Below are 57,671 nucleotides of genomic sequence, written 5' to 3'. Positions count from 1 at the left end.
CAACTGGACGCCGAGCACCAGCCCGGTCATCGTGACCTCGGTGACCCGGCCGCCCGCCGAGCGCAGCACCTTGGCGTCACCCGGCTTGAGTCCGAGCATCTCCAGCGGCGGGATCCGGGAGTCCATACAGGTCACCACGCCGATGCCGGCGTGCGCGATCCCGTCGAAGCCGCCGTAGTGGAAGTCGGCGGCGTACTCCGCGTTGGCGGCCAGGATGTCGTCGAACCCGCCGCTCATCGGAGGGCACCTGACAGGGGAGTACCGGCTTGCAGGATCGACATCGCGAACGGCTCCTTTCCACATGAATCCGGACGGGGAGGATCAGCGGTCACACTGCTGACCGGGACGATCCACGAACGGCCGTCGACGTGCTCGACGGTCACGGTCTCAGGCCCTTCGGCCACCACCCGCAACGCGTCCAGCGCGAGCTCGCCGATGAGCTCGCGTACGGCGACTTCCGCGGCCTGACCGCGCTTGGTCCAGGTGGACCGACCGCGCAGCCCGGTCAGGATCGTCTCCCCTTGATCGGCCGCGGCGAGTGCCTCCACCGCGGTCTCGACAGTCAGATGGCCGTGCATGGTGCCGGCCGGCAGGTACGTCGCGGTGGGTGCGAAGCGGTGCCCACCGAGATGGTTCGCCTCCCACACCCGGCCCGGCGCGCGCTCGGCGAGCCCAGCCACCAGCGGCCGCCCCAGCACTGCGCAGCACTCGTCACGCTTTCCGTTGGTACAGACGAGCACGATGGGCTCGTCGACCGGCAGCAGCGCGGGCAGCGACGCGACCACCGCGTCGCGATCACCACGAGCGACGGCGGCCAGATCGAGCTCGGCGAGCTCGGCCGGATCGCCGACGCGGCCGCCGAGTAGCCAGGTCCGGCCTGGTGCGGTGGACGCGACGAACACCTGGTGCGACCGCTCGACCGCATCCGCGTGCCGACCGGGGGAGCGGATCAGACCGAACCGTACGTCGACCTTCTTGCACTCGTCATCGAACGACCCACCGAACTTCGGGTCCAGATGACTCTGCGTCGGCGCCTTCGCACCCCACGGACCGGGCTGCTCCACGACGACCCAGGCGGTCGCCACGACCGCGGTCCCGGCCAGCGGCTCGCGCAGTACCCGGCAGTACGTCGAGCACAGGCCGGGCCGGCCGGACGGGTCGGGTGCAGGGGTCACACCCTCACGGTACGCGAGCCGAGACGGCTGTCCCTCATGATGATCATCATGTGTGCACTACGCCACGTCGGCCGAGGAGTGCGACGGCCAGGACCGCGGCCAGGAACGCGCTGACGGCGGCGCCGGCGAAGATCGCGTGAACTTGTGAAACGGCGGCGTCGCGGAGCGCGTCGAGGAACGGGCGGCAGTTACCGGGGGAGGACGGGCAGAGCTGGTTGGGAGATTTGATGCCGTCGGCAAGGGCGTAGTACCGCCGAAGGCCGATCGCGGTCAGCGCGGAGACGCCGACGAGCATGCCGACCATGCGGGCGACGACCACGAGCGCGCTGACCAGGCCGTGGCTGTCGGCCGGTGTGGCGCCGAGGATCGCCGTGTTGAGCGGTGACAGCGCGAGGCCGAACCCGAAGCCGCAGAAAAGCAGTACGACGGTCGCGGTCCAGTGATCGAGCGCCGTACGGCTCCAGAACGCCATCACCACGAACATCGCACCGGACAACGCGAGACCGCCACCCGCGATCAGCCCGAGCCCGTAGCGTCGCGTGAGCCACCCGCCCGCGACCGCACCGACCGGTAGGGCAATCAGAAACCGCACCAGGACCAGCGCCGCTTCGAGCTGGCCGCCGCCTTGGGTGGTCCGCGCGAACACCGGTACGTCGACCAGCGCCGCGATCAACGCGCACCCGATCAGGAAACTCACCACCAGTGAGCCCCATGCCGGTCGTCCGCCGAGGAGTCCACGCGGCACGATCGCGGCCGCCGTACGACGCTGCCAGAGCGCGAACGCGACGGCGAAGACCGCGGCCGCGACCAGCAGCCACGGGCCGGCGGGCGACATCAGCTCGCGTTCGGGATCCGCGGTCGCGAAGGCGAGCACGACGCCGGCCAACGCGAGCGCCAGCAGGAACGCGCCGATGAGGTCGACCCGCGACAGTACGTCGGCCAGGCGGCCGCGGCTGCGCCACAGAACGAGCGCGAGCCAAGCGATCGCGAGAACCAGCGTGGCGAGACCGATCGGAGTGAGCAGTCGCGACGTACCGGTGAAGGGCACGAACGGCAGGCCGAGCGTCACGCCGGACGCCAGCCGTTCGGGCGCGGTCAGGGTGAGGCCGAGGGCGACACAGGCGAGGACGCCGACGGTCCCGGAGAGCGATGGCCATCGGCGTCCGCGGAGAAGCAGCGCCAGGACGACGGCGACGACCAGGTTGAGCCAGAAGATGTACCGCCAGTCGGCGACCGCGAGCACTGCCGAGCCCAGGAGCGGGCCGAGGACCGAGCCGAGTTCCTGTACCGCGCCGACGATCCCCAGGGGCAGGCCGCGTCGGTCAGCCGGCCAGAGATCGGCGACCAGCGCCAGCGTCGCGGGCACGAGCCCACCACCGCCAACACCCTGGAGAAACCGACCGGTTACCACGAGAGACAGGTCGTAGGCGCCGGCCGTGATCAGCGAGCCGACCGCGAACAGCAGCAGCGCCCCGACGAGCACCGGCGTACGCCCGACGACATCCGCGATCCGGCCGATCAACGGCAGTACCGCGATATACCCGAGCAGGAACCCGGAGATGATCGGCGCCGCCCGCTGCAGCTCGTCCGCCGACAGCCCAACGCCGGACATCATGTTCGGCAGCGCCAGCACCACGACATAGGTGTCCGCCGCAGCGAACGCCACCGCAACCGACGCCAGTGTCAGCTGAGTCCGTGACCGCATCACGGCTTGGTGATCTCGACCTTCTCGCCGTACTTGTCCAGGGTGATGTCGTAGGTGCTGGTGGCGCCGGCGTAGAACGGCCCGGTGATGGTGGCCGACACCAGCTGCTTGGAGTCCTTGTCGATCTTGAAGGAGCTCGGGAAGTCCTGGTCGGCCGGGGCCTTCGGGAAGATGCCCTGCAGGCTCTTGCCCGGGATGGAGCCGGTGACCTCGGTGAGGACCTTCGCGCCCTGTCGCGTCTCGCCCTTGATCTGCGGGTCCTTGATCGTCGGCAGCACCGACGTCAGCCCCTTCGTCGGATCGAGCAGCACCGCCGGGTCGGGGGCGCCGAGGCTGGCCAGCTGGGACGGCGGGAGCTCGATGTAGCTCGGCGTGAACGACAGCTTCGCGTACACCTTGCTGCCGACCGCCACCACCTCGGCGTCGATCGGCGACCCGCCGGACTTCACCGTCAGCTTGCCCTTGAAGGCCGGCGCGTGCGTCGCGACGCCGTCACCGCTGGCGAGCGTCTGCCCACTGTCGGGCAGGTCGCGCCCGGTCAGCACGATGTGCACGCTCTCCGCGCTGTCGATCGTCTTCTTGGCGTCGGTCAGCAGCGCGACCGGGTCCCCGCCGGACTGGCTTCCGCCGCCGGAGTCCTTCTTGTCGCTGCAGCCCGCCACCGCCAGCACCACGACCGCGCAGAGCGCGAGCATCCTCTTCACAACTGTCAGCCTGCCAGATCAGAAGCGCACGCAGCGATCGGCTGCGCGACCGGTACGCCGGACCCGTCCCGCCGCGGGTCGACCGGTGGCAGGTCCACCGGGGCACCGCTGCTCGCACTGGCCTTGACCGGCGCCGTACCGATGAAGCCGAGCAGCAGCCCGTCCTCACCCTTCAGCAACCGCTGGCAGCGCACGCCACCGGTCGCGCGGCCCTTGCCCGGGTACTCGCTGAACGGCGTCACCTTCACCGCGCCGACCTCGGTCCCCGGCAGCGCCGTCGTGGAGCCCGCGATCGTCACGACCTGCGACTCGCGGTTGCCGTCGACGGCACCGAAGAACACCACCTTCGCCTTGGCCGCGAGCCGGACACCGGCCATACCGCCCGCGGTCCGGCCCTGCGGCCGTACGGCGGACGCGGGGAAGTGCAGCAGTTGCGCGTCAGAGGTGATGAAGCACAGCTCTTCCTCGCCCGTCGTCAGCTCGACCGCACCAATGACCTCGTCACCGTCCTTCAGGCCGATGATCTCCCACGAGTCCCGGTTGCTCAGGTGATCCGGTACGACGCGCTTCACCACGCCGGCCGTCGTCCCCAGCGCCATACCGACGGACTCCGGGTCCATCGTCGTCAGCGCCAGCGCCTTCTCACCCGGCTCCAGCGACACGAACTCCGCGACCGGCGCGCCACCCTGAAGGTTCGGCGCGCTCGCCGTCGTTGGTACGGCGGGCAGATCGAGCGACTCGAGCCGGATCAGCCGGCCGGCACTCGTCACGAGTCCGTACTGCCCGCGGGCAGTGCTCTTCACCGCGGACACGATCGCGTCGTGCTTGGCGCGCGACTCGGTGGCGCCGAACGGCTCGACCCCGTTGGTGCGCGCGAGCAGCCCGGTCGAGCTCATCAGGATCCAGCACGGGTCGTCGCTGACCTCGAGCGGTACGGCGGCCGTCTTGGTGGCACCGGACGACTCCAGCAGCACCGTCCGGCGCGGCGTCCCGTACGTCTTCGCGACCTCGGCGAGCTCGTCGGAGACCGTCTTCCGGAGCAGCTTCGGGTCCTCGATGATCGCGGTCAGCGCCTCGATCTCGCGCTCCAGCTCACCCTTCTCGGTCTCCAGTTCGAGCTTCGAGAACTTCGTCAGCCGCCGCAGCGGCATGTCCAGGATGTAGTTCGCCTGGATCTCGGACAGGTCGTAGATCTCGATCAGCCGGGACCGGGCCGCGGCGGCGTCGTCACTGCTCCGGATGACCTGGATGACCTCGTCGATGTCCAGGATCGCGATCAGCAGACCCTCGACGATGTGCAGCCGGTCCTGCGCCTTCTTCCGGCGGAACTCGCTGCGCCGGCGCGTGACGTCGTACCGGTGCTCCAGGTAGACCTCGAGGAGCGGCTTCAGCCCGAGCGTGCGGGGCTGGCCCTCGACCAGGCAGACGTTGTTGACGTGGAACGCGTCCTCGAGCGGGGTCAGCTTGTACAGCTGCTCGAGCAGTGCCTCGGGGACGAAGCCGTTCTTGACCTCGATCACCAGCTGGGTGCCGTGGGTGCGGTCGGTGAGGTCCTTGACGTCCGCGATGCCCTGCAGCTTCTTGCTCTGCACCAGGGTCTTGATCTTCTCGATCACCTTCTCCGGACCGACGGAGTACGGCAGCTCGGTGACCACGATGCCCTTGCGCCGCGGGGTGACGTTCTCGATCCGGGCGGTGGCGCGCATCTTGAAGCTGCCGCGGCCGGTCGCGTAGGCGTCCTTGATGCCGTCGAGCCCGACGACCTTGCCGCCGGTCGGCAGGTCCGGACCGGGGACGAACCGCATCAGGTCGTCGAGGTCGGCGGTCGGCGTCTTGATCAGGTGCCGGAGCGCCTGGATGACCTCGACCAGGTTGTGCGGCGCCATGTTGGTCGCCATCCCGACCGCGATCCCGGCGGCGCCGTTGACCAGCAGGTTCGGGAAGGCGGCCGGCAGCACGCCCGGCTCCTCCTCCTGCCCGTCGTAGTTCGGCCGGAAGTCGACGACGTTCTCGTCCAGGCCGTTGGTCATCGCCATCGCGGACGGCGCCATCCGGCACTCGGTGTTGTGGTTGACGAACCCACCGGCGAGGAACGAGTGGTCGTCGCTGTCCACACGGATCGAGTACACGGCCTCGGGCTCGCAGTCCTCGACCTCGGCGACCTCGACGAAGCGGTACCCGGAGTCCATGATCGGCGCGACCACGCGGAGGATCTCAGGGTCCTTGAACTTGCTGACCAGCAGGCTGCGGTCGGTCTGCCAGCGCTCGAAGCGGTCGAAGTTGTGGTTGAGCAGCCAGCTCTTGCCAGTGCCCCGCCCGGCACCGAGGGACTCGCGCACGAAGTCCGCGACGTACGGAGCATGATCCTGGGTCAGCCGATGCGTGTACCGCGGCGCCCTGTGCAGCAGCTCCTGGAGCTTGTGCCGCTTGGCGGCGAGGAAACCGACCCGCTCGCTGAACGCGTGAATGTTGTGTCGGCCGGAGATCACCAACCGGTACTCGCCGCGCGAGTAGTGAGTCAAGTTGCTGTGCACGCCGAACTCGAGCAGGAGCTCCTGTAGTTCGCCCGCCAAGGTCTGGCTGTACGTCGAGTACTGGATCGTGACCGAGGCATCGCCTGCTCGGCGCACTCCACCGTCACCTTCGTAGAGTGCCATCAGGAACGCGCGCTTGAGGCCGACCGTGCCGTTCCAGACTGCTTCTGGAACGTGCTTCTCAGCGGCCTTGAATCCGATCAGTTTCGCGAGCGGGCTCTCCCGGAACGCCGTCAGGTTCTGGATGTCGAGCTCGTGGATGGTGCGCCCCGAGCTGCGGGTTTTCCGCGAGTACACGTACCGCGGGCCGCCGACGATGGCGTCGTACGCGGCGAGAACGTACTCGAAGTACTCGTGGTCGGTGTTGTTGAACCCGGCCCGTTCGGCTGAGGCGAAACCTTCCGACACCCAGGCGCCGAACAGCGTCCCGAGCATCATCTCGTGAGCCATCGGGACGTCCGTCGTCCACGCGTTGCGCGCGAGACAGACCACCGTGCCGGGCTTCACCTCGTCCAGCCGCAGCCACTGGAACATGGGCACGCCCAGGACCGGCACCAGGCACAGCACCGGGTGATTGTGACTTCCGCGCAGCGCATGGCCGCTCTTCGTCACCAGCTTCTTCACCGGATGTACGCCGGAATTGAACAGCTTGGTGGCGCGGACCGGCTTGCCATCCTTGTCGAGCACCTCGAGGTCCACGAAGGCCTCGGAGTTGTCCGGCAGGTTCATCAGGTCGGCGATCCTGGGGGAGCTGCCGTCCGCCAGTCGAACCCGGGTGTCACCGGTCAGGCAGTACCGCATCGCGGCCGGGCCGTCGTCGAGCGAGCCGAAGTTCCCGTGGCCGTCGATCAGCGGGACCCGCATCGACCACGGCTGCGCGGTCCGGACCAGGGCGTCGTAGATCGCGCCGTCGCCGTGCGGGTGGTACTTACCCATGACCTCACCGACGACGCGGGCCGACTTCACGTGGCCGCGGTCGGGGCGGATGTTGTTCTCCGCCATCGAGAACAGGATCCGCCGCTGCACCGGCTTCAGTCCGTCCCGCGCGTCCGGGAGCGCCCGGGAGTAGATCACCGAGTACGCGTACTCCAGGTAGCTGGTGCGCATCTCGTCGGAGACGTCGACGTCGAGGATGTGCTCCTCGAAGTCCTCGGGTTCGGCAGTACTGGTACGGCGTGCCATGCGGTTCTACGAACTCCTCGATCAAGCGGTACGACGCCTCGACGGTCCGGCGCCGCCCCTATTGTCCCTGGTCCAGAGCGTTTTGCCCGGTCACGACCCGCAGGATGTACGTCGTCGGGGCCAGAGCGGACCCTACCGCCAGCGTCAGACAAAGTCCGCAGATCCCCAGCAGCACGCCCCACGGAACGGTCAGCGGTACGTCGGCCACGCCCGCGGTCATCGCGTGCCGGATCAGGATCCCGACCGTGACCGTGATCGCGGTCCCGAGACTCAGCGCGACCGCCCCGACCAGCGACGACTCCCAGAGCACCATCCGCCGGATCTGCGCCGGTGTCGCCCCGAGTAGCCGCGAGGTGACGAATTCGTGCCGACGCTGCAGACTGCCCATCAGCAGCGTGTTGGCGATCGCGATGGCGCTGTAGAGCGCAGCGGGCCCGAGCAACAGGATCAGTCCGAACTGGTTCCCCTTCCGCACGCCGTCCGCCTGGTCGGCCTCCCAGTCCGAGGCGAGCTGCGCGTGCGGCAGGCGACGTACGAGTTGGTCCGCGCTGACGCCCTCGGCGGGGAGGACGAACTGTCGCTCGGGCTGCGCCTGCGGCGCGTGCTGCCGGGCGAGGTCGAGGGGGAGGAGCAGCGACGGGTTCACCCCGAAGGCATCCTTGACGATCGCGACCACCCGGAGCTTGGCCTGGACCCGGTCGGTGAACGTCACCGGGATCTCGGCGCCGACCTTGTACCCCTCGAGACTGGCCAGCTCCTTGCTCACCGCGACCCCGTTCCCGGAGAGCTTCGTGAGATCGCCGGACAGAGCGCTGAGGTCCCGGGTCCGGGAGGCGATCGCGGGATCGATTCCTTCGGCGTCCTCAAGCTCGGCGTCGTCGCGGTCGACCCGTACCAGCTTCACCGGCACGCCGGCGTCGACGGCCGCGATGGCGGGATCCGACAGCGCAGCGGAATCGGTGACCACGACGGGCGCCCGGACGGCGTCCCGGATGGTCGCGGCCGCGCTGTCGGCGGCGAAGCTGAGACTCAGCACCATCGAGCCCGCGATTGCCGAGATGGCGAGGATCGGCGCGGCCAGCGACGCACTCCGGCGTGGTGCCGCGACCACGTTGCTGCGCGCGAGTCGCCCGGACACTCGCGTCCACGCGACCAGCGGGACGGCCCACAGCCGGCCGAGCAACGGAACGATCAGCGGCGCGAGCAAGGTCAGCGCGACCACCATCAGCATCGGCGTGAACATCGCCAGCGGTACGACGCCGTCGCCGCTCGACGGCCGGATCAGCGCCAGCATCACGATCGACCCGGCCAGGAACAGCAGCCCGAACACGATCCGCACCGGACCGATCCGTGGCGGCTCGAGCGCCGCCTCCCGGAGCGCGTCGACGGGCCCGACCCGTCCGGCTCGGCGAGCGGCCGATCGCGCCCCGAGCAGCGCGACGACCAGGCCGACCGCGACCGCGATCGACAACGGGATCCACGGCGCGGCCGGCTCCAGCTTCACCGGCGCGAGGTCGGTGTACGACGCCTTGCGCAGCAGCAGCGGCGTGGCCAATTGGGCCAGCAACGCACCGGACAGTGCGGCGGCGAGTGCGACGACGACCGCCTCGCCGAGGATCATCCGGCGAATCTGGCGTGGGGTCGCGCCGATCAGCCGGAGCAATCCGATGTCCCGCCGCCGGGACGCGACGGCGAACGCGAAGGTGCTGGCGATCACGAAGATCGTGATGAACCCGCAGATCGTGCCGACCAGACTCAGCACCACCTGCAGACCCGACGCGTCCGCGTCCGTCAGGGGAACCCGGACCTTGCGTGGGCCGTCACCGTCGCCGCCGAGCGTGGTCACCACGATGCTCGCGAGCGCCGGACCGCGGTACGCGATGGTCGACGCGGTCGCATTGGCCGCCAGTCCGAGCAGGAACACCCCGACGAACAGTGCGACGAACGATCCGGCGTACAGCGATCGGTGGCTCCTGATCGTCTGCCGGCTGAGGAAGAACATCAGCGCTCCAGGTCGCTCATCGCGGCGGCGATCTGCGCCGGCGTGGCCCGGTCGAGGTGGCCGGCGAGCAGGCCGTCGGACAGGAACAGCACGCGCTCGGCGTAAGCCGCCGCCACCGGGTCGTGGGTGACCATCACGACGGTCTGGCCGGCGCGGTCGGTTGCCTCCCGCAACAACCCGAGGATCTGCCGGCTGGTCCCGCTGTCCAGTGCACCGGTCGGCTCGTCGGCGAAGAACACGGACGGCTGGGTGATCAGCGCCCGCGCGATCGCGACCCGCTGCTGCTGCCCACCGGACAACTCCGCGGGCCGCCGCTTCGCCTTCCCGTCGAGTCCCACCTGGTCGAGCACCCGCAGTACGTCGTTCCGGCTCGGGCGGCGACCGGTCAGCCGCAGCGGCAGGGCCACGTTGTCGTAGACGGTCAGCGACGGCAACAGGTTGTACGCCTGGAAGACGAACCCCATCTCGCCCCGGCGCAGCTTGGTGAGCTCCACCTCGTTCAGCCCACCGAGCGGGACCCCGTTGAGTACGACGGTGCCCTGGGACGGGTGGTCGAGTCCGGCGGCGCACTGCAGCAGCGTCGACTTGCCGGAGCCGGACGGGCCCATCACCGCGGTGAACGAGGCGCGCGCGAAGCCGTACGTGACGCCGCGCAGCGCGTCCACCGATCCGGCCTTGGAACGGTAGGTCTTGGTGATCCCGTCGAGCAGCAGCGCCGGCGCCTCGAGCGGCGCGACGGGCGGGTACGAAGGCGCGGTAGCGGTCATGGAACCAGCGAATCGCGAAGCACGCTCCCGATCCCTGGCTCACGGGAGAGAGCTGAAGTAGCGCGCACGCTACCGCTCGAGAGGCAATCCTCGACCTAGGGTTGAGGATTGTGGAGAGACCCATGACCGTATTAATGGCCGCGCCTTCGGCGCCGGCGCGGTCATGGGGCTGTGACTCCCGGCCTTCCCTCGTCGCTCCAGTCGCTTCGCTCCCTGCGCTCCTCAGTCCAGGCCGGGAGGCCCCATGACCGTGTGGACGGCGCTCGCGTCGCCGCGGTACCTGATTTCGTCGTGGCCGTGGCGGAGCTACGCGTATCTCTTCACGTCGGTGCCGATGGGTGCGGCGTCGATCGCGGTGCTGGTGGGACTGGCTGCGTTGAGCGCGGTGCTGAGCCCGATCCTGATCGGGATCCTGATGCTGACCGCGTTCCCGCTGATCGGAGCCGCCATCGGGTGGGCGGAGCGACGGCGCGCCGGGATGATGCTGGTGGACGGCATCAGCAGCCCGCACGCGGCACTGCCGATCGGGCTGCCGCTCCGGCAACGCCTCACGTTCCGCCGCCGCGAGCAGGCGTCGATGCGGGCGCTCGGGTACGGCTTCGTGCTCGGGGTGTTTGTCTGGCCGCTGAGCGCCTTGTTCGCGGGAATCAGCGCGACCGTCCTGCTGACGACGCTCGCGGCGCCGGTGATCGCCGACGGCGACGAGATGGGGATGGGGCCGTGGACGCTGAACACGGCGCGGGAGGGACTTGTCTTCCTGGTCTTGTTCGGGCCGGTGTTCTACGCGGTCAGTTCGTACCTGCTCGGCGTCCTCGCGGGCGCCGAGGCCTCACTCGCGAAGGCGATGCTCGGACCGCGTCAGGAAGAGCTGCAGCGCAACTTGGCCGAGCTGCGACGTTCCCGGCTCGATCTGGTCGACGCGTTCGAGACGGAGCGCGCGCGGATCGAGCGGCACCTGCACGACGGCGTACAGCAGCGGCTTGTCGGGCTCACGATGACGCTCGGGCTGGCGGAGCTGGATCTGCCGGAGGGCGAGGGACGGCGCATGGTGGTGAAGGCGCACGCCGAGGCCGAGGCGGCACTGGCCGATCTGCGCGCTGCCGTGCGGGGCATCCATCCACGGGTGCTGATCGATCACGGGTTGGAGGCCGCCGTCCGGGAAGTCGCTGACCGGATGCCGCTCCCGGTGACGGTGCAGCTGTCCGTTCCGGCGCGACTGCCGGCGCCGATCGAGGCCGCGGCGTACTTCGTCGTGAGTGAGGCGCTCGCGAACGTCGCCAAGCATGCGCAGGCGTCACAGTGCGCGGTCTCGGGCTGGGTCGATCGCGAGCGGCTCGTCATCACCGTGCAGGACGACGGCGTCGGCGGCGCGACACTGGGTGCGGGAACCGGTCTGACCGGGCTGGTGACGCGATTGGACGCGTTGGGAGGCACACTCGACGTCGACAGCCCACCTGGTGGGCCGACCCGACTGAGGATGGAGTGCCCGTGCCGACTCGGCGACTGAGTATCGTGCTCGCGGAAGACTCGCTGCTGCTGCGCGAGGGACTGGCGAGCATCCTGGATCGCGCCGGGCACGACGTACGGGACTCCGTCGGGGACGCGGACACGCTGCTCGCGGTGGTCCGCAAGGAGCCGCCGGACGTGGTGATCACCGATGTCCGGATGCCGCCCGGGCACAGTGACGAAGGGCTCCGGGCCGCGGCCGCGATCCGCGCCGAGCAGCCGGCGATCGGGATCCTGGTGCTGTCCCAGTACGTCGCCGACGCGTACCTCTCGTCGTTGCTGGAGACAACGACCGGCGGGATCGGGTACCTGCTGAAGGACCGGGTCGGGCACGTGACCGAGTTCCTCGAGTCGCTGGACCGGGTCGCCGACGGCGGCACGGTGGTGGACCCCGAGGTGGTGCGCCAGCTGCTCGCGCGGCGCCGTAACGACGGTCCACTCGCGGCGCTCACGCCCCGCGAACTCGAGGTGCTCGCGTTGATGGCGGAGGGTCGGGTGAACGGGTCGATCGCGGAACAATTGGTGGTGAGCGAGGCGGCCGTTCGCAAGCACGTCGGCAAGATCTTCGCGAAGCTGCGGCTGGACGACGGGCGGGACCGGCGCGTGTCCGCCGTACTGACTTATCTGAGAGGTTGATCATGGACGAGGCGATCCGGAAGATCCTGGCCGAGTGCGAGACGTGGGCCGTGGTCGGGTTGTCGAACAACACCGACCGGGCCGCGTACGGCGTGGCGCGGTTCCTGCAGGGTCACGGGAAGCGGATCGTGCCGGTGCACCCGTCCGCTGAGACGGTGCACGGCGAGAAGGGGTACGCCGCCCTCGCGGACATCCCGTTCGCGGTCGACTGTGTGGACGTGTTCGTCCGCTCCGACCTGGCCGGCGACATCGCGGACCAGGCGGTGGGCATCAACGCGAAGGCGGTGTGGTTCCAGCTCGATGTCGTGGATCAGGACGCCTACACGCGAACGACGGCCGCAGGTCTGACGATGGTGATGGACCACTGCCCAGCGATCGAGTGGGGCCGTCTCGGACCGACCGGGTAAGCACCCCGAACGGCCACCACCAGTGCACGGTCTAGTTCAGGTATCCCTCGACCGTGTCGGCCGACCGGGACTGCGCGTCGTCGGGGTTCTCGCCGAACTCCCGCTTGGCGCGGCGCTGCCGGAGCAGGTCCCAGCACTGGTCCAGCTCGACCTCGAGGGCCTTGAGCCGGTCCTTCTCGTCGGCGTTGTCGACCTGCCCGCCCGCGTGCTTGGTCCGGAGCTCATGCTCCTCGGCGACCAGGTCGTCGATCCGGCTGAAGATGCTCTTGTCGTCGCTCATGGGGACACGCTACGCCCGTCCGGAAGCTTCGACCGTGACAGCAACTCGGTGAGGACCAGGATGGCGATGGCTTCCGCGGCGACCAGTCCGATCAGTACGACGAGTTGCAGCGCGGCCGCCTGGGTCGGGGAGGCGCCGCCGAGCACCATGCCGACGAACGCGCCGGGTAGCGTGACCAGCCCGACGGTCCGGGTCTGATCGAGCGCCGGCAGCAGCGCGTCACCTGCGACCGGTCCGGCGACGAGTTTGAACGCGTCAGGCTGCAGCAGCCCGATCGACAGTCCGGCCTCGAACTCGCCGTACCGGGTCTGGTACTCGCTCAGCACGCGGCGGCCGGCGAGGGTGGTGGCGGTCATCGCGCCGCCGACGATGATCCCGCCCATCGGCAGGATGCTCGCCGGGTTCCGCGGCACGACCCCGGGCACGATCAGCAGCAGCAGGACCGTGAACGCTCCGGTCCCGATCGCGGCCGCGCAGTACGCCCACTGGCCCGGGATGGCGGCGGTCTGGTGGAGCCGCCGCGTGCTCGTCACGGTCGCGACCACGAACATGAGCAGGACGAACGCGATCGCGCCGGCGGTGTACCGCAACGCCACCCCGACGACGGCACCGACAGCCGCCAGCTGCACGACCGCACGCAACGCCGCGGTGACGATCCCCTTGTCGTGCCGGAGCCCCGCGTAGTGCGACGCTCCGACCCCGATCGCGATCAGCAACGGCAGGACGACGACAGCGGCCCAGCCGAGCCCGGTGTGGAACGACATCGGTGCTTACTTGAAGTCCGCCTCGTCGTACGTCAGCCCGCCGCCCGATCCGCTCTCCACCTTGGCCGCCTCGTCGGCGCGCAGCTCGACCCGGCGGATCTTCCCGGAGATCGTCTTCGGCAGCTCCGCGAACTCGATCCGCCGGATCCGCTTGTACGGCGCCAGGTGCTCGCGGCAGAACGCCAGGATCTCCCCGGCTAGTTCCCGCGACGGTTCGTGACCGGCCGCGAGGACGACGTACGCCTTGGGTACGGCGAGCCGCACCGGGTCCGGCGACGGGACGACGGCTGCCTCGGCGACGGCCGGGTGCTCGATCAGGACCGACTCGAGTTCGAACGGGGAGATCCGGTAGTCACTCGCCTTGAACACGTCGTCCGAGCGCCCGACGTACGTGATGTAGCCGTCCTCGTCGCGGCTCGCGACGTCACCGGTGTGGTAGTACCCGTTCCGCATCACCTCGTCGGTGAGCTCCTGCGCGTCGCGGTAGCCGCGCATCAGCGGGACCGGCGCCGGGGCGAGCTCGATGCAGATCTCGCCGTCGTCACCGATCTCGTCGGTCGACGGGTCGATCAGCGCGATGCTGTACCCCGGCAGCGGGCGGCCCATCGAACCGAGCTTCACCGGCTGCCCCGGCGGGTTGCCGATCTGGGCCGTCGTCTCGGTCTGGCCGTACCCGTCGCGGATGGTGATGTTCCACGCGGTTCGGACCTGCTCGATCACCTCGGGGTTCAGCGGTTCACCGGCCGAGATGCACTCCCGGATCCGGACCTCGACCGCGGACAGGTCGGCCTGGATCAGCATCCGCCAGACCGTCGGCGGAGCGCAGAACGTGGTCACGCCGTACTGCTGGAGGACCTTCAGCATCTTGTCGGCGTTGAAGCGGGTGTAGTTGTACAGGAAGACGGTCGCGCCCGCGTTCCACGGGGCGAACACGTTGCTCCAGGAGTGCTTCGCCCAGCCGGGTGACGACACGTTCAGGTGGACGTCGCCGGGCTGCAGGCCGATCCAGTACATCGTCGAGAGGTGCCCCAGCGGGTAGCTGACCTGCGTGTGCTCGACGAGCTTCGGCTGACTCGTCGTCCCCGAGGTGAAGTAGAGCAGCAGCGAGTCGTCGGCTGCCGTGTCGACCTCTGGTACGTCGCCGTCATACGACTCGGCGTCGGCGTAGTGCAGCCAGCCTTCGGCCGGTTCACCGACCGCGACACGGATGCAGTGGTCCGCGATCCCGGCGTACCGGGGTGCGTCGGCCCCGCTGGTGACGACCGCGCGGACGTTGCCGCGGGAGATGCGGTCGGCGAGGTCGGCGTCGGTCAGCAGGGTGGTCGCCGGGATCATCACGGCGCCGGCCCGGATACAGCCGAGCATGGTCTCCCACAGCTCGACCTGGTTGCCCAGCACGATCAGCACGCGGTCGCCCGGTTTCAGACCCGCCGTCGTGAGCCAGCCGGCCACCTTGCGGGACCGCTGGGCCATCTCGGCGTACGTCCGGGAGTTCACCTCGCCGTCCTCCTCGACGATGGTCAGCGCGGACACCTCGGGCTGCTCGACCGCGAGCGCGTCGAACCAGTCCCGTGCCCAGTTGAACCGCTCGAACGCCGGCCAACTGAAGTCCCGGTACGCCGTCTCGTAGTCGTCCCGGTGCGCGACCAGGAAGTCACGCGCCGCCCGGAACTCCCGCGTCACGTCCGAGGTGCTCTGCTCCGTGCTGTCCGATGAGCTCATGCCCGCATCTTTGCCCAGCCACTACCGATCGGTAAACCGGCCACTCCGGCCCGCAGCGTCACAGTCAGCGTCACAGTGCGAGGACGGCGCCCGTGACGACCAGCGGGGTGAGGATCAGGCCCCGCCAGAGGAACGACCACCAGGTGATGTCCACGCGGGCGGCGTCGCAGCGGGCTCGCCAGAGGAGGGTCGCGAGGGAGCCCCAGAGCGTGAGGAGGCAGCCGCAGTTGACGCCGATGAGCAGCGCGAGCATGCGGTGTGGTGAGTTCTGGGCGACCGGCTCCATGGCGAGGTACGCCGGGAGGTTGTCGAACAGATTGGCGCCGACCGCCGCGGTGAAGCTGAGGCGCAGGTCGGACGTCGTACCGGCGATCCGGCGCAGCAGATCCTCCAGACCGTGGGCACTGAGGAAGCCGACCACGGTGAAAAGCACGATCACGGTGATGACCAGCTTGTACGGGATCAGTGACCACCGCAGCGCGCTGCGCCGCCGGATCGCGAACAGGACGACCAGGACGATCGCACCGATACTCGCCGGAATCGCGACCTCGACACCCGACACGAAGGCAGGCCCCAGCAGTACGCAGACACCCGCCGATCCCCAGAACAGCACCTTGTCCTCGACCGCCGGTGTCGGCGGCATCCGGTAGGTGCGATTCAGGTCGCGAGCGAAGAGCGCCGCGAGGACGGCGACGGTGATGACGATCGCGGCGATCGCCGGGCGCCAGCTGACCGAGATGTAGCTGACGTCGAACTGGCGGAACGGGTGCTGGGCGAGCAGGTTCGTCAGGTTCGAGACCGGTAGCAGGAGTGACGCCGTACCGGCCAGCCAGACCGTCGTGAAAGCGAACAGCTTCGGCGGGATGTCCAGCTGCCGGGCCATCGACAGGACGACGGGGGTGAGCAGCACCGCACAGGTGTCGAGGGACAGCACGATCGTCAGACCGGTGGCGAGCGCGACGACCAGGAGCCACAGCCGCCAGACCCGGCCGCGGGCGAGATGGGCGGCCTCTCGCGCCGCGACGTCGAACACCTTGGCCTGGTCGGCCAGCTCCGCGATCACGGTCACGGCGATCAGGAACACCAGCACCGGGGCGATCCGCTCGAACAATTCACGACCTCCCGGGTGCCGGTTTGAGTACGCTTGCCAGGTGCCGGACCAGTATGACCACGAACTGCCGGAGAGCTACCCGGCGGAGTACGAGGCGGACGTCGTCCTGCGGGACGGCGCGACCGCGCACCTGCGCCCGATCACACCGGCCGACGCCGGGCTGCTGGTCGCGTTCTACGCCCGGGTGTCCGAACAGTCGAAGTACTACCGCTTCTTCGCCCCGTACCCGCAACTGTCCGAGCGTGATGTGGCGAGGTTCACGCAGGTCGACTACCACGACCGCTCCGCATTGATCGTCACGGTCGGTGACGAGATGATCGGCGTCGGCCGGTACGAGCGCACCGGCCGCGGGACGGCGGAGGTCGCGTTCCTGATCGAGGACGCGCACCAGGGGCGCGGTCTGGGCCAGTTGCTGCTCGAGCACCTGGCGCAGGCGGCCCGGGAGCACGGCATCCACCGGTTCGTCGCCGAGGTGCTACCGGACAACCGGAAGATGATCACGGTCTTCACCGAGGCCGGGTACAAGGTCGCCCGGGAGTTCGAGGACGGCGTGATCATGGTCGAGTTCGACATCGCGCCCACCGACACCTCGTTCGGCGTGATGCAGGCCCGCGAGCAGCGCTCCGAGGCGCTCTCGATCGCGCGGCTGCTGTCGCCGGCGTCGGTCGCGGTGATCGGCGCCAGCCGGCGCGAGGGCACGATCGGCAACGCGCTGCTGCGCAACCTCCGCGACGGTGGCTTCCCGGGCCGGTTGTACGCCGTGAACACCGACACCAAAGCTGACGAGATCGAGGGCGTTCCGGCGTACCCGACGATCCGGGAGGTCGACGACACGGTCGACCTGGCCGTGGTCGCGGTGAAGGCGGAGATGGTCGCGGACGTGGTCCTGGACTGCGCCGCGAAGGGTGTCCGGGGGCTGGTCGTGGTGTCCAGCGGGTTCGCCGAGATCGGCGACGAGGGCCGGAAACGGCAGCGGTACCTCGTGGGTCTGGCGCGCTCGTACGGGATGCGGGTGATCGGGCCGAACGCGCTCGGGCTGATCAACACCGCCACCGGGGTGTCGCTGAACGCCACGCTCTCGCCGCTGATGCCGAGCAAGGGGCGGGTCGCGTTCTTCTGCCAGTCCGGCGCGCTCGGCGTACCGATCCTGGCGGACATGGTCGGTCGTGGCCTGGGGCTGTCGAGTTTCGTCTCGGCCGGCAACCGGGCGGACGTGTCCGGCAACGACCTGATGCAGTTCTGGTACTCCGACGAGGCCACCGAGGTCGTCCTGCTCTACCTGGAGTCACTCGGCAACCCGCGGAAGTTCAGCCGGGTCTCGCGGCGGCTGGCCGGGCGGAAGCCGGTGATCGCGCTGAAGTCCGGACGGGCCACGCAGGGTGTGCCGGTGGGTCAGTTGGTCCGGCGCAGCCAGTTGCCGCCCGCAACCATCGAGTCGATGTTCCGGCAGAGCGGCCTGATCGGGGTGGACACCACCGGCGAGCTGTTCGACGTGGCCCAGTTGCTCGCGCACCAGCCGCTGCCGAAGGGCCGCCGGGTGGCGATCGTGTCGAACTCGGACGCGCTGACGCTGCTCGCCCTCGACACGATGGCGGGCTGCGGCCTCGACGTGGCCGGCGAGCCGCGGAACCTGAGCGCGGACGCGACCGCGTCGGACTTCGGCCTCGCGCTGTCCGAGGTGTTCGCCGACGAGAAGGTGCACTCGGTCGTCGTGATCTACACGCCGCCGGTGCAGTCCAGCGGGGGTGAGATCGCCCAGGTGCTGGCCGCGGCGGCCGCCGGTTCGGACAAGCCGGTGGTGTCGACGTTCCTCGCCTCGCGCAGCGTGCCCGAGGAACTGCAGGTCCCGGACGAGGACGGCGGCGCGGCCCGCGGCTCGATCCCGTCCTTCCTCAACCCGCAGTACGCCGTCGGCGCCCTCGCGAAGGCCACGCAGTACGCCGAGTGGCGGCGCCGCTCGGACAGCCGGATCCCGGACCTGCCGAACGTGGACACCGCCGGGGGAGAGGACTTCGTCGCGGAGTTCCTGCAGCGGCACCCGTCCGGCGCGGACCTGGACGACGCCGACAAGCAGCGGCTGCTCGGCTTCTACGACATCTCGGTGCTGCCGGCGTTCCCGGTGCTCAGCGCCGACGAGGCGGTCGACCGGGCCGCGGATCTCGGGTTCGAGGTCATCCTGAAGGCAACCGCGGAGCAGTGGCGGATGCGCCCGGATCTCGCCGACATCTGGCGGCACATCCACGACGAGGACGACATGCGGGCCGCGTGGGCGGAGATGACGCGGACGTTCGGTGTCGCGTCGGACCCGGGGCGCGCGCAGTTCGTCGTACAGAAGATGGCGCCGCCGGGGGTTCCGGTGGTGATCTCGACGATCGAAGACGTGTCGTTCGGGCCGGTGGTGACGTTCGGTCTGTCCGGCGTCGCGACGGACCTGTTGGGCGATCGGTCGTACCGGATGCCGCCGTTGACCACGCGGGACGCCGCGGAGATGGTGCGCGAGGTGAAGGCGGCGCCGCTGCTGTACGGCTACCGCGGGTCGGACCCGGTCGACATCTCCGCGATCGAGGACCTGCTGCACCGGGTGTCCCGGCTGACGCTCGACTTGGAGGAAGTCGTGCGACTGGACCTCCGCTCGGTTCTGGTCGCGGCCGAGGGCGCCACCGTCCTCGACACGCGGATCCGGATCGCGCCCAACGAGAAGCCCCGCCAGGACATGCCGGCCCGCCGCCTCACCTGACCCGCGTGTAGACGCTGTTCTCGCGCTGCAGCAGCCGCGCGTCGACGAGTTCGCGACGGAGCGCGGCGTGGTCGGGATGCCAGCGGTTCAGGATCTCGTTGACCTCGGGCTCCGGATAGTCGCGGCCCACCTCGAAGCCCTGCACGACGTACTCGAGCACGATCCGCAGCTTCTCCGGGAACGTCGGGAAGTGCGTCAGCCGCCCGTCCCGGATGAATCCCTTGAGTACGGCGTCGCGCGCCGGATCCGGATCGAGCGGCACCCACTCCGGCCGGCTCTCGCGGACTGCGTCCTTGAACGCGCCCTCGTCCGCGCTGAACCCGTCCCGGCTCGCCGCGATCAGCCCGCCCTTGGTCAGTCGCTGCAACGCCTTCACCACGACCGGCGCCGGCAGCCCGGTGCTCCCGGCTACCTGCTCGGGAGTGGTGGCGCCGAGGACGATCGCGGAGTACGTCCGCAACCTCGACGGTTCGGCCAGCAGACCACAGAGCTGATCGGCGTTCATGCGTTTCACGCTAACGCTCGCCGCAACCGGATTTCGGCGTGAAAGGATCAGTGAAAGGATCATCGGTATGGAGCCTGGTCCGCACAACGCGATTACCGATGTCCCTGGAATCCTGGTCGGTCAGGTCGAGCGCGTCGACCCGCCGTACCTGACCGGAACCACGGTGATCCACGTGCCGGCGACCGCTGTCGCCGCGGTCGATGTCCGCGGCGGCGCGCCCGGAACGCGGGAGACCGATCTACTGTCGCCGGTGAACTCGAACGGCGGCGCGAACGCGATTGTCCTGACCGGCGGGAGCGCGTTCGGTCTCGACACCGCGGGCAGCGTGATGCGCTGGCTGGAGGAGCGCGGCGAGGGCGTCCGGGTCGGGCCGGGCGAGTACGACGTGGTGCCGATCGTGCCGACCGCGGTGATCTTCGACCTAGCGCGTGGCGGCGACTTCAAGGCCCGCCCGGAGCCGTCCTGGGGAGCGGACGCGATCGCCGTCGCTGCCGACGGTCCGGTTGCCCTCGGCAACCACGGGGGCGGTGCCGGTGCGCGGGCCGGTTCGCTGAAGGGCGGCGTCGGCTCGGCCAGCGTCCGGCTCGACGACGGTACGACGGTCGGCGCGCTGGTGATCGTGAACGCGGCCGGCTCCACGGTCGACGCCGGCGGCAACCTGTACGGCGCCCGCCTCGGGCTGGGCGACGAGTTCACCCATCTCCGGACTCCGACCGAGCCGCCGCCGGCAGCACCTGGCCGCAACCTCGTCCCGGGGCCGTCGATGAACACCGTGATTGCCGTCCTCGCCACCGACGTACCGCTGGACAAGGCGGCGACGAAGCGGATGGCGATGATCGCGCACGACGGGCTTGCGCGGGCGATCGATCCGATCCACACCCTCGTCGACGGCGACAGCCTCTTCGCGCTGTCGACCCGGGTGCCTGAGGACGACCGGCCCCGGCTCAGCGTCACGGACCCGACCGCACTCGCGCGGCTCGAGACGGTGTACGCCGCCGGCGCCCGGACGCTGACCCGCGCGATCGTGCACGCGATGCTGAACGCCGAGTCGGTCGAGACCCCGACCGGCACGATCCCGAGCTACCGCGACGCCTATCCGTCGGCTTTCCGGACCGACTGACGTACGACTCAAGTCGTACGCCGGATCGCCGAAGGGCGCCGGAAGACGATCTGAAGACCGGTCTACGGGCCGACGATCGCGGGCGCCGTCCGCGAAAGGCTCTGCGGTATGAACCTCCAGAGTCCCCAGTCGCAGGTCGTGTTGAGTGGTCACGGCCTGGTCAAGTACTACGGCAACGTCGTCGGTCTCGCCGGGGTCGACGTCGCGGTGCGGTCCGGTGAGGCGCTCGCGGTGATGGGCCCGAGCGGCAACGGCAAGACGACGCTCCTGCACGTGCTGGCCGGCATCCTCACGCCCGACCAGGGCGAGGTGTGGCTGGGTGGCGAGCGCGTCGACCAGCTGAACGACGCCGCCCGGACGGTACTGCGCCGGCGTCGGCTCGGCTTCGTCTTCCAGGACAACCAGTTGCTCGCCGAACTGCCCGCGGACGAGAACGTCGCGCTGCCGCTGATGGTCGACGGCCTCAGCCGCCGCGACGCGATCGGCCGTGCGCGGACGACGCTCGCGCAGGTCGGGCTCGCGGCGGAAGCCGGTCGTCGTCCCGGCGAGCTCTCGGGTGGGCAGGCGCAGCGGGTCGCGATCGCGCGGGCGCTGGTCGGCGAGCCCCAGGTGGTGTTCGCCGACGAGCCTACGGGTGCGCTCGACGCGGCCACCGGGTCCCAGGTGATCGACCTGCTGATCGGCGCGGCGACGTACCGCGGTGCTGCGGTGGTTGTTGTCACGCACGACAACGCGGTCGCCGCTCGCTGCCACCGCACGTTGCACATCGTCGACGGTCGGGTCAGCGAGGGCGTGGGGGTTGCGCGATGAATCCGATGACGGATCTCGGACTGCGGTTCGTGCGGCGGCCGGGTCCTGGTGGGCGCGCGGCCAACCTCGCCGCGCTCGGGGCGACCGCGGTCGTTGCGCTGCTGGTGACCTTCCTGATCGCCGGCTCGCTCGGGCTGTCGCACCGCTCCGACCGGATCGGCTGGCGGAGCGCGGACAAGGCCGACCCGGCGACCGCGATCGGTGCACTGAACCTGGACGACGACCAACACGTCGACGGCCATCGGCTCGCCGTCCTCGACCTCGCAACGCTGCGCCCGAACGAACTCGCGCCGCCGCCCGGGCTCGACCACACGCCAAAGGCCGGTGAGGTCTTCGTGTCACCCGAGGTCGCCAAGCACTGGTCCAGCCTCAGCAAGCAGTACGGCGTGGCTGAGCCGACCGGCGTGATCAGTAGCAAGGGTCTGTCCTCGCCGGAAGAGTTCATCATCATCCGGGGTGTTCAGACGATCCCGGCCGACGAACACCCGCAGTACGTGAGCAGCTGGCACGAGAAGGTGTGGGACAGCCGCATGGTCGGGCTGCTGATCGCAGTGGCCTTCGGCATCACTCTGGTGCTGTTCCCGATCCTGAGCCTTGTTGGCCAGGCCGCCGGCGTCGCAGCGAAACGCCGTGAGCACAGACTGGCCGCTTTGCGACTCGCTGGTGCTACGCGGACGCAGGTGCTGTGGCTGAGTGCTGTTGAGCAGGCGGTGCTCGGAGTGGTCGGCGCGGTAGTTGGTCTGGTCGGCTACACCGTTCTGAGTCCACTGATCGCGCAGATCCCGCTCGGCGGAGGACGCTGGTACGTCGGTGACATCACCGTCCAGTGGTGGACAGTCCTTCTTGTACTGGTCGCCGTACCTGTCTTGTCTGTCGTCAGCGCATTGATCGGGCTCGGACGCGTCAGCATCACGCCGCTGGGCGTCGTACGCGGTCAGACGCGCAAGAAGGTCAGCGTGCTGCGACTGGGTCTCTTGGTGATCGGTCCGATCGTTCTGGCGTACTACGGGATGCAGGCTGCCGTTGTGCCGTTGGTCATCGGGATCGGGTTCGCCGCGCTCGCCGTACGGATCATCGGGCCGTGGGCGGTGCAGCTGGTCGGCAAGACGATGGCGAACCTCGCGAACGGACCTGTGGCGTTGCTGGCCGGTCGACGGCTCGTGGACGATCCGAAGGGCGCGTTCCGTCCCGTTGCCGCGCTGGTGCTGTCCGGCTTCGTTACTGGGTTCATCTCGGTGTTCATGCCGCCGGGCGACGACGACCCGAGCTTCAACGACATGCGGATCGGCGTGGCTCTGCTGCTGTCGCTGGTGTTCCTGACGGTCGCCGCGTCCACAGCTGCTGGGGCTGTCGGCACTGCATTGGACCAAGCGGCGCCGGCGAAGGCGTTGCGGCGGTCCGGCGTACCCCTGCGGGTGATCGAGCGGGCTGCTCGGCTTGCAGCCGTCGTACCGGTGATCGGGGTCGGCCTGCCGGTTGTGGGGTTCGGCGCGCTGTGTGGGTTGGCGCTGAGTGGTGGAAAGGTGCTCACACAGGGGAGTTCCGGCGTACTGCTGCTCGTCGGGCAGGTCGTCGCCGGCCTGGTCCTGGTCGCGGTCGCCGGAGCGGCGGGAGCGCCGGTACTGCGGAAGGCCAGTGCGAACTGAGCGCGGTTGTCCACAAGGGTGAACCGCGCGAGGTCGCGGTCGTGCAAGGATGAGGGCATGCGTGACCTGAATGCACCGGAGCTCGCGGACGCGTCGGCGGACCTGCGCGCGGCGATCGATCGGTGCGGCTACTACCCCGACGTGGTGACGGATTCGCTCGCGGTGGCGGTCGCCGGCGAGCCGATCCGGGCCTACGTGCTGCAGCACGAGCCGACGTTCGACCGCGACGAGGTCCGGCGGCACATCACGATACTGGCGCTCACCCCGAGCCGGCTGATCGTCGGCCACACCGACGAGCACGCGGCCGACGAGGTCATCCGGACGCCGTACGCGTCGACGTCCACCGAGGCGATCCCGCTGCACCGGGTGAACGCCGTCGTCGTGAACCGCGTCGTCCCGAACCCGGCCGGCTACGCCTCGGGCAAGTCCGACCCTGCGGTCGCGGGCGGTGGTGAGGTGGTGCTGACGATCGGCTGGGGCATGGTCAACCGCATCGATCTCGAGCCGGCCGTCTGCGCCGACCCGAACTGCGAGGCCGACCATGGGTACACCGGGTCGGTCGCGGCCGACGACATCTCGTTGCGGATCAGTGCCGCGGCCGACGGTCCGGCGGGGATCCAGCAGGTGCTCGAGTTCGCCAAGGCGCTCTCGTTCGCCACCAGCAGGTAGTGCCGTGATCGTCCCAGTGCCCCCGCAGTACGGCGGCGGAGCGCTCGCCGACGTCCTGCCCTCGGTCGCCGGCGCGCTGTCGGTGCCGGGGGAGACCAACCTCCTCGGCCTCCCGCCGTCACCGCGGTACGCCGTCCTGCTCCTCGACGGCCTGGGATGGAACCTGCTCCAGCGGTACGCCGACGCGGCGCCGTACCTGTCCTCGTTGATCGCGCACAGCCGCCACCTCACAGCGGGAGTGCCGTCGACGACAGCGGTGAGCCTGACCAGCCTCGGTACCGGGCTGCCGCCGGGAGCGCACGGGATCGTCGGCTACACGTCGATCGTGCCGGAGAGCGGTGCCCTGCTGAACGCGCTGGCCTGGGACGCGCCGGTCGATCCGCGGAAGTGGCAGCCGCACGCGACGGTCTTCGACCGGATGGCCGCGGCAGGCGTAGCCACTCGCAACGTGAGCAAGGCACGGTTCGACTCGTCCGGTCTGACCGCGGCAGCGTTCCGGGGCAGCAAGCACCGCGGCGCGGACACCGTCGAGGACCGCCTGGACGCGACCCGGTTCGCGAGCCGCGAAGGCAAGTCGTCGATGGTCTACGTGTACGACTCACAACTCGACTACATCGGCCACCAGCAGGGTGCGGACTCGGCGCAGTGGCGCAAGGAGCTGTCCGCCGCCGACTCGTTCGCCCAACGGGTCCGGTCCGCCTTGCCGCGGGACGCCGTACTGCTCGTTGTCGCCGACCACGGCATGGTCGACATCGCGCCCGAGCAGCGCGTGGACGTGGACGCCGAGCCCGCGCTGACCGACGGAGTCCGCGTCGTCGGCGGTGAGGCCCGCTTCCGTCACCTGTACTGCGTTCCGGGCGCTGAGGCCGACGTGATGGACGTCTACCGCGAACGACTGGGGGACAAGGCCCTGGTGCTGTCGCGGTCCGATGCGATCGCGCGCGGTTGGTTCGGCTCCGTCGTCGAGGACCGGGTGTCGCCACGGCTGGGCGACGTCATCGTCGCGTCACTCGGCCCGGTGGCCCTGATGGCGAGCCGCCGGCACCCGCAAGAGGCGACTCTGATCGGGCTGCACGGCTCGTTGACCGCCGACGAGATGGAGATCCCACTGCTCGTCGACACCGGGAACTAGAAGCTCCACACGTCCCAGTAGAAGGTCGTCGTCGCAGTCTTCGCCTCACCGTCGCGCGCCGTGACGGTCACCTTGTAGCGACCCGATCCGGGCGTCAGGACGCCGGTGATCCAGCCGCGCTCGGGGTCGATCGTCAGACCCGGCGGCAGGCCGGCGGCCGAGTAGCTGATGTCGCCCGTGCCGCCGCTTCCCTTGAGCAGCAGCGGGACTGCCGGAATACCTCCGACCCCGATCTGCTCCGAGGGTTGGGTGACCGAGATCGCGCCCTGCGGCTGGGCAGACGCCGCGCCGACCGCCTCGGCCGCGTCGACCAGACCCTCGCCGTAGAACGAGTTGTTGGTCGCGGACCCGATGCACTCACCGGAGGAGCCCGCGGGACAGGCGAGATCGTTGGCCTGCTGCGCGAGCTTCCCCCGGACCTGGGCGGCCGTCAGTTTGGGGTTGGCACTCCGGAGCAGGGCCGCGACACCCGCGACGTGCGGCGACGCCATCGACGTACCCTCGAGGACCTTGTAGCCGCCGCCGGGGACGGTCGAGAAGACGCCCTCACCGGGAGCGGCCAGGTTGATCTTGTTCTCGCCGAAGTTGGAGAACTGCGACTTCGTGCTCGACGGGTCGACGGAGCCGACGACGACCACGTTCGGCAGCTCGGTCGGCAGGCTGATGCAGTCGTTGGTCACGGCGCGCTCGCTCGCGGTCGAGTCGTCCGGGCTCGAGTTGTCCGAGGTCTTGTTCGCCAGGTCGTAATCCTCGTTACCGGCCGCGGCGACGTTCACGACACCCTTGCCGTCCGAGTACGCGACGGCCCGGCGTACCGCCTCGGCGATCGCGTCCTGGTCCTTGTCGCTCGGGCACAGGAACAGCCACGGGTCGACGTAGTAGCTGTTGTTGGTCACCGAGACGCCCTTGTCGGCGGCGAACATGAACGCGCACACCGTGTTCTCGGGGAAGAACAGCTGGTTGCCGGGCTCGGCCACCCGGATCGACGACACCTTCACCCCGGGCGCCACGCCGATCATCCCGATCCCGTTCTTCGCGGCGGCGATCGTGCCGGCGACGTGCGTGCCGTGCTCACCGACCGGCCGCCACGCGCCCGGACGGGTGTCGACCTTGCCGTACGCACAGGACGCCGACCGGGTCGCGTCGAAGTTCGCCTTCAGGTCCGGGTGCTGGTCGTCGACGCCGGTGTCCAGGACGCCGACGGTGATGCTCTTCGCGCCCGTGTTCTTCTGCCAGGCGCGGTCGGCGCCGATCTGGGTCATGTCCGCGCGGTCCGTCTCCGCCACCGAGGTCGCGGTCTCCGGCACCGCGGGCGGGATCGCCGGGTTCGCGACATCCGCGGGCAGGTCGGTCGTCCGCGTCGCGCCGGCCTTCTGTACGCCGTCGACACCGCGCATCTTGGTGACGAAGTCGGCGGCCGCCGAGTGCGCGACGATCACCCCGATCGCGTCGTACGTCGCGTACACCGTGCCGCCGTTGCTCGTGATCGCGCCGGTGACCTTTCCGGTCTGGTTCGGTGCGGTGATCACGAAGTACGCACGCTGCCCGGCCTCGGACCGGACCGGCGCGGCACTCGCCGCGAGACCGGCCGGAAGGGTGGCGGTGAGGACCGTCAGACAGGCCGCGAGGGCGAGAAGAAGAGCTTTGCGCACGATCCATTCAAACCGGAGGAAGGCTCAGAACCCAAGCGACCCCCCGCGACACACCCCGGCGTGCGGTGCGGACCTCTGACTTGGCAGGATGTTCGCCCGTGGCTGAGCTCCTCTATTTCACCGGGACCATGGACTGCGGCAAGTCGACGCTGGCCCTGCAGATGGATCACAACCACAAGGCGCGTGGCCGCCTGGGGAGGATCTTCACCAGTCACGACCGCGCCGGCGAGTCGGTGCTCTCGTCCCGGCTCGGGCTGTCCGCGGAAGCGGTCGAGGTGCGGGCCGAGTTCGACTTCTGGGACTACGTGGTCGGTGAGCTCACGCACGGCGGACGGATCGACTACGTGGTGTGCGACGAGGCGCAGTTCTACAGCGCGCTGCAGATCGAGCAGCTCGCCCGGCTCGTCGACGAGCTGCAGATCGACGTGTTCTGTTTCGGGATCCTGACCGACTTCCGGGCCACGTTGTTCCCCGGATCGGCGCGGCTGGTGGAGCTCGCGGACCGGATGGAACTGCTCCAGGTCGAGGCGTTGTGCTGGTGCGGTGAACGGGCCACGCACAACGCCCGTACGATCGGTGGGGAGATGGTGACCGAGGGCGAGCAGCTGGTGGTGGGGGACATGGAGACACGGGACCACGAACCCGCGTACGAGGTGCTCTGCCGACGTCACCACCGCCGTCGCCTCACCCAGGCGCGCGCCCGCGCCACGCTGTCACCCGAGGTACTGCCGTTCGGAGGAGCCGCTTCATGAACGAGCGCAGCGAGTTCATCAAACGACACAGCGCGATTCGTACCTCATCCGCGCCCGGAGCGAAGCGAGGACGTGGATGAGTGCGCTGATCACCGTCGCCGACCTGCGCGCGCTGTCCGCCGTACCGGTGCTGGCCGACGTCACCTGGAACCTCGCGGGACCGCCCGGCAAGGACGCGTACGACGCCGGCCATCTGCCCGGCGCGCACTTCGTCGACCTCGAGACCGAACTCGCCGGCCCACCCGGCCCCGGCCGCCACCCGTTGCCCGACGCAACCACCGTCACCGCGACGTTCGCCCGCCTCGGCATCACCACCGCCGACACCCCGGTCGTCGTCTACGACGCCGCCAACTCAATGGCCGCCGCCCGCGCCTGGTGGATCTTCCGCTACTTCGGCCTGACCAACGTCCACGTCCTCAACGGCGGCCAAGCCGCCTGGACCACATCCGGCGGCCCCCTCACCACAGACGCCCCCGCTGCCAACATGTCCGGCGGGTTTGTGGCGACCCCTGGCCATCTGCCGGTGTTGGATGCCGAGGGTGCTGCCGCAGTGGCAGCGAAGGGTGTACTGCTCGACGCCCGCGCACCGGAGCGGTTCGCGGGTGAGGTCGAACCGATGGACCCGGTCGCCGGTCACATCCCCGGCGCCGTCAACGCCCCCACCACCGCAAACGTCGACGACACCGGCCACTTCCTCAAGCCCGCCGACCTCCGCACCCGCTTCACCAACCTCGGCGCCACCCCCGACACCGAGGTAGCGGTCTACTGCGGCTCCGGCGTCACCGCCGCCCACGAAGCCCTCGCGCTCGAGTCAGCCGGCGTACCAGCCACCGTCTACATCGGCTCCTGGTCCGAGTGGATCACCAACCCAACCCGCCCAGTAGCCACCGGCTCAGACTGATCCGGCACAAGTACGACGCGCTCGCAGGCAGCCGCTCGCCGAGTCGTGAAGATCGGCTGTGGTTTCGCGACCTGGACTCACGACTCGAGGCTGAGCGCGGCAGCCAATCGCCACGACTCGGCGGGTTTGGCCTGGTTGAGGTGGTACGTCGCCGTGCTTGCGCGCGAGGGGTTGCGGGCGGGGGAGTGCAGTTAGACCACCCTTGACTTTGTTGGCGTTGGTGCGGGAGTCTGTGGGAGAAATCGATTTCCCATCAGTCCGCCCCTTGATGCCGGGAGTCACAAGATGATGAAGCGATCCACGTTTTTGCGTGCTGCTGTTGGTGCCGGTGTGGTGGCTGCGGCGGCGAGCTCTCTGGCCGGTCGTGCGTTCGCGAGTAGCCAGGCTGTGTTGACCAACAAGGTGGCCGATCTGACCGGGCCGGGTTTGACCGACCGGTTCCGGATGGCCGCGACAGATCTCGGGATTCCTGCGCGTACGCCGGACGGCCGGCTGCTCTTCATGTTCGGCGACACCTTCGAGCAGCCGACCGTCGGTGGCGGCTGGTGGCGGTCGCCGGTCGCGTTGTGGTCGACGACCACCGACCTCAACAGCGGCGTGAAGTGGTCCGGAGCCGTCGGCGGCGATGCGGCCCAGCAGCTCTGGGACTACCCGCACGACAACCCGACGTTCTCCACCGTGCTGCCCTCGGACGTGATCACGATCGGCGGGTCGATGTACCTGCACGCGATGGTCAACAAGGGCCTCGGAAACGTCGTGTGGACAGAGATCTGGCGCTCCGACAACTCCGGTGCCAGCTGGTACCACACGGGTGCGAAGTTCGACCCGAACATCGACGGCGGCCTGTTCCAGCTCCTCACGTGGGGCCAGGGAAACGACGGCTACGTGTACGTCTACTCGACCGGCTTCCAGCGCAACAAACCGATCATCCTGAAGCGGGTCCGCCAGGAGCAGATCGCCAACCCGGGCGCGTACGAACCCTGGGGTTACCGCGACGGCGTGTGGGCGTGGGGCAATCCCGCGACCCCGATCCTCACGGGGAGCTTCGGCGAAATGAGCCTGCGTCCGCTCGGCGGCAAATGGGTGCTGACCTGGTTCAACGCCGGTGACTACCGCATCGACGGCATCATCATGGACACGCCGACGTCCAACCTCTACACGGCGTACCGCCAGACCCTCATCTACGGCGGCGCGTGGGGATCCGAGGACGGCAACCACGTCGCCCAGCTGTACGGCGGTTACGTCATCCCCGGCTCGACCTTGTCCGACATGCACCTGTCCGTCAGTCAATGGAACACCGACAACGGCTGGCCGTACCGCGTCATGCAGTTCCGCGTCCGCGGCTTCGGCTAGACCTCACGCACCATCGTGTCGGACGTCCCAACAACACCAACCTTCGTGAACCCCAGTGATTCGTAGAGCTTCCGAGCCGGGTTGTCCGGATCCACGCTGAGCGAGATCCGCGCGTACGGCGTCCGCTCGAGCAGCTCGCTCAGCACGGCGCGCGCCACTCCGCGCCGGCGAAACGCGGGGGAGACCCCGAGCGTCAACTCCGGTACGTCGTCCGCGATGTACCCGTACCCGGCGCGATCGGCCGTCAGGAGACGCGCCCAGGTCGCGCCGGCGGGGGAGCCGTCGAGTTCCGCGATCACGCCGTAGTCGGTGTCGCGCTGCCATCCGTCGAGGTAGCGCCACGCGTGGTCGTCGGCGCGGGCCTTCGCCTCGTCGTACCAGGGGGTGCCGTCCCAGTTGCAGGCCTCGAGCAGCATCGCGGTGAGGAACGGCAGGTCGGCGGCAACGGCCGGTCGGAGCAGCATGCGCCCATCCTTCCACGCCGCGAGACCCGTTGCGAAAGCGTTACCGCACAGGATCCCGACAAGGTCTTGAGTTAGTAACACGCTTGGTTTAACTTACTCGGGACCTGGCCGGTGTGTGGCTCAGAGCACATCGGCGGCATCCGGAAACCTGAGGAGTTCCGATGACGAGAGTGAGCAGGTGGGGCCGGTTCGGCACCGCCCTGGGTGTTGCCGGGCTGATGGTCGCGGCCGGCTGTGCGAAGGCGACCGACCCGGCGTCGTCGGCCGGTGGCGCCGGTGGCGACATCGACGAGAAGGCGCCGGTCACGATCACGATCGGCGACCGCCCGACGCCGGACAAGCCGGCTGACATCAAGGCCTTCGACCAGAAGATCAAGGACTTCATGGCGAAGAACCCGAACATCACGGTGAAGTCGACCGAGACCAACTGGCAGGCGCAGACCTTCCAGGCGCAGATCGCCGGCGGCACGCTGCCGACCGTGATGAGCATCAGCTTCACCGAGCCGGCCAACATGATCCCGAACAAGCAGCTGCCGGACATCACCGACGAGCTGAAGCGGGTCGACCTGACCAAGGACCTGAACCCGGACGTGCTGAAGATCGTCCAGGACGCGAACGGCCGGATCTACGGCGTACCGATCGACGTGTTCTCGGTCGGGCTGGCCTACAACCGGGCGCTGTTCAAGCAGGCCGGTCTGGACCCGGACAAGCCGCCGACGAGCTGGGACGAGGTCCGTCAGTACGCCAAGCAGATCGCGGAGAAGACCGGCAAGGCCGGCTACGCGCAGCTCACCACCAACAACACCGGTGGCTGGATGCTGACCACGATGACGTACAGCATGGGCGGCACCATCGAGAGCCAGGACGGCAAGAAGAGCACCTTCAACGACGCGCCGACCAAGAAGGCGCTGCAGCTGCTGAAGGACATGCGCTGGACCGACAACTCGATGGGCAGCAAGTTCCTCTACAACCAGGAGGAGATCCGGCAGGACTTCGCGGCCGGCAAGATCGGCATGGTCATGCAGGCGCCGGACGCCTACGACATGAGCGTGAAGAACTTCGGCATGAAGCCCGCCGACTTCGGTGAGGGCGCCCTGCCACAGGACGGTGGCCCGCACGGCACGCTGACCGGTGGCGCGCTGAAGATGATCAGCCCGAAGGCGACCAAGAACGAGGTCGTCGCGGCGCTGAAGTGGATCAAGTTCGAGCAGTTCGACAAGTACACCACCGAGGCCTCCGCGGTGGCGGACGCGAAGACCACGATCGCGGACAAGGGCTTCGTCGGCCGGCCCGGGATCAGCCCGCTCAGCGAGCAGACCTACGACCAGTACAACAAGTGGCGTGAGCCGTACGTGAACGTCCCGGTCAAGCAGTTCCAGAGCTACATCGACTCCACCAAGACCCTGAAGCTGCTGCCGGAGCCGTCGAACAAGGGCCAGGAGGTCTACTCGCTGCTCGACCCGGTGGTCCAGCAGGTGCTGACCAAGAAGGACGCGGACGTCGACAAGCTGGTCAGCGACGCCGCCTCGAAGGTCGACGCGCGTCTGGGCCGGTAGCCGATGTTCCAGCTACGTACGTCGAGAACGTCGAGGCAGAGCCGGAGCAGTGCCAGGTCCGTCGTGACCTGGTACCGCTCCGGCGGGCTCAGCAGCGTGATCTTCGCCCTGCCGCTGCTGCTGACGTTCATGTACTTCTCGTGGGGCCCGATCGTCCGCGGCCTGGTGCTGAGCTTCCAGAAGACCAACCTGGTGCAGGCGCCCGAGTGGGTCGGCTGGTCGAACTTCAGCTACGTGCTGACCGACTCGCAGCTCCCGCAGGCGACCCTCAACACCTTGTACTTCGCGTTCCTGGCACTGATCTTCGGATTCCCGGTACCGCTGTTCCTGGCCGTGTTCGTCAGCGAACTGCGGCGTACCGGCTGGCTGTACAACGTGCTGTCGTACCTGCCGGCCGTCGTACCGCCGGTGGCCGCGATCCTGTTGTGGAAGTTCTTCTACGACCCGGGCGGCTCGGGCGTATTCAACGCGATCCTCGGCTGGTTCGGGATCGGGCCGTTCGCCTGGCTGAACTCGCAGAGTCTCGCGATGCCGGCCATCGTCCTCGAGGCGACCTGGGCGGGTGCCGGTGCCACGTCGATCATCTACCTGGCGGCGCTGACCGGCGTACGCACGGAGTTGTACGAGGCGGCCGAGCTCGACGGGGCGGGGATCTGGAGCCGGGTCTGGCACGTCACGCTGCCGCAGATCCGCGGAATCATCCTGATCATGATGCTGCTGCAGCTGATCGGCACGTTCCAGGTGTTCACCGAGCCGTTCCTGTTCACCGGCGGCGGCCCGAACGACGCCACCCTGTCGATCCTGCTGCTGATCTACCGGTACGCGTTCATCAACGGCGACTTCGGTGCCGCGACCGCACTCAGCGTGCTGCTCGCCGGAGTCCTGTGCGCACTGTCCGTCCTCTACCACTTCGTCACCCGGCGCTGGAGTAACTGATGAGCTACGAGCGCGGAATCATCTCGACCGCCGACCGCCAACGCGGCGTCGTCCGCATCGGCCTGCCCGTGATCCAGGTGCTGATCTTCATCGCCGTCGTGATCGCCGGAGTCGGTCCACTGCTCTGGCTGCTGAAGTCCGGTGTCTCGACGAGCCAGGACATCCTCAGCGGCCCGATGCAGCTGTGGCCGTCGGGCATTCAGCTGAAGAACATCCCGGACGCCTGGAACCGCGTGCAGGTCGGCGCGTACCTGGGCAACACCGCGTTCATCGCGATCGGCTCGATGGTCTCGACGCTGTTCGTCTGTACGACGGGTGCGTTCGTGCTGAGCATCCTGCGCCCGAAGTGGGGCCCGATCGTCACCGGCGCCGTCCTGGCGACGCTGTTCCTGCCTGGTGTCATCTCATTGGTCCCGCTGTACATGACGATCCTGAAGATGCCGTTGCTCGGGATCAGTCTGCAGAACACCTTCTGGGCGGTCTGGCTGCCGCAGGCCGCGGGCGCCTTCAACATCCTGGTGATGAAGCGGTACTTCGACTCGATCCCGCGCGAGCTGATCGAGGCGGCCCGGATCGACGGTGCGAGCAACCTGCGGATGTTCACCTCGCTGATCCTGCCGCTGTCGAAGCCGATCGTCGGTGTCGTCGCGCTGCTCACCGTGATCGGTTCCTGGAAGGACTACCTCTGGCCGCTGCTGGTGCTGCCGGATCCGCGGTTGCAGCCGATCTCGGTGGCCCTGCCCCGGGTGGCGAAGACCACAGAGATCTCGCTGCAGATGAGCGCCCTGTTCCTCGCGGTTCTGATACCTGTGGTGCTGTTCTTGTTGTTCCAGAAGCAGTTCCTGCGTGGCGTCGGAATGTCCGGAGGCATCAAAGAGTGAGTGAATTGAACGGCCGGCGGGTGCTGGTGACGGGGGCGGCCGGACGGATCGGACTGGTCACCGTCGAGCACCTGAACGCCCTGGGTGCCAAGGTGACCGCCCTGTCGAACGTCGAGCACCCGGACCTGAAGGCGGACCGGGTACTGATCGGCGACGCCCGGTCCGAGACGGACGTGGCCCGGGCGCTGGAGGGAGCGGAGTACGTCGTGCACCTGGCGGCGCTCGCGCACCCGTCGGCCGGTACGCCGTACGACGTCTACACGATCAACGTGGTGTCGACGTTCAACGTGCTCGCGCAGGCCGGTGCCCTCGGCATCGATCGGGCGGTGATCGCGAGCAGCATCAACGCGACCGGTGTCCCGTTCAACCCGCACGAGATCCGGCCGGCGTACTTCCCGTGGGACGAGAAGGCGCCGAGCGACGTCGGCGACTGGTACTCGCTGTCGAAGCAGAACGACGAGAACACCGCCCGGATGGCCTGGCGCCGGTGGGGGATCGACGTGGCCGCGTTCCGGTTCCCGCATGTGAACTCGCCTGACGTGCTGGAGCAGATGGCGGAGAATGTCCGGGTGCAGCCCGACAGCGGTATGCGGGAGGCGTGGAGCTACCTGGACACCCGCGACTCGGCGTACGCCGTGGAGCTCGGGCTGACCGCTCCGATGTCCGGGGCGCAGACGTTCTTCGTTGCCGCGGGCAGCACGATCGCGCCGTACCGAACCGAGGATCTGCTGGACGCGTACATGCCGGAGGTGCCGCGGCTGCGGAAGTTCGTCGGCCGTGAGGTGCCGCTGGACCTGACCGCGGTCCGGACCGTGCTGGGCTTCCAGGCCCGGCACGAACTCGACCTACCCACCCTCTCCCTGGAGCACTGAATGCCCTCGAACTTCGACCAGCCGTGGCCCGCGCGGGACGACATCCGGATCCGCGAGGTGAAGGCGATCGTCACGGCACCGCAAGGCATCCCGTTGGTGGTCGTGAAGATCGACACCACCGAACCCGGTTTGTACGGGCTCGGGTGCGCAACGTTCACCCAGCGCTGGAAGTCGGTGCAGACGTTCGTCGACGAGCACGTGTCCCGGCTGCTCGTCGGCCGGTACCCGGGTGACATCGGCGACCTGACCCGGCTGTCCTCGTTCTCCGGTTACTGGCGTGGCGGACCGGTCACGAACAACGCGATCTCGGGCGTCGACCAGGCGCTCTGGGACATCGCCGGCAAGCGCGCCGGGATGCCGGTGTACGAGCTGCTCGGCGGCAAGGTCCGCGCCGCGGCCGACACCTACATCCACGCGAGCGGCGAGACGATCGACGACACGATCGAGCACGCGAAGAAGCTGATCGACCAGGGCTGGCGGCACATCCGCCTGCAGATGTCGACCCCGGGCGGCGGCGGGTACGGCGCTCCGCAGGTGCCGACGCTCTACCCGGACGCGCCGTACCGGAACGGCTGGTCGGCCCGCGACTACCTGCGGACCACTCCGGAGCTGTTCGCCGAGGCCCGGCACGCGCTGCCGGACAACATCGAGCTGCTGCACGACGTGCACTCGCGGCTGACGCCGAAGGAAGCCGTGATCCTGGCGCGGGCGCTCGAGCCGTACCGGCTGTTCTTCCTCGAGGACGTGCTGCCGCCGGAGCACTGGGACCGGCTGCCCGAGGTCCGGGCCGCTTCGCCGGTGCCGCTGGCTGTTGGCGAGCTGACCACGTCGATGACCGACGCGGTCCGGCTGATCCGCGAGCACGGCGTGGACTTCATCCGCTCGCACGTGTCGGACATCGGCGGTCTGACGGCCGGCCGAAAGCTGGCCGATCTGGCCGAGCTCTGCGGCGTCCGGACGGCTTGGCACGGTCCGGGTGACACGTCGCCGATCGGTGCCGCGGCGAACGTCGCGCTCGATGTCACGTCGGTTGCCTTCGGCATCCAAGAGGGGCACATCTACAACGACGCGACGTACGAGGTGTTCCCGGGCACGCTGCGGATCGAGGACGGCTGGCTGCGGCCGAACGACGCGCCGGGCTGGGGGATCGACATCGATCTCGAGGCGGCGGCCGGTTATCCCGCGCAACTGTCCGGCCACGACGAGTGGGCAGCCGGCGTCCGGCGCCCCGACGGTGCGCTCGAGGCGCCGTGATCCGCAGTCACGCGCAGTACTATCGCGGCTAATCGGGACGGGGAGGTGGAGAGATGAGCGATTCGGTCGACGGCCTGAGCGGGTTCGCGGGGTTGCCGCGTGCGGGGGCCAACCAGTACGACCTGGGCTCGTTCAACGAGGCTGTGATCATCGAGACGATCCGGCTGGCCGGCATCATCAGCCGGACCGAGATCTCCCGCCGGACCGGTCTCACCCAGCAGTCGGTGTCGCGGATCCTGCGCATCCTGCTCCAGCAAGGTCTGCTGGTGGAGGAGGCGCAGGAGCGCGCCGAACGGCTGGGTAAGCCGCGGACGCCCGTACGGCTGCGGTCGAAGGCCGCGCACGCGGTCGGAATCCACATCGATCCCGAACTGCTGACCGTCGCCGTCGTCGACCTGGACGGCGCGATCGTGCGGCGCGAGACGGTGAACCTCGCCGAGGATCTCGAGGCGGGCAAGCTCGTCGACCTGACCGCGGCGACGGTTTCGGCGGCGCTGAGTATCAGCCAGGTCGACCCCGCGTCGATGCTCGGCGTCGGCGTCGCCGTACCGGGGCCGATCGACGCGCACGGGACGTTGCTGGCGTTGCCGTTGCAGCCGGCCTGGCGTGGTCTGAAGATCCGGCAGTTGCTGCAGCAGAAGCTGAACCACCCGGTGCTCGTGGAGAAGGACGGTACGGCGGCCGCGATCGGCGAACGCTGGATCGGTCGGTCGGCGCGGGCCCGCGACTTCGCCTATCTCTACCTCGGTACGGGCGTCGGCAGCGGCCTGATCCTGAACGGGTCGATCTATCGCGGCGGCTCGGCGAACGCGGGCGAGTTCGGCCAGATCGCGGCGCTGCGGATGGGGGAGTGGGACCCGGAGAACGGGCCTCGGCTGGTCCCGGAGTGCAACCCGACGGCGTCGCTGCCGGTGATCGCGGCCGAGTACGGGTACGTCGAGAAGGACCCGAACGCCACGGACGAGGCCCGGCGCTACAAGGCGGTGTGCAAGGCGGTGGCCGCGGGTGACGAGGCGGCGGTGCAAGCCGTCCGGCAGATCGCGCGCGTGATCGGTCAGGGCGCGGTCGGGCTCGTGGACCTGCTCGACATCGACCTGCTGGTGCTCGGCGGGCCGGCGTTCTCGAAGGAGATCTCGGAGATCTTCCTGGCCGAGATCGGGCGTGCGGTGAACGCGCATCCGCTGGCGCGCGAGACCCGCCCGGTGGCGGTCGAGGAGTCGATCCTGCAGACCGACGCGGCCGCGGTCGGAGCAGCGTCGACGATCTTCCACGACGCGTTCACGCCGCGGGTCTCGGGCTCGAGTCAGGCGCGTAGGCTGCCGAAGTGATCGAACCCCGCCCGCTGACGCCGGAAATTCAGCTCCGTATCGCCACCCTCGACGACGCCGCGGCGCTTGCCGACGCGCAGGTCCGCAGCCGCGAGCACCTTCGGCCGTGGGAGCCGGTCCGTGACGAGAAATGGTTCACCACGGCCGGCCAGACCGAGCGGATGACCTACCAACTCGAGCGCTACAAGAACGGCCTGGTCGTGCCGTGGGTGCTGGTCGAGGGCGATCGGATCGTCGGCGCCATCACCTTGAGCGACCTGGTCCCCGGTCCGTTCCGGAGCGCCGCCCTCGGATACTGGCTGGCCGTCGACGTGGTCGGCCGCGGCCTCGCGACACGTGCCGTCGAGACCGTGGCCGAGATCGCCGACACCGACCTGAAGCTGCACCGCATCGAGGCCAGCACGCTCACCGGGAACACTGCGTCTCAGCGGGTCCTCGAGCGCACCGGGTTCAGCCAGATCGGCTTCGCGCCGACGTACCTGCACATCGACGGCTACTGGCAGGACTGCAACCTCTACCAGCGCATCCTCAACGATCGGGAGCCTGGCGCCTAGCTGGGCGGCAGCCCGACACCACGCGACACGTCCACGTCGTCGTACCTGCCCTCCAGTACGTCGATGAACTTCACCGGGCGCTGCAGCGTGGAGGCGATGTAGATCGCCCGGATCGTCGCGAGCGCGTCGATGGCGTCGTGAACGGTGACCGCCGGCGGAGTCCCGTTGGCGATCGCGGTCAGGATGTCGTCGTACTGCGCTCTGTGCCGGCCCGGCTCGCCGGCGTCGACAGGGGCCTCCGTCTTCTCGCCGTCGACGTGCAGCCGGCGGAGGCGGTCGTTCTCGACCTCGGCACCACCCTCGGTGCCGTGGACCGAGACCCGGGTGCGCCCGCCCGGGAACGCCGCGGTGGTCGCGTGCAGCGTGCCGACCGCGCCGTTCTCGAACGTGAGGGTGGCGACGACCGTGTCCTCGACCTCGATCGCGTGGTGGGCCGCGCGGAGCGCCTGTGCCTGGATGTACACCGGGCGGCCCATGAACCACAGCATCAGGTCGACGGTGTGCACGCCCTGGTTCATCAGCGCGCCACCGCCGTCCTGTGCCCAGGTACCACGCCAGCCCGCGGAGGCGTAGTACTCGTCGCTCCGCCACCAGGCGACCGTCGCGACGGACGACGTCAGCTGACCGAACCGGCCGGCGTCGATCGCCTTCTTGACGGTCGCGCTGCCGGCATCGAAGCGGTGCTGGCTGATCACCGACGACAACACACCGTGGTTCGCGGCCCGGCTGGCCGCCGCGCCGAGGCGGCGGGCCCGGACCAGGTCGACATCGAGTGGTTTCTCGATGACGACGTGCCGTTTGTCGCCGAGGGCCTCCTCGGCGAGCGCGGCGTGCGAACCACTGGGCGTGCAGATCGCGACCAGGGATACGTCCCCGCGCAGCGCCGCGGTGAGGTCGTCGTACACCTTCGGCTCCGGCTGGCCGAGCTCGACGAGCTCGGACTTGAGGGCGTCTCGGGCGGCGGCGTCACTGTCGACGAGCGCGGTGACCGTGGCGTCCGGCCGTTCCGCGACGGTCCTGGCGTGGGTGCGGCCGATGATGCCGCACCCGATGATCGCGACCTGCTGGTGTGTGTCAGCCATCTGGCACCTACTTCGGGGTGAAGTTAGCGATCAGAACCTGATCCGCGCTCACCGTGAAGGTGTACGACGGCGCTGTCGACACCACGGTCCCGTTCACGGTCCAGTTCTGGAAAACGCTATCCGACATCGGCGTCGCCGTCGCGGTGACCTGCGCGCCGACCTCGTACTTCCCCGGTTCGGACTCGTTGCCTGCGAGCTGCACGGTGCCGCTGCCGCTCGCCTGCGCGCTGATGCCGCGCTGCACGACGTTGATGACCATCACGTTGTGCAAGGTGGCCGGTCCGCTGAGCGTCGCGCCGTTGTAGCGCGCGAGGTTGGTCGCCTCGACGTCGCCGTTCACGACCTGCACAGTGTGCCCGTAGGTGCCGAGATTGTCGGTGCCGAGGTTGAAGGCGTCGACCTGTCCGGAGTTCACCACCAGACCGTCGTGGAAGCCGTACGCGAACACGTTCAGCAGCGTGAGCCCGCGAGCACCGTCGACCGTGACGATCTTCGCGGTCTTACGCATGTACTTGTCGATGACGAGCTCGAAGATGTTGCCCTCGTTCATCCAGTACGGCTGCTGGTACCCGACCCGGGTGACGGCGTTCCCGTTCGACAACACGCCCTCGACCCGCCCGTTGCGGCCCGCGCCGATGGCGATCGCGTGATCGAAGAACGCTCCGGCGACCTTGCGCACCACCACGTCGTCACCGCTGAGGTCGATCCCGTTCCACGCGTTCGGGAAGCCGGCGTTGATCACGTAGTTCCCGCCGGCGGTCCCGCGGATCGCGTACGGGTAGGGCACGACACCGTTGGCGGGGTTGTTCTCCGGGTAGAAGACCCGCAACCCACGTACGCCGGCGTTCTTGCCCAGGGTGATCAGCGCCGTGTCGGTGTTCCGCTCGAACGCCTGCAGCACGGTCCCGCCACTCGCCCCACCCTGATCCCGGTTCGGTACGGCGGACGCACCCCGCAACTCGACCTTCGCCGGCACGCTGAGATGCGTGCCGATCCGGTACCAGCCCGCGGGCAGGTAGACGATCCCGCCACCCTCACGCCCGGCGCGATCCAGCACCTTCTGTACGTCGCGCGTCGCGTCGGCCGCCGGCAGGTACCCGACACCGTGCGGCGCGTCCACGACGTACAACTTCTGCACCGGCTTGGGCAGCGGCTTCTGCTCGTACGTCGGCGCGGTGCCGGACATGTGGTGGATGATCCCGGACTGCGTCCCGCTGACCTCCGTGCCGGTGATCTTCACGTAGCCGCGCGAGTTGTTGACGATGCCGCCGTCGACGTGACCGCCGGCCAGCGTCATGCCCCACCGGTCGTCCATCACGTCGACGAGTACGCCGGTCCCGGTCCGGCGTACGTCGGGCTCGAGGAAGCTGCCGGTGAACTGGGCCCGCTGACCCGCGACGACTCGAATGCCCACGAGGTAGTCCGCGAGCGAGATTCGGTAGAACTGATCCCATTCGAGGTCGCCGAGGACGAGACCGGTGCCGTGCGCGCGGGTCCAGGTGTCGAGGGTCGCGCGGGCCGGCGGGTGGAAGGCGGCCGGGGCGGTCGACCAGTACGCGTTGCTGAAGTCGACGTTCTCCCACGTCCCGACGTCGGCACCGTTGTAGGCACGGGCACCTTCGAACAGCGCCGTACCCCGGATGTTGCGGATCGTCGTCGACTCGTGCACCTGGCCGGAGCTCGGGGCGTTGCCTTGGTCGTTCGGCATCGTGCTGACGCCGATACCGCGGTACGAGTTCAGCATGGCGACGTCGGAGACGGTCGCCATCATGTAGTTCTCGTTGCCGATCCAGGCGCCGCCGGGGATCTCGAACGTGTAGTTGTACGGCACCGGCTTGGTCGCGCTCTGGTTCGGGTAGTACGTCGTGACGCCGAGGACGCCCGCACTGCCGCCGATCCGGAACAGGCTCGGCCCGTCGTCGCCCGAGGCCAGGTCGGCGATGATCACGGTGCCGGTGCCGAGCTTCTGGCCGTGGTCGCCGCGGATCGTGCAGAACGCGCGGACCTCGATCGTGTCGATGACCTTGTACTGACCAGCCGGCAGCCAGATCGTGCCGCCGCCCGCGTCCTGGCAGGCGTAGATCGCCTGCTGGATCGCCTTGGTCGAGTCACGTTTGCCGGTCCGGTCGGCGCCGTACTGCGTGGCGTCGAAGTCGGCGACGACGCCGTCCTCGGTCGGGTTGCTCGTCTGCACGAGCTGCGGCTTCGGCGTTACCACCGGCACAGTGCGGAGCTGCAGTTCCTTCACGATGAACGAGTCCGCACCGGTCATGACGACGCGCACGTAGCGCGCGGTGGTGGTCGCGAACCGGGTCCGGCTGATCTGGTTGCCGCCGGGCGATCCGGTCCGGCCGACGGTGGTGAACTTGGTGCCGTCGTTCGAGGTCTGGACGGTGTAGTCGGGGGAGTAGCTCTGCGCCCATTCGGCCCGTACGTCGTTGACCGGCCGCGGCTTGCCGAGGTCGATCTGCAGCCAGGAGTCCTTGCCACCGGTCCAGGACGTGTCGTGGTTGTTGTCGTTGACGTTCGCGGCACCGGTCCCGCTGCTCGCGGACGCCGTACCGTCGTTGGCGAAGTTCGTGTCGACGACCGATGCTTTGAACGCGTCCAGCTTGGTCTGGAGTGTGGTGAGAGCCTCCTTCACCTGTACGTCGGTGGCGCCAGGGGTCGACGCGATCGCCTGAGCGTTGTCGATCGCGTCCTGCAGAGCGGCCCGGCTCCCGACTGGGAACTGCCCGTCCCGCGTCCCCTCGCGCGCGGCCTTCGCGACGCGGGTCGCCTGACCGATGAGGTCGACGAGCCCTTCGGTGACGTCGAGTGTGCTCGCGACCTTGGCGACCCGGACCGCGGCGACCTTGAGGTCGACGGCGCCGTCGCCGTTGTGGATCCGGAAGTCGCCGCCGTTCGAGCGGTTCGTCAGTACGGCGTCCGGTAGCGCGAACGTGTAGGTCTTCCAGGTCTTGGTGTCGCCGTACCGGATCACCTCGGAGTTCTTGAACTTGTCCGGGATGGTCTCGCCCGGCGAGTCGTACTGCAGGCCGAACTGACCGTTGCCCTCGTCGAAGTAGTCGATGCTGACCAGGACCAGGCCGCGGTTGTCGTACAGGTAGGTGTCCGCGACGTTCATGTAGAAGAAGTTCGTGCCGGGAGCGGGCGCGGTGCGATCGGTCTGCCAGTACGGGCGTCCGTCCTGCACTCCCGTGACGAGATGGGAGGCGTCGTCACCGGCGCGCGGGCTGATAGCGCTCTGGATCGGCGTCGCACCGAGCTGGACCGAGGCTCCCGCCGTACTGATGCGCAGGGCTGCGATCGTGATGTCGGTGCTTTGACCGAAGACGCGGACATCGGCGTCGCCGAGGCGGTTGGTGAACGCGATGCCGGTGAGCGCGAAGACGCCGGTCTTCCACTGGCCCGTGTTGGTGAGCTGGACCGCGGGTGCGTCCTGCTGCGGGTCGGCCTTGGCGTCGTACTGCAGGTCGAGGGTGCCGGAGCCGCTGTCGAGATAGGTCACCGTCACCAGGACGTCGTCGGTGCCGATCTCGTCCACGTAGTCATGGTCGACGTCGAACTCGAGGTAGCCGGTACCGGCTGCTCGGTTCGTCTGCCAGTAGGTGCGGCCCTGCTCGGTGCCGGTGCGCAGACCGGCGGGGTCGTCGCCCGCGGCCGGCTGCACGCCGAGGGTGGTTGGTGCCGGGCCGAGATCGGCGCCGACGCCACTGGGATACATGGTCGCGGCGTGCGCCGGTACGGCGATCACGCTCGCGAGGAGTGCTGTCGTGAGGAACGTGGGGAGGACGCGCGAGAGCAGGCGTCTGGACATGCTGAAACCTCCAGGTGGCGGACCGGAAGTACACGCGACTGCAACTGCGCGGATAAGTTAAACCAAGCGTGTTACTTATTCAAGAGCCTGATCCTCGGGAGGAACAGCGCCGGTACGGCGGCGATCACGGTGAACCCGACGGCCCAGCCGAAACTGTGCGCGTACGCCGTCGCCGCGGTGCCGCCGGCGAGTTGGCTCTGCAGGACGACCGCGAGCGTCGCGGCCCCGAACGCGCCGCCGAGCTGCTGCATGATTCGCGTGGCAGCCGATTGGCCACCGCCCAGAAGTCTGCTGCGGTATGCGGCCCCGCTGTTGCAGTGGCCGCCGGCGGGAAACTTACCCCAGGGCTCTGGCCGAGCAGACCGCTTGTCGGTTTGAGACTGCGGGAGCTGGCTCCATGACGGCATCTGGCAGGAACCTGCCAGATGCCGTCAATCAGTAACGGTCTAGGCCAGCTCCCCGATATCGGAGGTGATGGCCGCCCCCATCAGAGGAGCAGGAATGAGATCGCCCAGATCCAGCGCTGCGTCGGCGATGAGTATGCCGCTCGTCAGCACGGCGCTGGCTGCTGGATCGGCAGGTCCAGATGTAGCTGGCGAGGCGGGAGTCGCTGATCCAACGGCTCCGGCCGGTTCGCCGAGCCTGTCTTCGCCGACCTCGCACCGATCGGCTTCCGCCTGGCCAGCACGGGGAAGGTCGCCTCCCTGCGCCTTCCCGGGCCTGCGGCGACGTCCGTTTCTGAATAGACGACACGTCACAACCACCCGGGCCGCCAGCAGTTCTTCGAAGAACATCGAAGAGACCTGTTAGCCGCTCGGATCTATTCGGGGAACCTACTCTGGGAAGAATGACGAGCAACGAGACGCTACTTCCACCACCCAACGTAGTCTCCGCCGCAGTTGTCGAGCTGGCCGCCGCAGACCAGCCAAGGTCGCCGGACCAAGGGCTCGACGTTCTGAAGTCGGTCGGAATCAGCGGAACATTAGGGCCGACCACGGCTCAGTCCTCCATGGTGGTCACGGACACCGCCGGACCTTGGCGAGCCACCACGTCGAGCCTGACGTTCGGACCCAACGCCGCCGTATCAGGCTTTGTGTCAAGCATGTGGTACGACGGCGCCCCCGAGGACGTCACGCTCGGCATCCGTACGGTCCTCGGGACCGTTAACAGGGCCGTAGGTGCCCCTGATCACGATGAACGGCGGAGCGACGGATCCCGCGCCACATGGTGGATCCGTGATCGCTTCGACATCGAGGTCTACTTTTTCGCTCAGACACCCAGTTCGCGTGCCGGGGCCCAGATCGCCGTCCACTGGAAAGCCGTAGATAGCGGCGACAGCCCCGCAGTAGTGCCTCGACTGTAAACATCCAGGTACTTAAATGTCATTTAAGCAACGGCAGTCTGCATTAGCGGTGATTGCTGGCGTCGTGTTGACTGCGGGCGCATTCGTCGTCCAGGCGCCGTCTGCGGTCGCAGAACCAGCCCCCTCCGCCACCAACTCCGCGACGCCCAGAACCTCCGCCACGCCCAGAAACGTGCTGGGCCACTGGTACACCTACTACCCCGACTACTTCTACTACGAATACACCTGCATCGCCCGCGGCGAAGTCATGATCGGCCCCAAGGACCAAGGCGGGGTTCCAGGGATTGTCGATTACGCGTGCTACAAGCTAGGTGGAGACCTGAACTGGAGCATGGACGTCTACGACACTAACGCGTAGCGCGAGCTGCCGTCCGTCACCGGGCACGTAGTCGCGCGACGTACCAACACCAGAATGCGGCTCGCGGCGACAAGCCGCGAGCCAGCGTCGAGCTCACGACCCAGCTGCGACCCTCCCACCTCCGGGCCGCTCGACCCCTTCCGTCTGCTCGACTTGCCTCAGACGCCGCCAAGCCCGCTCGCGCTGACGTCAAACTTCGCGGAGATCGGGCGCCTCAGCGTCCCAAGGTGCCGTCAGCTTTCACGAGCAAACGACCTCAGGATTCGCAGTCAAGCACACATACTCCAAGGGAATTCGGTCGCAACCCGGATCCGCAGCGCCGATAGGTGTGCGGGACGCATCATCAGTCCATCGGTGCCAGATCGAGCCTGCCTGCGACAGTTGGTGGTGGCGGGGTGAGGTCGAGTTTCCAGTCCCCGAATCGGCGGATCTTGCTGGTGATGTAGGGGGTGATGGTGGCCAGGTCGTCAGGGTCGATCTCGCGGCCGGCGGCGATGAGGTCGTTGGCGGCGGCGGTGATGTCCAGCGTGGTGGAATAGATCGCGCAGTTCGCGAGGAGTTCGTTGAACTTGACGATCTTCTCGTGGTGGTCCGGGTCGTTACCGGCCAGGATGCCGTCGTGGCCGAACGACAGCCATTTGGCGAACCCGTGGAATGCCTCGACCCGGTTGGTGATCGCGGTGATCCCTTCCCGCAGTTCCCGCTCGGACAGGTAGCGCAGCAACACGACTGACCGTACGGCGCGGCCGACTTCGCGTAGAGCCCGGTAGATGCGGTTCTTGCGGGACTCGTTGCCCAGCCTGCGCAGCAGTGTCGCCGAGGAGATCTTTCCCGCCCGGATCGACAGCGCGACCCGCATCAGGTCGTCGAAGTGGGTTTCGATCAGCCGCCAGTCGACCGCGTCGGTCCCGAACAGTGAATCGATGTGCAGGTAGTGGGTGTCGCGGCTCGGCCGGTAGAGGACGAGGTCTTGCCAGTTGCGGATCCGTGGCAGCAGCTCGAAGCCCAGCAGGTGCGCGAGCCCGAAAACCGGCAGCGACTGGCCTTGGGTATCGGCATGGATCTCGGTGGGTTGCACATCGCTCTTGTTGTCCAGCAGCCCCTGCAGGATGTAGACAGCCTCCCAGACTCCACACGGGATGAAGTGGGAGAACAGGGCGATGTAGTTGTCGGCGATGTGCCGGTAGGCGATCCCTCCGTATCCGCCGTACCGGATGTGGGACTCGGCCAGCAGGTTGTCCGACCATGTGTCCATCTGGGTGCCGTCAGCACCCACCCGCGACCCGTCACCCCACAGCAAAGTCAGGTCGAGCTGGGCGTGGGCGTTGATGACATCGGCCTACGCCGCGTTGATCTTCTTGCTGTCGGCGTGCTTGCTCGCGATGGCCAGCTCGTGCACCGACACCCGGCCGTGCATGTGCCGGGCCACCTGGGCTGGGCCCAGGTTCGCGCCGTAGGTGAAGGTGAGCAGAACGTACCGGCCCAGCGCGTTCTTGATCTTCGGGTCCGATCCCGACGCCGGCCCGAAATGCCGTGCCCAGCCGGTCCGGTAGGCGGTGTGAGTCAGCACGTCCAGGATGCCGCGCTCGGGCATCCGTTCCAGCACCGCCTTTTCCAGCTCCAGGGCCGACGGCCGCCGCTCCTTGCCCTTGCGGCGCTTCAGGACCGGGCGGCCATCGGAGATCACCAGGTCGGCGTTCCCCGGATAGCCGGCATCGACTCGCTGTGCGGCCTGTTCCAGCCGGACCCGTAGTTCGGCCACCGCGCTGGCGGCATCGGCGGGCAGTCCCGCCTCGGCGCAGTACGCCGCAACCAGCGGCTCGCACTCCTGCACCGACAACAACTGGTCGCCGAGGTTGGCATACGACTCCGACCCCGCCACCGCCATGTCACCACTGCGCAGCTCAGACGCCAGATACGAGAACACGCACGCCTCGAAGTGTCGGCGCACCATCCGGCCCGGCCGCCGGGCATCAAAGATGATCCGGCGCCATTTGTCCGACGCGAACGACAGATCCACCTCGCTGTCGCCGACCCGGGTCGGTAGATGCTCACCGGTCCGGCCCCGGTGAGCACGCAGGAACGCCACCGCGGCCGCCACGGTCGTGTCGGCGCTGGTCGGCTGGAAGTCCAGCACCTCCAGCACCTGGAACAGTGCCGAGCGGCTGCCCCGGTAGAACTTCTCCACAAACGGCAGATAGTTGTTGCCGTGGTGAGCGGTAACCTCCTCGTGCGCCGTTGACAGCGCACCCACCCCGCCGGCCTGCTCCAGGGCATTCAGCACCAGATGGCCCGCCCGTGCGCACACCGCGTCAGCCATCTCAGCCACCGTGCCGGGCTGCTCGTCACCAGACACGGGTACGTCCAAGGCTTCACGGACCACGGCGAGGACCTCGCCGAAAGTCTCCAGCAGCCGCTCGGACTCGGCCCGGTTCGCCGCCTGCAGCACCTCGAGACGCTCCCGGGCGTTCTTGTGGATCGCCGCGAGCCGCTTGCAGAACATGGTGGCGATGTCGTCGCGGGTCCGCACCCTCGCGGTGTGGACCAGGCACGCGATCAACGCCTGGCGCCTGGCCATCCCGTACTTGGCCAGGTCGGCGGCATCGGTCACCCGCGCCTCACCCGCGAAATGGGCCGCCTTCGCCGGCGGAACATCGGCCAGCCACACCTCGGTCGGTCCGATCTCGTCCAGCCACCTCAGATGCTCGACATGGTCCTTGAGCTTGCCGACGGTCGCCGAGCCCGCCACCGTCTTCACCCGGTCGAAATCGCTGCGCCGCCGCACGGGATCCACCACCAGCATCGCGTCCAGCCTTGATGCGTCCGGGCCACTCATCCGCGCAGCGATCGACGCGAACACCACAGCGTTGATCTCCGCCCGGATCTCCGCGGTCATCTCATCCAACGTCGAGTAGCCGGGCAGTTCCAGCCGGGCCCGGATCAGCTCTTCCAGCGCGACGTTGATCAGGTCAGCCGGGTTGTCCTTCGTTGCCGTCGCTGCCCGGATCGCTGCTTCGGCCACCGACCGGGCCCGTTCAGGCTCAGCCACGATTCCCAGCCGGACTCGGATCAGGCCCTTGTGATGGCGCAGCGTCCGATCGGAATCATGGCCCGGTTCCACCTCAGGCTTGAGCTCCAGTACCTCGCGGACGTGCTCGACCACCGCGATCGGGACCTCGAACAGATCCGGGAAATACCCCAACCGGCCGAACGCCTTCAACAGCACCACCAGCGCGAGGAAGTGCTGATCAGACAGGGTCATGTCCCGCGCCCACCCGACATCATCGAGCGTCGGAGTGAAGGTCTCACGCAACTCGCGGGCCGACACAGCCCGCTTGAACTGCGGATACGCAGTCCGCTCGATCGACGTCACCAGCACCCCACCCGACCAACCAAAACCGACAGCCCCGTGCCAAGGCGCGACTCTAGCGAAATCCCACGCCCTCTACAGAAACGAGCGGGACCTCAGGAGCAGGAAGCGCCTATTGCCGGTTCCCCGCGTACTCCGGTCGGCCCCCTGCGATACCCGCCAGCACGACCGGCCGCGGGCCGTGGCGGTCGGTGAGGCCGCCGGCGGTGCGCGCGGGCAGGCTGCCGATTCCTTGCGGGACCAGGAGCAGGCCCGCTGCGGTGACGGTCTCGCTGCGTGCCTGTTGGTAGAAGAGTGGGAGGAGCAGCATCGCGCCGTACAGGCCGAAGCCGGTGAGGAACAGGAGTGCGGTCGACGCTGCGAACGACCTGGTGCGGAAGAGGGTCAGGTCGATCAGGGGGTTGGCTGTGCGTCGCAGTACGAAGGCTGTTAGGAGGATGACGCCGGCGGCGAGCGGGATGAGGACGGCTGCGTGGGCGAAGCCGTGGTCGCCGGCTTGGCTGAGTCCGTAGATGATCGCGGCCAGGGCGGGGGAGATGAGGAGGAGGCCCGTGAGGTCGAGGGCGGCCGCGGTCGGTTTGGGGTCCGGCTGGAGCGTCCGGACCGCGAGGACGATCGCGGCGAGGCAGATCGGGACGTTGACGTAGAAGATCCAGCGCCAGTCGAGATGGCCGACGAGGACGCCGCCGATCACTGGTCCGAGGATCGGGCCGATCAGCACCGGCAACGTGACGACGGCCATCAGCCGGCCGATCCGTTCGCGGCCGGCGGCGCGGAGCAACAGTGTTTGCAGGATCGGCAGCATCAGTCCGCCGCCGATGCCCTGGAGTACCCGGAAGGCGATCAGTGAGCCGATGTTCCAGGCCACGCCGCACAGCATCGAGCCGGCGAGGAACAGGGCGAGCGCGATGATCCACATCCGCTTGGCGCCGAACCGCTTCGCCGACCAGCCGGTGATCGGCACCGCCATCGCGAGCGCGAGCAGGTACGCCGTACTGACCCATTGGACCGTGGCGACCGGGGCGTGCAGTTCGGCGCCGAGGGTGTGGATCGCGACGGTGACGATCGTGCTGTCGAGCAGTGGGGCGAGAGCGCCGAGCACGAGCACGCCGGCGAGCTTGAGGACCGACCTGTCGAGTCGGTCGGTGGGCGATGTGGTGGTCATCCGGGCTCCTTAGAGACGTTGCGTCTCTTGCGGCTCCCAGGGTAGGCTCGGACCGTTAAGAGACGCAAGGTCTCTTTTGTTCGGCGATGGAGTAGGAGGGGCGATGGAGCAGGCGCAGCGTCGGCGGGGTGCCGAGCTCGAGGCGGTGCTGCTCGACGCGGCCTGGGACGAGTTGATGGCGTCCGGGTACGCGCGGCTGACGATGGAGGCGGTCGCGGCGCGGGCGCACACCGGGAAGCAGGTGCTGTACCGGCGCTGGCGGAACCGGGCGGAGCTGGTGATCGCCGCGATGCGGCACCGGACCGGCTCGATCGTTGCCGATGTTCCGGATACGGGGAGCGTGCGGGACGACGTACTCGCGCTGTTGCAGCGGATGGCGGACCGGTTCGCGACCGTCGGGCCGGACGTCGTCCACGGACTACTCGCCGAGGCACCCGACCTGGATCCGGGGGTCTACACCCGGATGACCGGCGTGATGGCGACGATTGTGAAGCACGCCGCCGAGCGCGGTGAGATCCCGACCGCGGACATCCCCGATCGGGTCCTCACCGCACCCACCAACCTGCTGCGTCACGAGATGCTGCTCACCCGCGAGCCGGTGGCGACGTCGACGCTGATCTCGCTGGTCGACGACGTGTTCCTGCCGTTGGTCACTGGAAAGCCTGGACGTTCCGGCTGACCCAGTCGGCGAACGTACGGGCCGGTCGGCCGAGTACGTCGGCGATGTCGTCGCGGACCCGCTGCTCCTCGGCGGTGGGTGTACCGAGAACGCCGAGGGTGGCGTCGACGACCGGCTCGGGCATGAAGTTGAGCATCCCGGCCTTCGCCTCGTCGTGGCTGAGCTCCACCAGGCGCACCGGCTCGCCGATGGCCTTCTCGATGGTCTGCGCCTGGTCGCGAGGTGAGATCGGAGTCGGTCCGGTCAGGGTGTAGATGGCGGCTGTGTGGCTCGGGTTTCGGAGTACCGCCGCCGCGACGTCCGCGATGTCTTGTGGGTCGACGGCGGGGAGCGCGACATCGACGAACGGTGCGGCCATCGTCCGCTCGGTACGGATCGAGTCGGCCCATTGGTACGCGTTGCTGGCGAAGTTGCCCGGCCGGAGGATCGTCCAATCCAATCCGGACTCCGTCACCGCGTCCTCGAGATTCTTCGGATGCCGGCCGGTGCCGACCCCTTGCGACGACAACAGCACGACACGCGGTACGCCGGCGGCGCGGACGACATCGATCACGTCGCCGAGGTTGCCGCTCGCAAGGAAGTCGGCGGCAGTCAGGAGAAAGACGGCCTTAGCGCCGTCGAGCGCGGGCTTGAGAGATTCAGGTTGGCTGAGGTCCGCCGGGAAGGTATCGCTGTTCCGCGAGACAGCCCGAACTTCCTCGCCAGCGGCAGTCAGGTTCTGGACAAGCGGTCGGCCTACGTTGCCGGTTGCACCGGTAATAACGATCATGCCGAGGACGCTACTTGCCATGAGATAGTAGGTACCTAGAGGAAAGTACTGCCAGGAGGCCCCTCCCGTGACCCACACCACAAACCCCGCCGACACCACAGACGCTGTCGATGCCACGGTTCCTGTCGGTACGACGGACCCTGCCGGTACGACGGACCCTGTCGGTACGACGGACCCTGTCGGTACGACGGACCCTGCCGGTACGACGGACCCTGCCGGAACCACAGACCCTGCCGACGCGACGGACGCTGTCGAGGCCACAGATCCCGTGCAGGCTTGCCCGATCGCACCCGTGGTCGATCTCGTCTTCAGCCGCTGGACCACACCGATCCTCTGGACCCTGAACGAGTACGGCCGTCAGCGCTTCATCGAACTCCAGCGCACGATCGGAGTCATCACCCCAAAGGTCCTCACCCAACGCCTACGCCAACTGGAACGCGACGGCCTGGTCCACCGCACCTACCACGCCGAAGTCCCACCCCGCGTCGAATACGAAATCACCCCCCTCGGCCGCAGCCTCGCCCCCCTCTTCCACTCCCTGGCCGAATGGTCCCCCAACCTCACCAAGGTAGAAGCCGCCCGCCACCACTTCGACACCACCCAACCCGCCCACCGCCGCCCCTAACCCCGCCACCCGCCAGCAGGACCCCGCAACCCGCATCAACCCGCGACCCGCGTACCGCAGCAACCGGCGACCTCCCGCAACCCGCACCACCGCAGCAACTCGCGATCCCCCCGCGATCCCCGGTACCCCCCCCCGGCGACCCTCTGCCCGCAGGGAACCGCACTACCCCGGCGACCTGCCAGTACCCCGGCAATCCGCGGTCGCCCCGCGATCCGCAGCAACCCGCGGTCGCCCGCGATCCGCAGCACCCCGGGACCCGCGGTACCGCCGACCCAACTCCCGCCCCGATGGCACCACCCAGCCCCGCGGCATACCGCGGTACCCCGCGCGATCCGCAGCAGCACCCCGGGACCCGAAGTACCGCCAACCGAGCTCCCGCCCAATGGCACCACCCCAGCCCCGCGGCAAACCGCGGTACCCCGGCGCGTGCCGCGGCACCTCGCGATCCGCAGTACCGCCAACCCGCTTCCCGCCATCGGCACCACCCGAGCTCCCCGACACCTCCTGCCGAACCACGGGCTCTCACCCATCCAGCCCAGGCGCGACGCACAACGGCCGCCCTGTACCGCCGGCGACACGATGCACCGCGGCTAGGCGATGCAGCGCGGCCACTCCACGGCCGCGCCTACGCGGTGCACCGCGCCACGGGCGTACGGGCGCCGCGGGGACGGGCGCGGCGGGGACTGGAGCCGGGAGTGGGAACAGGAACTGGTGGCCATGGACAAGTAATACCTAGTGCTCAGTCCCCAGTGCCTGAACCAACCCACCGTGCACGCTCCGCCGAGCCCATCGGGATGGCGTACCGGTCGCGCATCCGAGCCACGCGGTTGTGCACCGAGCCGCTCGGTGAGGCTCGAACGGCACGGCGGGGTACCGAACTGCACGCCACCGATGCACCGACCGCACCGCGGGCCACCTAATGGCACGGCGGGTCCGAACCGCATGCCACGCAGGCGGGGATAACCGTTGGCGTTGGGGGTTGTCTGCTGGTGTGAGAGGGAAGAACCCCCACTTCGAGGGGTTATCCCTTCTTCTGCCTGATGTGGTTGCGTGAGGGTCTGCGTGATGTGGTTGCGTGAGTGAACGTGAGCGCTTAACCGGCTGACGCGCCCCGGGTCGGCTGCTCGGCGAGCTGAGTCAGCGCCTCGAGTCAGCGCCTCGAGTCAGCGCCTCGAGTTGGCGCCTCGAGTTGGCGCCTCGAGTTGGCGCCTCGAGTTGGCGCCTCGAGTTGGCGCCTCGAGTCGGCGCCTCGAGTCGGCGGGGCGAGTCGGCGGGGCGACAGGTAGTGCACCGCGATACGGCGTACGCCGAGGACCGGTTCACGCTCAACTGCACTACCCCAGGGCCCGACACCTCCTGTCGCGATGCAGATCCGCGACGGTCTCATGCACCCAGTCCGTCGCCGCGGCCGCTCCACGCGCTGCGCCACGGGCGCACGGCCCGGGCGGGGGCGGAGCCGGGAGTGGGAACAGGAACTGGTGGCCATGGACAGGTAATACCTAGTGCTCAGTCCCCAGAACCTGAGCCAACCCACCAGACACGCTCCGCCGAGCCTCATAGGGATGGCGTGCCCAGCGCATCCGAGCCGCGTGGCCCGCGGGCGTGGCTCGCCGGGCCGGCGAGGGCGGCGCGGGTGGGTCAGGCTACGCCGGCTAGGGCTCGGGTTTGGTGGGGTTGGAGGGTGTTGAGGAGGGTGAAGAAGTGGGGGGTGGCTTCGGGGAGGGGGAGGAGGCCGGCCTCGTGGTGGTGCCAGCCATAGTGGAGTTCGCCGTCGATGGTGTGTTCTTCGAGGGGTACGGCGTACCTGCTCAGGGTCACGCGGGACGGGCCGGTTTGGGGGTGGTGGTCGCCGCAGCCACACTCGGCGGGGATGGTGATGGTGGTGAGCGCGTCGGGGGCGTAGCTGCGCAGGCGCAGGGTCGTACCGCGGGCGGTGAACTGGACGATCGTTGCGTCAGGCAACTGGACTAGCAGTTCGACCGGGACGGCGTGCGAGCCGGGGAGCAGGCGGAGACCACGAGATGCGAGCAGGTCGGCGAGAGCCGGGAGATTCATGCGATGTTCCTGTGAGTGCTGTGTCGGCGGGCGGGCCACGGAAAGGGGCAGGGCCTCGTGCGCCGGACTCGGCGCGCGTCAGCGACAACAGCAACAACACAGCATCTGCATGCCGATGATGATGGCAGCACCCGGGGGCCACCGCCAAACACGGTCCGCGATGTGGGACGACTGTCCATGATGCGTCAGTGAGTATCGGACCCTCAGCCTGTACTGGACCCTCCGCCTGCAGGAGGGTCCAAGATGCTGACGTGCATCATTGCGAGACGACAGCGCTGGGCGTGCTGCTACGGCACCAGGGGATCGACCTGTCGGAGCCGATGATCTTCGGCCTCGGCTCCGGGCTCTCCTTCATCTACTGGGACAGCAAGCACTTCGACTTCCCGTTCCTCGGCGGACGGGTGAAGCCCTTCGAACTGACGAGGAACCTGGCCCGCACCCTCGACTTGGAACTCCTGGTCCGCGAGACCGCCTCACCGAAGAAGGCCTGGCAGAACGTGACGACCACGCTCGATGCCGGCCACCCGATCGGCCTGCAACTCGACAGCTACTACCTGGAGTACTTCACCGCGAAGGTCCACTTCGGCGGCCACGTCGTCGCCCTGACCGGGTACGACGACCTCAACGCGCACCTGATCGACACCGATCAGCAGGGCGGAGCGGTCACCACCAGCCTCACCAGTCTCGCCGAGGCCAGAGCGGCGCGTGGCCCGATGACCGCCAAGCAGCGTTCCTTCACCCTGACCGCTCCCCGGAAACAGCCGCCGCTCGAGGACCGCATCATTCCCGCCATCACCACCTGCGCGGACGCGTTCCTCAAACCGCCCATCGCCAACCTCGGTCACCGCGGCATCGAAAAGACCGCCAAGCTGGTACGCACGTGGCTCCAGCGGACCGACCATCCGCAAAGGGACCTGCCACAAGCCGCACTCCTGATGGAGAAGGCAGGCACCGGCGGAGCCTTGTTCCGCAACCTGTATCGCGACTTCCTCGGCGAATGCACCCACTTGCTCGACAGCGACCATCTGCGCACCGGCCACAAGCTGTACGCCGAAGCCGCCACTCTGTGGACCGAAGTCGCAGCCCTGATCGCCGCCGCCGGAGAGTCAGGCGATCCGCAGTACCTGGAGCAAGCGAGCACCAACCTGACCGACCTCGCCCGGATCGAGCGCGACGCGATGCAAGCGCTCAGCCGCCTGAGGGCCTAAGTCTGAGGGCCTAAGCCAGCAGCTCGGCCATCCGTTGTTCGGCTTCGTCCACCAGTATCGGAAGCTCGGTGTGGTCCAGGGTGTACTGGTACCAGTGGAGCGCGGCCTGCCTGTCGCCCACCGAGTACGCGAGCTCGCCGAGATGCGCGGCGGCCATCGCGGCACGGTCGTAGCTGGCCTCGACGTACCATCCGAACCAGCGCTTCCCCTCCGGAAGATCCCGCAGCTCCTTGGCCAGCAGACCGAGGTTGTAGATCGTCTGTTCCTGCTCGACGCTCTCCCGATCGGCGATCGTCAGATAGCGCTCGCGGGCTGCCGCGAAGTCGCCGGCCTTCTGATGGGTCTGCGCGAGCGCGAAGATCGCCTCGGGCCGGTCGCTGCGCGCGGCGTCGGTCAGGGTCGCCAGCGAGTCCTCGATCGCGCCGGCTTCACGCTGCAGGACTCCGAGGAGGATCTTCGCCTGCGTCGGTACGTCGGTCAGCGGGCCATCCTCGGCGCCCAGGAGCACGGCGTACCCCTGTTGTCCCGCAGTGGAAGACGCAATCGCCTGTCGACAGGCCTCGGCCGCTGCGGGCTTGTCGTGGGACTCGACCAAGAGCCCGGCCATCGCCAGCCAGGCAGCACCCACGAAGTCCGGATGGCCGATCGCGATGACCTGCCGCAAGGCGCGCTGCGCATCCTCGAGACGTTCAGACAAGTAGTGCAGCAGGTAGAGCCCGAGTGCGACGCGCGATCGGTCCGCGGCGTCGAAGGTTGTCAGGAAGGGCGCCAGCACAGGGGCGCCCGAGCGGACCTCGGGGTCGTCCGGCCAGATCAGGTCGTCGGTGAGTTGGGTGCCGAGGTCGCGGGTGAAGTCGACCTCGTCGAGGACGGCGGCCACTTCCGTATCGGCCTTGCTCCATGCGGCGATGGCGTTGATGTGCGGACCGAAGCGGTACGAGATCAAGCCGGCGAGCAGCGCGGCGCGGCCAGTCGCGACAGGCTCGGTGGCGTACGCCGTCGAGGCGCGGAAGGGTTCCCAGGCCTCGGCGAAGTCACCCAGTGCCAGGTGCGCCCAACCGAGGAGCAGGGTGGATCGTTGACCGTTCTCCTGCGTCTCGCGGAACTGGTCGTAGCAGGCGCGCACCGCATCACGGGCGCGAGGTTCACGGCGTACGGCGAGGATGGTGGCGGCGAGGACGTCCTGGTCGAGACCCACGGTCCCGGGAACTTACCCGAGCGGCAGCTCAGTCGGCTTTCTTGCCGAACATGATCTCGTCCCAGCTCGGAACGCTCGCCCGCTTGCCACGGCGCGCCGGCTTCTTCTTCGGCTCGGCCGGGGTCTCGTCGGCGGCCGGCTGCTCGACCGCTGCGGGCTCTTCGACCGGCGCCTGCTCGCGGGTGGGCTCTGCGCGGCGCGCGTCGGCCGTGCGTTCCGAACTCGTGTCCGGCGAAGCCGCGCGCTCCTCGGCGGGCTGAGTCTCGGTGCGGTGCGGCTGCGTCGGATGGGGTTGTGTCGGACGCGGCTGGGCGGTCCGCGGAGATTGGGTCGACGGCGCCGACTGGGTTCGGGCCGCCGGCTGCTGGCGCGCCTCGGGGGCGAGCTCCTCGGTGTCGGCGGGGGAGGCGAAGGCCGGGGGATCGGCCGGACGCTCGACCGCGCGAACGGCAGGGCGTGGCGCCGGCGGCTGGTCGACAGGTACGTCGATCAGCGTCGGCTCCTCGTCCGGGTTCGGCACCGAGTGCACGCGCCGCGGACCACGCTCGGCATCCCGCGAACGAGCAACCTCCCGCGGGAACTCCCGAGCCTCCCGAGCACCTTCCCGCGGCAACTCGCGGGACTCACGCGCACCATCGTCGCGCGCACTCTCCCGACCACCCTCGCGGGAGTCCAGCCCGTACTCGCGCCCGTCCCGGGAAACCGGGTGGTTTCGCCGGCGCAGACCAACCGTGTCCTCGAAACCGGCCTCGTAGCTGTCCGACCCATGGTCCGGGGCGATCAGCGGATCGATGTCCACGACCGCGGCCAGCCGCCGCTCACCAGGCTGCGGCTGGGCCGGCGCCGCCACGACCTGCGCCTGCTCGCCGACGAGCCACCGCGCCTCGTCGTCGTCCGGTACCGCGTAGCGCCCGGGAGCGTCGTACGCGAACATGGCGATCTTCTCGTCCTTCTGCTCCGCCTCGTCCTCGGACTCGACGAAGTACGACACCCGGACCGCCCAGCGGCCGTCCTCGCGCCGCCACGCGTCCCAGTCGGCCGAGGCCGGGTCGACCTGACGCAGCCGCAGCCGGTCGGTGACCCAGGCGCCGAGGTTCCGGGTCGGGGCGTCGCCGCTGCCACGACGACGAACGGACGCACGCTGCGCGAGGTTGGCGATGTGGTCCCGCTCGGCGAGGACCGGGCCGGCGAACGCCATCACGCGTTCCATCGGCATCTGGGCGACGGCTGCGACCGCCTCGGGACTTTCGCCGGCGCGAATACGAGCCTGGATGTCTCGTGGGCGCAGCGCGCTCTCCATTTGAATCTCCAGCTGGCCGAGTCGGGCACGGTCGCCGCGGAGGGCCGCACGCAACCGGTCGTCGACCGGAACGGCGAACTCCTCACCCGTCTCTGCCATCGCCAGGATGAGTTGCGTCCCATCCTGACTCAGACCGACGAGCCTCGCCTCGCGCATTGACCTTGTTCTCCTGTGCGGTTCTCGACAGTCTCTCCCGGGACGTGCTGCCTGACCAAGACCGGCGCGCCGTGCCGCGCGGTCATTGTGGAGGTTACGTCACGAAAACACATTTTGCCTGGTCACCAGGGTCCTCCTGGTCACACCAGCCACATTAGTCACAACACGGTGTGACTGCTACCAGTTCGTCAGTCTGCGTAGCCGGAACGCACCGCGAGTGCCCGTTTCAGGTCGTCGGCGAGGTCTCCGATCGACCTGCGGATACCGGCCGCGACCGACTCGTCGGCGACCAGGTCGGCGGACCGGTCGGCGACGCGCTGCTCGACGGCGTACCGCGGGTAGGCGAGCTTGGCGCTGGTCGCGACGACCCACCCCGAGCGGAACTTGTCGGTGCCCGCGATCTCGGCGAAGTACCGGTCGACGTACGGCGCCGTGAGCTCCACCTGACCCGGATGCCAGAAGCCCACGCAGGCGGCGTACAGCTCGTAGTTCGCGATGTCGGCGTCGGTCATGATCCGCGCCCACGCCCGCTCCTTGGCCTCGGGCGTTGCCATCGCCGCACGGCAGCGGGTCGCGTGCACGATGCCTTCCGAGGACGCGTCGCGCTCGAGCTCGGCGTCGATCTCCGGGTCGCCGATCGCGCCGATCCACGCGAGCTGCAGCAGCACCGTCCAGCGCAGGTCGGCGTCCATCAGCAGTCCCTCGGGTACGCCGTCGCCCGCCAGCCAGCCCCGAAGTACGTCGGCGTCCTGGCTGAACCGCGCGTACGAGCGGGCCACCGCGAGCTGGAAGCTGGTCCCCGCCGGCGCCGACCGCAGCCGCTCCTCGAGGACGTCGGCCAGCCGGCCCCGGTACGGCTCGTACGGGAGATAGACACCGAGCAGGCTCAGGGTCGCCCACCCCGAC

Annotated in this window: 45 protein-coding genes and 4 pseudogenes (2 of these 49 only partly in view); 23 read left to right on the top strand and 26 right to left on the bottom strand. The window is 68.7% G+C overall.

Translation table 11 applies throughout. The features are described from left to right. From AC0662_RS07245 to AC0662_RS07205, 9 genes and pseudogenes are all read right to left on the bottom strand, one after another. Window positions 1-237, bottom strand: partial view of a beta-class carbonic anhydrase gene (locus AC0662_RS07245; protein ID WP_452204018.1) — the start only. Its footprint begins 261 nt before the window's first position; the window shows 237 of its 498 coding nt (coding positions 1-237); it begins with the start codon at window positions 235-237; its stop codon lies off the left edge, out of view. Next, window positions 234-1,175, bottom strand: coding sequence for a sucrase ferredoxin (locus AC0662_RS07240; RefSeq protein WP_452204019.1), 942 nt, complete (start codon window positions 1,173-1,175; stop codon window positions 234-236). Before AC0662_RS07240 ends, AC0662_RS07245 begins: the two co-directional genes overlap by 4 nt. A gap of 46 nt (window positions 1,176-1,221) precedes the next feature. Then, window positions 1,222-2,880: an MFS transporter gene (locus AC0662_RS07235; protein WP_478299126.1), complete on the bottom strand. Its 1,659-nt coding sequence runs from the start codon at window positions 2,878-2,880 to the stop codon at window positions 1,222-1,224. Next, entirely contained in the window at window positions 2,880-3,575 is a 696-nt protein-coding gene (locus tag AC0662_RS07230) for an LppX_LprAFG lipoprotein (protein ID WP_478300204.1), read from the bottom strand. Before AC0662_RS07230 ends, AC0662_RS07235 begins: the two co-directional genes overlap by 1 nt. A gap of 14 nt (window positions 3,576-3,589) precedes the next feature. After that, window positions 3,590-5,791 (bottom strand): annotated as a pseudogene (locus AC0662_RS07225) (DNA gyrase subunit A); the annotation flags it as partial. Window positions 5,792-6,037: 246 nt separating this feature from the next. Then, a pseudogene (locus AC0662_RS07220) lies at window positions 6,038-6,766 on the bottom strand (LAGLIDADG family homing endonuclease); the annotation flags it as partial. Beyond that, a pseudogene (locus AC0662_RS07215) lies at window positions 6,740-7,300 on the bottom strand (DNA gyrase subunit A); the annotation flags it as partial. The pseudogenes AC0662_RS07220 and AC0662_RS07215, both read right to left, overlap by 27 nt. A gap of 58 nt (window positions 7,301-7,358) precedes the next feature. Next, window positions 7,359-9,302, bottom strand: a complete 1,944-nt coding sequence (locus AC0662_RS07210) for an FtsX-like permease family protein (protein WP_452204021.1) — start codon at window positions 9,300-9,302, stop codon at window positions 7,359-7,361. Further along, a complete protein-coding gene (locus tag AC0662_RS07205) occupies window positions 9,302-10,069 on the bottom strand; it encodes an ABC transporter ATP-binding protein (protein ID WP_452204022.1) in 768 nt (255 codons plus the stop codon). The genes AC0662_RS07210 and AC0662_RS07205 overlap by 1 nt, the downstream gene beginning before the upstream one ends. 244 nt (window positions 10,070-10,313) lie before the next feature. Here AC0662_RS07205 and AC0662_RS07200 point away from each other — a divergent pair, with 244 nt between their 5' ends. From AC0662_RS07200 to AC0662_RS07190, 3 genes are read left to right on the top strand one after another with little or no spacing between them, the layout of a single operon-like run. Next, window positions 10,314-11,576 carry a sensor histidine kinase gene (locus tag AC0662_RS07200; protein ID WP_478299124.1) on the top strand — a complete coding sequence of 421 codons (1,263 nt, stop codon included), beginning with the start codon at window positions 10,314-10,316 and terminating at the stop codon, window positions 11,574-11,576. Further along, a complete protein-coding gene (locus AC0662_RS07195; protein ID WP_478299122.1) occupies window positions 11,558-12,211 on the top strand; it encodes a response regulator in 654 nt (217 codons plus the stop codon). Before AC0662_RS07200 ends, AC0662_RS07195 begins: the two co-directional genes overlap by 19 nt. A 2-nt stretch (window positions 12,212-12,213) precedes the next feature. Further along, window positions 12,214-12,618, top strand: a complete 405-nt coding sequence (locus AC0662_RS07190; protein WP_452201852.1) for a CoA-binding protein — start codon at window positions 12,214-12,216, stop codon at window positions 12,616-12,618. Window positions 12,619-12,649: 31 nt separating this feature from the next. On the opposite strand, the gene AC0662_RS07185 is transcribed toward AC0662_RS07190, so the two are convergent. The 4 genes from AC0662_RS07185 to AC0662_RS07170 form a co-directional block, all read right to left on the bottom strand. Then, entirely contained in the window at window positions 12,650-12,898 is a 249-nt protein-coding gene (locus AC0662_RS07185; protein WP_452201850.1) for a DUF2630 family protein, read from the bottom strand. Beyond that, a complete protein-coding gene (locus tag AC0662_RS07180) occupies window positions 12,895-13,662 on the bottom strand; it encodes an ABC transporter permease (protein WP_452201847.1) in 768 nt (255 codons plus the stop codon). The genes AC0662_RS07185 and AC0662_RS07180 overlap by 4 nt, the downstream gene beginning before the upstream one ends. Before the next feature lie 6 nt (window positions 13,663-13,668). Then, window positions 13,669-15,384, bottom strand: a complete 1,716-nt coding sequence (locus AC0662_RS07175) for an AMP-binding protein (protein ID WP_452201845.1) — start codon at window positions 15,382-15,384, stop codon at window positions 13,669-13,671. A gap of 70 nt (window positions 15,385-15,454) precedes the next feature. Further along, the gene (locus AC0662_RS07170) at window positions 15,455-16,495 is read right to left on the bottom strand and encodes an ArsB/NhaD family transporter (RefSeq protein ID WP_452201844.1); all 1,041 of its coding nucleotides are present in this window, start codon (window positions 16,493-16,495) and stop codon (window positions 15,455-15,457) included. Between the two features lie 40 nt (window positions 16,496-16,535). Between AC0662_RS07170 and AC0662_RS07165 the strand changes: the two genes are divergently transcribed. Beyond that, the gene (locus tag AC0662_RS07165) at window positions 16,536-19,232 is read left to right on the top strand and encodes a bifunctional acetate--CoA ligase family protein/GNAT family N-acetyltransferase (RefSeq protein ID WP_478299119.1); all 2,697 of its coding nucleotides are present in this window, start codon (window positions 16,536-16,538) and stop codon (window positions 19,230-19,232) included. Here the strand turns inward: AC0662_RS07165 and AC0662_RS07160 are convergent. Beyond that, window positions 19,225-19,737, bottom strand: coding sequence for a DUF2087 domain-containing protein (locus AC0662_RS07160; RefSeq protein WP_478299117.1), 513 nt, complete (start codon window positions 19,735-19,737; stop codon window positions 19,225-19,227). The genes AC0662_RS07165 and AC0662_RS07160 overlap by 8 nt on opposite strands. A 67-nt stretch (window positions 19,738-19,804) precedes the next feature. Here AC0662_RS07160 and AC0662_RS07155 point away from each other — a divergent pair, with 67 nt between their 5' ends. From AC0662_RS07155 to AC0662_RS07135, 5 genes are all read left to right on the top strand, one after another. Further along, a complete protein-coding gene (locus tag AC0662_RS07155) occupies window positions 19,805-20,857 on the top strand; it encodes a P1 family peptidase (protein WP_478299115.1) in 1,053 nt (350 codons plus the stop codon). 108 nt (window positions 20,858-20,965) lie between these two features. Continuing rightward, a complete protein-coding gene (locus tag AC0662_RS07150) occupies window positions 20,966-21,667 on the top strand; it encodes an ABC transporter ATP-binding protein (protein WP_478299113.1) in 702 nt (233 codons plus the stop codon). Next, window positions 21,664-23,313, top strand: a complete 1,650-nt coding sequence (locus tag AC0662_RS07145; protein WP_452201835.1) for an FtsX-like permease family protein — start codon at window positions 21,664-21,666, stop codon at window positions 23,311-23,313. The genes AC0662_RS07150 and AC0662_RS07145 overlap by 4 nt, the downstream gene beginning before the upstream one ends. Window positions 23,314-23,370: 57 nt before the next feature. Further along, entirely contained in the window at window positions 23,371-23,982 is a 612-nt protein-coding gene (locus tag AC0662_RS07140; RefSeq protein ID WP_452201833.1) for a DUF5998 family protein, read from the top strand. Between the two features lie 4 nt (window positions 23,983-23,986). Continuing rightward, window positions 23,987-25,114, top strand: coding sequence for an alkaline phosphatase family protein (locus AC0662_RS07135; RefSeq protein WP_478299111.1), 1,128 nt, complete (start codon window positions 23,987-23,989; stop codon window positions 25,112-25,114). Here the strand turns inward: AC0662_RS07135 and AC0662_RS07130 are convergent. After that, the gene (locus tag AC0662_RS07130; protein WP_478299109.1) at window positions 25,111-26,766 is read right to left on the bottom strand and encodes a S8 family peptidase; all 1,656 of its coding nucleotides are present in this window, start codon (window positions 26,764-26,766) and stop codon (window positions 25,111-25,113) included. The genes AC0662_RS07135 and AC0662_RS07130 overlap by 4 nt on opposite strands. A 98-nt stretch (window positions 26,767-26,864) precedes the next feature. Here AC0662_RS07130 and AC0662_RS07125 point away from each other — a divergent pair, with 98 nt between their 5' ends. The 3 genes from AC0662_RS07125 (at window position 26,865) to AC0662_RS07115 (ending at window position 29,772) form a co-directional block, all read left to right on the top strand. Beyond that, window positions 26,865-27,518 (top strand): thymidine kinase, encoded by a 654-nt coding sequence (locus tag AC0662_RS07125; protein ID WP_452201828.1) that lies wholly within the window; start codon window positions 26,865-26,867, stop codon window positions 27,516-27,518. Window positions 27,519-27,594: 76 nt separating this feature from the next. Beyond that, a complete protein-coding gene (locus AC0662_RS07120; protein WP_478299107.1) occupies window positions 27,595-28,419 on the top strand; it encodes a sulfurtransferase in 825 nt (274 codons plus the stop codon). Between the two features lie 285 nt (window positions 28,420-28,704). After that, entirely contained in the window at window positions 28,705-29,772 is a 1,068-nt protein-coding gene (locus AC0662_RS07115) for a DUF4185 domain-containing protein (protein ID WP_478299105.1), read from the top strand. Here AC0662_RS07115 and AC0662_RS07110 read toward each other — a convergent pair. Then, window positions 29,769-30,236: an N-acetyltransferase family protein gene (locus tag AC0662_RS07110; protein ID WP_478299103.1), complete on the bottom strand. Its 468-nt coding sequence runs from the start codon at window positions 30,234-30,236 to the stop codon at window positions 29,769-29,771. The two genes, AC0662_RS07115 and AC0662_RS07110, sit on opposite strands and share 4 nt — an antisense overlap. Before the next feature lie 161 nt (window positions 30,237-30,397). Between AC0662_RS07110 and AC0662_RS07105 the strand changes: the two genes are divergently transcribed. The 7 genes from AC0662_RS07105 (at window position 30,398) to AC0662_RS07075 (ending at window position 37,617) form a co-directional block, all read left to right on the top strand. Further along, window positions 30,398-31,792 (top strand): ABC transporter substrate-binding protein, encoded by a 1,395-nt coding sequence (locus AC0662_RS07105; protein WP_452201821.1) that lies wholly within the window; start codon window positions 30,398-30,400, stop codon window positions 31,790-31,792. 63 nt (window positions 31,793-31,855) lie between these two features. Further along, the gene (locus AC0662_RS07100; RefSeq protein ID WP_478299101.1) at window positions 31,856-32,728 is read left to right on the top strand and encodes a carbohydrate ABC transporter permease; all 873 of its coding nucleotides are present in this window, start codon (window positions 31,856-31,858) and stop codon (window positions 32,726-32,728) included. Further along, complete coding sequence (locus AC0662_RS07095) at window positions 32,728-33,609, top strand: carbohydrate ABC transporter permease (RefSeq protein ID WP_478299099.1); 882 nt, start codon at window positions 32,728-32,730, stop codon at window positions 33,607-33,609. Before AC0662_RS07100 ends, AC0662_RS07095 begins: the two co-directional genes overlap by 1 nt. Next, a complete protein-coding gene (locus AC0662_RS07090; protein ID WP_452201816.1) occupies window positions 33,606-34,481 on the top strand; it encodes an NAD-dependent epimerase/dehydratase family protein in 876 nt (291 codons plus the stop codon). Before AC0662_RS07095 ends, AC0662_RS07090 begins: the two co-directional genes overlap by 4 nt. Next, the gene (locus AC0662_RS07085) at window positions 34,482-35,735 is read left to right on the top strand and encodes an enolase C-terminal domain-like protein (RefSeq protein WP_478299097.1); all 1,254 of its coding nucleotides are present in this window, start codon (window positions 34,482-34,484) and stop codon (window positions 35,733-35,735) included. A gap of 53 nt (window positions 35,736-35,788) precedes the next feature. After that, window positions 35,789-37,063: an ROK family transcriptional regulator gene (locus tag AC0662_RS07080; protein ID WP_452201813.1), complete on the top strand. Its 1,275-nt coding sequence runs from the start codon at window positions 35,789-35,791 to the stop codon at window positions 37,061-37,063. Continuing rightward, a complete protein-coding gene (locus AC0662_RS07075; RefSeq protein WP_452201811.1) occupies window positions 37,060-37,617 on the top strand; it encodes a GNAT family N-acetyltransferase in 558 nt (185 codons plus the stop codon). Before AC0662_RS07080 ends, AC0662_RS07075 begins: the two co-directional genes overlap by 4 nt. On the opposite strand, the gene AC0662_RS07070 is transcribed toward AC0662_RS07075, so the two are convergent. From AC0662_RS07070 to AC0662_RS07060, 3 genes are all read right to left on the bottom strand, one after another. After that, window positions 37,614-38,699, bottom strand: coding sequence for a Gfo/Idh/MocA family protein (locus tag AC0662_RS07070; protein WP_478299094.1), 1,086 nt, complete (start codon window positions 38,697-38,699; stop codon window positions 37,614-37,616). The genes AC0662_RS07075 and AC0662_RS07070 overlap by 4 nt on opposite strands. A 7-nt stretch (window positions 38,700-38,706) precedes the next feature. Next, window positions 38,707-42,519 (bottom strand): discoidin domain-containing protein, encoded by a 3,813-nt coding sequence (locus AC0662_RS07065; RefSeq protein WP_478299092.1) that lies wholly within the window; start codon window positions 42,517-42,519, stop codon window positions 38,707-38,709. Window positions 42,520-42,590: 71 nt separating this feature from the next. After that, window positions 42,591-42,770 carry a hypothetical protein gene (locus AC0662_RS07060; RefSeq protein ID WP_452201806.1) on the bottom strand — a complete coding sequence of 60 codons (180 nt, stop codon included), beginning with the start codon at window positions 42,768-42,770 and terminating at the stop codon, window positions 42,591-42,593. Between the two features lie 1,128 nt (window positions 42,771-43,898). On the opposite strand from AC0662_RS07060, the gene AC0662_RS07055 reads away from it, so the two are divergent. Next, complete coding sequence (locus AC0662_RS07055) at window positions 43,899-44,240, top strand: hypothetical protein (RefSeq protein WP_478299090.1); 342 nt, start codon at window positions 43,899-43,901, stop codon at window positions 44,238-44,240. Between the two features lie 343 nt (window positions 44,241-44,583). Here the strand turns inward: AC0662_RS07055 and AC0662_RS07050 are convergent. After that, a pseudogene (locus tag AC0662_RS07050) lies at window positions 44,584-47,613 on the bottom strand (Tn3 family transposase). 109 nt (window positions 47,614-47,722) lie between these two features. Next, window positions 47,723-48,775, bottom strand: coding sequence for a DHA2 family efflux MFS transporter permease subunit (locus AC0662_RS07045; RefSeq protein WP_478299088.1), 1,053 nt, complete (start codon window positions 48,773-48,775; stop codon window positions 47,723-47,725). A gap of 103 nt (window positions 48,776-48,878) precedes the next feature. On the opposite strand from AC0662_RS07045, the gene AC0662_RS07040 reads away from it, so the two are divergent. Continuing rightward, entirely contained in the window at window positions 48,879-49,454 is a 576-nt protein-coding gene (locus AC0662_RS07040; protein ID WP_478299086.1) for a TetR/AcrR family transcriptional regulator, read from the top strand. Here AC0662_RS07040 and AC0662_RS07035 read toward each other — a convergent pair. Next, window positions 49,426-50,244, bottom strand: coding sequence for an NAD(P)H-binding protein (locus tag AC0662_RS07035; protein WP_452201796.1), 819 nt, complete (start codon window positions 50,242-50,244; stop codon window positions 49,426-49,428). The two genes, AC0662_RS07040 and AC0662_RS07035, sit on opposite strands and share 29 nt — an antisense overlap. Before the next feature lie 271 nt (window positions 50,245-50,515). Between AC0662_RS07035 and AC0662_RS07030 the strand changes: the two genes are divergently transcribed. Next, window positions 50,516-50,848 (top strand): winged helix-turn-helix transcriptional regulator, encoded by a 333-nt coding sequence (locus AC0662_RS07030; protein WP_478299083.1) that lies wholly within the window; start codon window positions 50,516-50,518, stop codon window positions 50,846-50,848. Between the two features lie 1,638 nt (window positions 50,849-52,486). On the opposite strand, the gene AC0662_RS07025 is transcribed toward AC0662_RS07030, so the two are convergent. After that, a complete protein-coding gene (locus AC0662_RS07025) occupies window positions 52,487-52,903 on the bottom strand; it encodes a hypothetical protein (protein ID WP_452201792.1) in 417 nt (138 codons plus the stop codon). A gap of 251 nt (window positions 52,904-53,154) precedes the next feature. On the opposite strand from AC0662_RS07025, the gene AC0662_RS07020 reads away from it, so the two are divergent. Then, the gene (locus AC0662_RS07020) at window positions 53,155-54,111 is read left to right on the top strand and encodes a BtrH N-terminal domain-containing protein (RefSeq protein ID WP_452201790.1); all 957 of its coding nucleotides are present in this window, start codon (window positions 53,155-53,157) and stop codon (window positions 54,109-54,111) included. Between the two features lie 10 nt (window positions 54,112-54,121). Here AC0662_RS07020 and AC0662_RS07015 read toward each other — a convergent pair whose 3' ends face one another. From AC0662_RS07015 to pepN, 3 genes are all read right to left on the bottom strand, one after another. Further along, window positions 54,122-55,309 (bottom strand): tetratricopeptide repeat protein, encoded by a 1,188-nt coding sequence (locus AC0662_RS07015; protein ID WP_478299081.1) that lies wholly within the window; start codon window positions 55,307-55,309, stop codon window positions 54,122-54,124. 28 nt (window positions 55,310-55,337) lie between these two features. After that, window positions 55,338-56,765, bottom strand: a complete 1,428-nt coding sequence (sepH, locus tag AC0662_RS07010; RefSeq protein WP_478299079.1) for a septation protein SepH — start codon at window positions 56,763-56,765, stop codon at window positions 55,338-55,340. A gap of 188 nt (window positions 56,766-56,953) precedes the next feature. Continuing rightward, window positions 56,954-57,671: the 3' end of an aminopeptidase N gene (pepN, locus tag AC0662_RS07005; protein WP_452201782.1), read on the bottom strand. It continues 1,739 nt past the right edge of the window; 718 of the gene's 2,457 nt are visible here — the last part of the coding sequence; the start codon falls outside the window, past its right edge; its stop codon occupies window positions 56,954-56,956.

This window comes from Kribbella sp. NPDC043289 (assembly GCF_056436705.1).
This window is presented reverse-complemented; position numbering and strand designations above follow the sequence as displayed.

Bases quoted from the DNA above. Each gene is read 5' to 3' on its own strand.
- AC0662_RS07160 (WP_478299117.1), bottom strand. From the start codon at position 19,737: ATGAACGCCGATCAGCTCTGTGGTCTGCTGGCCGAACCGTCGAGGTTG.
- AC0662_RS07065 (WP_478299092.1), bottom strand. From the start codon at position 42,519: ATGTCCAGACGCCTGCTCTCGCGCGTCCTCCCCACGTTCCTCACGACA.
- AC0662_RS07115 (WP_478299105.1), top strand. From the start codon at position 28,705: ATGATGAAGCGATCCACGTTTTTGCGTGCTGCTGTTGGTGCCGGTGTG.
- AC0662_RS07205 (WP_452204022.1), bottom strand. From the start codon at position 10,069: ATGACCGCTACCGCGCCTTCGTACCCGCCCGTCGCGCCGCTCGAGGCG.
- AC0662_RS07210 (WP_452204021.1), bottom strand. From the start codon at position 9,302: ATGTTCTTCCTCAGCCGGCAGACGATCAGGAGCCACCGATCGCTGTAC.
- AC0662_RS07080 (WP_452201813.1), top strand. From the start codon at position 35,789: ATGAGCGATTCGGTCGACGGCCTGAGCGGGTTCGCGGGGTTGCCGCGT.
- AC0662_RS07145 (WP_452201835.1), top strand. From the start codon at position 21,664: ATGAATCCGATGACGGATCTCGGACTGCGGTTCGTGCGGCGGCCGGGT.
- AC0662_RS07200 (WP_478299124.1), top strand. From the start codon at position 10,314: ATGACCGTGTGGACGGCGCTCGCGTCGCCGCGGTACCTGATTTCGTCG.
- AC0662_RS07230 (WP_478300204.1), bottom strand. From the start codon at position 3,575: ATGCTCGCGCTCTGCGCGGTCGTGGTGCTGGCGGTGGCGGGCTGCAGC.
- AC0662_RS07035 (WP_452201796.1), bottom strand. From the start codon at position 50,244: ATGGCAAGTAGCGTCCTCGGCATGATCGTTATTACCGGTGCAACCGGC.
- AC0662_RS07040 (WP_478299086.1), top strand. From the start codon at position 48,879: ATGGAGCAGGCGCAGCGTCGGCGGGGTGCCGAGCTCGAGGCGGTGCTG.
- AC0662_RS07095 (WP_478299099.1), top strand. From the start codon at position 32,728: ATGAGCTACGAGCGCGGAATCATCTCGACCGCCGACCGCCAACGCGGC.
- AC0662_RS07175 (WP_452201845.1), bottom strand. From the start codon at position 15,384: ATGAGCTCATCGGACAGCACGGAGCAGAGCACCTCGGACGTGACGCGG.
- AC0662_RS07110 (WP_478299103.1), bottom strand. From the start codon at position 30,236: ATGCTGCTCCGACCGGCCGTTGCCGCCGACCTGCCGTTCCTCACCGCG.
- AC0662_RS07190 (WP_452201852.1), top strand. From the start codon at position 12,214: ATGGACGAGGCGATCCGGAAGATCCTGGCCGAGTGCGAGACGTGGGCC.
- AC0662_RS07070 (WP_478299094.1), bottom strand. From the start codon at position 38,699: ATGGCTGACACACACCAGCAGGTCGCGATCATCGGGTGCGGCATCATC.
- AC0662_RS07120 (WP_478299107.1), top strand. From the start codon at position 27,595: ATGAGTGCGCTGATCACCGTCGCCGACCTGCGCGCGCTGTCCGCCGTA.
- AC0662_RS07045 (WP_478299088.1), bottom strand. From the start codon at position 48,775: ATGACCACCACATCGCCCACCGACCGACTCGACAGGTCGGTCCTCAAG.
- AC0662_RS07025 (WP_452201792.1), bottom strand. From the start codon at position 52,903: ATGAATCTCCCGGCTCTCGCCGACCTGCTCGCATCTCGTGGTCTCCGC.
- AC0662_RS07060 (WP_452201806.1), bottom strand. From the start codon at position 42,770: ATGCAGCAGCTCGGCGGCGCGTTCGGGGCCGCGACGCTCGCGGTCGTC.
- AC0662_RS07150 (WP_478299113.1), top strand. From the start codon at position 20,966: ATGAACCTCCAGAGTCCCCAGTCGCAGGTCGTGTTGAGTGGTCACGGC.
- sepH (WP_478299079.1), bottom strand. From the start codon at position 56,765: ATGCGCGAGGCGAGGCTCGTCGGTCTGAGTCAGGATGGGACGCAACTC.
- AC0662_RS07185 (WP_452201850.1), bottom strand. From the start codon at position 12,898: ATGAGCGACGACAAGAGCATCTTCAGCCGGATCGACGACCTGGTCGCC.
- AC0662_RS07105 (WP_452201821.1), top strand. From the start codon at position 30,398: ATGACGAGAGTGAGCAGGTGGGGCCGGTTCGGCACCGCCCTGGGTGTT.
- AC0662_RS07180 (WP_452201847.1), bottom strand. From the start codon at position 13,662: ATGTCGTTCCACACCGGGCTCGGCTGGGCCGCTGTCGTCGTCCTGCCG.
- AC0662_RS07055 (WP_478299090.1), top strand. From the start codon at position 43,899: ATGTCATTTAAGCAACGGCAGTCTGCATTAGCGGTGATTGCTGGCGTC.
- AC0662_RS07155 (WP_478299115.1), top strand. From the start codon at position 19,805: ATGGAGCCTGGTCCGCACAACGCGATTACCGATGTCCCTGGAATCCTG.
- AC0662_RS07140 (WP_452201833.1), top strand. From the start codon at position 23,371: ATGCGTGACCTGAATGCACCGGAGCTCGCGGACGCGTCGGCGGACCTG.
- AC0662_RS07085 (WP_478299097.1), top strand. From the start codon at position 34,482: ATGCCCTCGAACTTCGACCAGCCGTGGCCCGCGCGGGACGACATCCGG.
- AC0662_RS07235 (WP_478299126.1), bottom strand. From the start codon at position 2,880: ATGCGGTCACGGACTCAGCTGACACTGGCGTCGGTTGCGGTGGCGTTC.